Origin of the sequence: Kribbella lupini (genome assembly GCF_039529595.1) — a bacterium.
GTDB classification, from domain to species: Bacteria; Actinomycetota; Actinomycetes; order Propionibacteriales; family Kribbellaceae; genus Kribbella; species Kribbella lupini.
In genome coordinates, this window is the sequence record NZ_BAAANC010000001.1 from 812,015 (window position 1) to 867,490 (window position 55,476).

Here is a 55,476-nt window from a genome sequence, read left to right on the forward strand (position 1 = left end):
CGGAGAGCCGGAGAGCCGGAGAGCCGGAGAGCCGGAGAGCCGGAGAGCCGGAGAGCCGGAGAGCCGGAGAGCCGGAGAGCCGGAGAGCCGGAGAGCCGGAGAGCCGAAGAGCCCAGGGCGCGGAGCCGAGGCGGGCGAGTGGAAGCAGACACCACGGCGGCGAGGCGGGAGCCGTCGAACTGGCGGCTCCCGCCTCCTGCCTGCCTACTCGCCGCCGCCTGTCCCCTCAGCGTCCTTGGCGGGCTTCGACGATCTCCAAGTAGTGCGGGTTGTGCATGATGCCCAGCACGTTGCCGAACGGGTCGACGACCGAGGCGGTGGTGAAGCTGCTTTCGCCGTGCGAGGTGATCGGCTGGTACTCCTTCGCGCCCATCGCCAGGAGCTTGTCGAAGGTCGCCTGCAGGTCGTCGACGTGCCAGTGCATCACCGCTCCGCCGGGCGCGTTGCCGGCGCCGGGCGGCGCGTACTTGCGGTCGATGAAGCCCAGCTCGTCCGCGTCGTCGCCGATCCGGTACTCCATGTACGCCGGTGCGGCCGGCGCCTCGGGGAAGGCGTAGTACGGCGCCTGGCCGAGCAGTTCGGTGTACCAGTCCCGGGCGGCGGCCAGGTCGTCGGCGTAGAAGCTGATGGTGGCGAATCCTCGGAACATCGGGTTCTCCTCGGTGCTGGCTGGTGGCGTGTCCACCGCGATGAGTCCATCCTGCGCCAGATAAGTGCTCACCCAATGAGCACTTATCTGGAGAACTTTCAGGCGATCGCGGAAACCCCGTCCACCACCACGTACTCGCCGCCGGGCGTGATCGCCGAAGGCGTCAGTACGGCGTACGAAAGCCCGCTCGAGGCCGTCCGTGACTCGAGCACCGTGAAGGCCGTCGGCGGAAGCTCGGGGGTGAAGAGCCGCTTGCCCTGCCCGAGCGTGACGGGGAACGTGATCAGCCGGTACTCGTCGATCAGCCCGGCCCGGTGCAGTTCCCGCGCGAGGCCGCAGCTCCCGTGCACCTGAAGCTCCCCGCCCGGCTGCTCCTTGAGCGCCCGGATCTGATCGACCCCGTCGACAACCGTCGTGTTGGACCACGACGGATCCCGCAGCGTCCGCGACGCGACGTACTTCGGCAGCGCGTTGAGCTTGGAAGCGACCAGGTTCTCCGGGTCGGTCACCCGCGGCCAGTAGCCGAGGAACATCTCGTACGTCGACCGCCCGAGCAGGATCGCGTCGGCCCGGGTGAACCAGCTGTCGACGATCTCGTCGAACTCCGGCCCGGCGTACGGCACCACCCAGCCGCCCTGGTCGAACCCGCCGCTCGCGTCCTCCTCCGGGCCGCCGGGGCCCTGCATGACGCCGTCGATGGTCAGGAAGGTGTGCAGTGTCAGTCGCATCGGCCGAACTCCTCAGGTGCGCGGCGGTCCCCACAGGACCACCTCTCACCCTGGCGTCGAACGAACCCGCAAAGGATCGACAAACTGTCGGTGAGGAGATCTACGATCGCGGGATCAGGTTCTGACAGCGCTCCGGGAGGGCCCATGACCACGCTGACCGACCGACCGAACACCGCGCTGCTCGTCATCGACGTGCAGAACGGCGTGATGGAGGGCACCCACGACCGGGATTCGGTGGTCGCCAACATCGCGACCCTGGTCGACAAGGCCCGTACCGCGGGCGTCGACGTCGTCTGGGTCCAGCACAACAGCGACAACCTGAAGCGCGACACCGCCGAGTGGCAGTACGTCGCGGAGCTGACCCGCGCCGAGGGCGAGTCCGTCGTCCACAAGCAGTACCCGGACTCCTTCGAGGCCACCGACCTGGAGCCGGTCCTCGCCGAGCGCGGCATCGGCCGGCTCGTCCTCTCCGGCGCCCAGACCGACGAGTGCATCCGCTCGACCCTGCATGGAGCCATCGCCCGCGGCTACGACGCGACCCTCGTCGCCGACGCCCACACCACCGAGGACCTGTCCGAGTGGGGTGCGCCCACGCCGGACCTGGTCATCGCCCACACCAACCTGTACTGGGACAACCACCAGGCCCCGGGCCGCATTGCCGGTACGACGACGACCGCGGAGGCCGACTTCAGCAGCTGAACCACGAAGCGGCGACGAGCCAGTTCGTCGCCGCGGGGGAGTCCCCGGACCCTACTTCGCGTACAGGGCTTCCACGTCGTCCTGGTGCTTCTCCATCACGACGTGGCGACGCAGCGAGAGCTTCAGGGACAGCTCGCCGTTCTCCTGGGTCCAGTCGGTCGGGAGGATGCTGAACTTCTTGATCCCCTCGGCCTTGGACACGGCGGTGTTGGCGTCGTCGACGGCGGTCTGGATCTCGGCGATCAGGTCCTCGTCGGTGCACAGCGTCTCGAGGTCGGTCGGCTTGCCGTGCTTGGAGGCCCAGCTGCCGATCGTCTCGGTGTCGATGGTGATCAGCGCCGCGATGAACGGCTTGCCGTCGCCGACGACCATGCACTGGCTGACCAGCGGGTGCAGCCGGATCCGGTCCTCCAGTACGGCGGGCGCCACGTTCTTGCCGCCGGCCGTCACCAGGATCTCCTTCTTGCGGCCGGTGATCCGGATGAAGCCGTCGGCGTCGAACTCGCCGAGGTCACCGGTGTGGAACCAGCCGTCGGCGTCGATCGCGGCCTCGGTCGCCTCGTCGTTCTTCCAGTAGCCGAGCATCACCTGGCCGCCCTTGAAGCACAGCTCGCCGTCCTCGGCGACGCCGACCGTGACGCCGGGCAGCGGGCGGCCGACGGTGCCGATCCGGATGTCGTCGGGCAGGTTCACCGAGACGGCCGCGGTCGTCTCGGTCAGGCCGTAGCCCTCCAGCACCGGGACGCCGATGCCGCGGAAGAAGTGGCCGAGCCGGTCGCCGAGCGGTGCTCCACCGGAGACCGCGTAGTCGACCTCGCCGCCGAGCACGTTGCGCAGCTTGCCGTAGACCAGCTTGTCGAACAGCGCGTGCTTCGCCTTCAGGCCGAGGCTCGGGCCGCTCTTGTCGAGCGCCTGCGAGTACGCGATCGCGGTCTCGGCCGCGGCGTCGAAGATCTTGCCCTTGCCGGCCGCGTGCGCGGTCTGGCTCGCGGTGTTGAACACCTTCTCGAACACTCGCGGCACGCTCAGGATGAAGGTCGGCTTGAACTCGCCCAGGTCCGCGACCAGGTTCTTCACGTCGGCGGTGTGCCCGACCTTGACCCGCATCATCACGCAGCCGACCTGGATGATCCGCGCGAACACGTGCGCCAGCGGCAGGAACAGCAGCGTCGACGCGCCGTCGAGCCGGAACAGCGTCGGCAGCACCTTGGTCGCCGTACCGAGCTCGTCCATGAAGCTGGCGTGGCTGATCTTGCAGCCCTTCGGCCGGCCGGTCGTCCCGGACGTGTAGATCAGCGTCGCCAGGTCGCCCGGCACGACCGCTGTACGGCGCTTGTCGAGCTCCGCGTCGCTGATCTGCTGACCGAGCACGGTCAGCTCGTCGACCGCGCCGGACTCGATCTGCCAGACCTCCTGCAGGGCCGGCGCCTCGGTCCGGGCGGACTCGACGACGGCGCCGTGCGCGGCGTTCTCGACGATGGCGACGACGGCCTCGGAGTCGGTCAGGATCCACTGGATCTGCGAGGCCGACGAGGTCTCGTAGATCGGCACGGTCGCGGCGCCGATGCTCCAGATCGCGTAGTCGATCAGCGTCCACTCGTACCGCGTGGCGCTGAGCAGGGCGACCCGGTCGCCGTGCTTCACGCCGGCCGCGATCAGGCCCTTGGCCACGCCCGCGACCTGCTGGGCGAACTGGGCGGCGGTGATGTCGAGCCAGCCGCCCTCGACCCGCTTGCTGAACACGGCGGTGTCCGGGTGCGACGATGCGTTCGCCCAGACCGGATCGGCCAGCCCGCCAGTGGTCGGGGCGTCGATCACAGCAGGAACGGTGTACTCACGCATCTCCGCGTCTCCTCAGTCAGGATGGTCGGCTCCGGCGCACGTTACAGTCACTTACCCACAAGTAGCCAGGTCAGTGTGACCCAGGGAACTAAGGTCGGCGCATGCCTTCGCTAGACATCAGCTGCGACGACCTGGTCGTCGCGGATCCAGCCTACGTCGCGCAGCGGCTCGGCTCGGACACCCTCTGGCGTGAGTGGTGGCCCGAGCTCGTCCTCACCCCGTCCGAGCGGCGCGGGCTGGAGGGCGTCCGCTGGGCCGTCACCGGCGCCGCCGTCGGTACGGCGGAGTGGTGGCTGGAGCAGGTCCGGGACGGTGTCGTCGTGCACTGGTACCTGCGGGTCGACCCGGTACGGCGTACCGGCGTACGGCGGCTGCGCCGGCTGCAGGAGTCGTACGTCGCCCGGTACCGGGAGCACATCTGGCGGTTCAAGGACGAAGTCGAGAGGGGCCGCGCCGCGGGCGAGCGCAGGTCCGGCTGGGAACCCGCGATAGTCTCCGGGAGGGGCACCGGTGCCCCGCAACCGGCCGTACCGCAGAAGGACCTGCACGCGGACCGGCGACCGTCCCGGCAGCGGAGAGGTGAATCGATGGCAGAGCAGACCACCTCGACCATCGTCGTGAACGCGACCCCGAAAGCGATCATGGCGGTGATCGCGGACTTCGAGGCCTACCCGGAGTGGGCGGACTCGATGCGGGAGACGGAGGTGCTGTCGACCGACGAGGCCGGCCGGCCCAAGCAGGTCCGGTTCAAGGTGGACGCCGGCGCGATCTCCGACGAGTACACGCTGGACTACGTCTGGTCCCGCAACGAGGTGACCTGGTCGCTGGTGCAGGCCAAGATGGTCAAGGGCATGGACGGCGCGTACGTGCTGCGCGACCTCGGCGCCGACGGCACCGAGGTGACCTACCGGCTGGCGGTCGACGTGGCGATCCCGATGATCGGGATGCTCAAGCGCAAGGCGGAGAAGGTCATCATCGACACGGCCCTCAAGGGGCTGAAGAAGCGCGTCGAGTCCTGATTCCGTGACACGCGTCCTGCTGTACACAGGCAAAGGTGGCGTGGGCAAGACCACGTCCGCGGCCGGCACCGCCACGCTGGCCGCCTTGCGGGGACTCCGCACTCTGGTGCTGTCGACCGACGCGGCGCACTCGCTGTCGGACGCCTTCGACTCCGAGGTCGGCGGGGAGCCGACCGAGATCGACGACCTGCTGTTCGTGCAGCAGATCGACGCGCAGCGGCGGTTCGAGCGGTCATGGGGTGACATCCAGGCCTACCTGCGGTCGGTGCTGCACGTCGTCGGCGTCGATCCGATGGAGGCCGAGGAGCTGACCGTGCTGCCGGGCGCCGAGGAGGTACTCGCGCTGCTCGAGGTCCGGGACCACGTGCGGTCGGGACGCTGGGACGTGGTGGTGGTCGACTGCGCGCCGACGGCCGAGACGTTGCGGCTGCTCGCGCTGCCGGAGGCGCTGAGCTGGTACATGGACCGGATCATCAACGCCGAGCGGAAGGTGCTGCGGTCGTTCCGGCCGTTGCTGGGCAAGGCTTCCGGGCTGCCGATGCCCGACGACACGGTCTTCGATGCGTTGCGGCGGTTGCAGAAGGATCTGGCGGACATCCGGGCGTTGCTGGCTGGGCCTGATGCCTCGGTGCGGTTGGTGCTGACGCCGGAGGCCGTGGTCGTCGCCGAGGCGCGGCGGTCGATGACGACGCTTTCGCTGTACGGGTACCGCGTGGACGGGATCGTGGCGAACCGGGTGTTCCCGGCGGCCGGGGCCGACAACTGGCGGCGCCAGTGGGTCGCCGCGCAGCGCGGGATCCTCGAGGACGTCCAGGACTCGTTCAGCCCGCTGCCGATCTGGGAGTCGCCGTACCGGGCCTGTGAGCCGGTCGGGGTCGAGGAACTCGCGGCCTTCGCCGTCGAGATGTACGGCGGGGACGACCCGTTCGCGCGGGCTTCGGACGAGACGTCGCTGCTGGTGGATCGGCACATCGACACCGACGGGCGGACGTACATCCTGACGTTGCCGTTGCCGTTGGCATCTGCTGCTGATCTGGAGTTGGCGCGGCACGGGGACGAGCTGATCATCACGGTCGGGTCGTACCGGCGGGTGATCCCGCTGCCGGCCGCGCTGGCGCGTGGGGTTGTCGCCGGGGCCCGGCTGGACGACGGGAAGTTGCAGGTGCGGTTCGCGCCGCGCGATCCGTTGCCGCGGCCGGCGCTTTCGTCGGAGCTGGCTGAGGAGTTCCGCGAGCAGATGGAGCTCGACGAGACCGCGATCCCGGAGGGCACGCGATGACACCGCCGAAGGAGCCTGTCGGCTCGGTCGCCGAGGAGGCCGCCAAGCTGTTCGCCGTACTGCGGGCTGCTGGTGCTGCTGATTTCGGTGCGCCCGGGGCTGGGGCTGGGGCCGGCACGGATGCGGCGGAGGAGGCTGCAGGGGCTGAGGCCGCTGCCGCCGGAGAAAAGCGTGGGAGTGCGCAGGCCCGTCGGGCTGGGGCTGGAGAGCGGGCGCGGCACGCTGAGGCCGGCTTGGATGCGGCCGACGAGGCCGCGCGGGCTGAGGCCGGCGGGGATGCGGCCGACGAGGTCGCGGGGGCTGAGGCTGCTGCGGCCGGAGAAGAGCGAGAGAGTGTCGAGGCCGATCAGCCTGGAGCTGGGGAGCGCAGCCGGACCGGCGGGGGAGACCCGCTTGGGGAGGACCGTGGCCGGAGCGGCGCGGACGCGGCGGGGGCTGGGGAGGAGCACGCGCACGGGATCGGGCGTGGGGCCGAGTGTGTTTGGTGTCCCGTGTGTCAGGTGATCAACCGGGTGCGGACGACCAGTCCGGAGACGATCGAGCAGTTGTCGACGGCGGCTGCGGGCGTGCTGGGGGCGGTCAGGAGTTTGGTGGAGGCTGCGGCGGAAGCGGCGCGGCAGGCGAAGGTGGACGCAGAGTCGCGGGCTGCCGGGGAGCGGGACCAGGAAAGACCAGCTCGGTCGCGGGTGGACCGGATCGACGTGAGTGAGGACCCCGAACCATGGGACTGACCATCGGCATCGACGTCGGCGGGACGAAGATCGCGGCGGGCGTTGTCAGCCGCGACGGGACGATCGGGGCGCGGGCGCATCGCGACACCCCGGCGGGATCGGTCGACGAGACCGCCAAGGCGATCTGCGACGCGGCCGCGGAACTGATCGCGGACCACGACGTCGAGGCGGTCGGCATCGGCGCGGCCGGGTTCGTGTCGTCGGACCGCTCGACCGTGCTGTTCGCGCCGAACCTGGCCTGGCGGGACGAGCCGCTGGGGCAGCGGGTGGCCGACGTACTGAAGGTGCCGGTCGTCGTCGAGAACGACGCCAACGCCGCGGCGTGGGGCGAGTTCGCGTGCGGCGCGGCCAAGGACGTCGAGCACATGGTGTGCGTGACCGTCGGGACCGGGATCGGCGGCGGTGTGGTGATCGGCGGTGAGCTGCTGCGCGGTGCGCACGGCGTCGCGGCCGAGCTCGGCCACATGCGCGTCGTACCGGGTGGTCATCGGTGCGGCTGTGGCGCGCGCGGGTGCTTGGAGCAGTACGCCTCCGGGCGGGCGCTGGTGCGTGAGGGTCGTGCGCAGGCGGAGTCCGGTTCGCTGGCGGCGGCGCAGATGATGAGCGTGTGCGGCATCACCGACCCGGCGGAGCTGGACGGGCCGATGATCACCAAGGCCGCGGCGGCCGGCGATCCGTGCGCGGTGGAGCTGCTCGACGACCTCGGCCGGTGGCTGGGGGAGGGGCTCGCGAGCTTCGCGACGCTGTTCGACCCGAGCACGATCGTGATCGGCGGTGGCGTGAGCGCGGCCAAGGAGCTGCTGCTGAAGTCGGCGCAGGTCGCGTTCGACAAGAACCTGCCGGCCCGCGCGAACCGTCCGCACCCGACCATCGTGATGGCCGAGCTCGGCAACGACGCCGGCATCATCGGCGCCGCCGACCTGGCCCGCAGGCCGGTCGCCGCCGACCCCGAGCCGCACGCCGCCGCCGCTCCCGCGGCGACCACCCCGTCCGCTCTCCCGGGCGTCGACGAGGAGAAGGCTCGGTGAGCTTGCGGTCCGCCGTACGTCGGAAGCGGCGCTTGGCCGGACGTGCTTGGCTGGACGTGAAAGCTGCTGGGGGTACGACGAGGAAGGTCGTGCGATGGCTCTGACGCAGGCGCTGACGATCGGGATCGACATCGGTGGCACCAAGGTGGCCGCCGGCGTGGTCGATCCCGAGGGCAACATCCTGGACCGGTTGCGGCGCGACACCCCGACCAAGGACCCGCGCGAGACCGAGGACGCGATCGCGGACATCGTCCGGGACCTGGAGTCGCGGCACGACGTGATCGCGGTCGGCATCGGCGCGGCCGGGTTCGTCGACGGGACGCGGTCGTCGGTGCTGTTCGCGCCGCACCTGGCCTGGCGGCACGAACCGCTGCGCGACGCGGTCGAGCGCCGGCTCGGGCTCCCGGTCGTGGTCGAGAACGACGCGAACGCCGCGGCCTGGTCGGAGTGGCGGTTCGGCGGCGGGCAGGGCGAGAGCCACCTGGTCTGCGTGACGCTCGGCACCGGCATCGGCGGCGCGATCCTGAACGACGGCGCGCTGCAGCGCGGGAAGTTCGGCATCGCGGGGGAGTTCGGGCACATGCAGGTGGTGCCCGGCGGTCATCGGTGCGAGTGCGGCAACCGCGGGTGCTGGGAGCAGTACGCGTCGGGCAACGCGCTGACGCGGGAGGCGCGGGAGCTGGCGTTGTCCGGTTCGCCGGTCGCGCACAACCTGCTGCGCGCTGCCGAGGGTGATCCGCGCAAGATCAACGGGCCGATGGTGACCGAGCTGGCCAAGGACGGCGACCCGGTCGCGGTCGAGCTGCTCGAGGACGTCGGCCGCTGGCTGGGTATCGGCCTGGCGAACCTCGCGGCCGCGCTCGACCCGGGCACGTTCGTGATCGGCGGCGGAGTGTCGGACGCGGGCGAGCTGCTGCTGGCGCCGGCGCGGGAGGCGTTCAAGCGGACGTTGACCGGGCGCGGGTTCCGGCCGGAGGCGCGGATCGTGCGCGCCGTACTCGGTCCGGAGGCCGGGATGGTCGGTGCCGCCGACCTCGCGCGGGAGGAGGCGACCTGGCTGCGCCGGGTCCGGGTCAAGACGACCGCGGTGACGGCCAAGACGACGGGTGCTCGCGGTGGACGCTCGACGCGTCTCGAGCGGGCGGCCCGGAAGTCGGCCGGCCGGCGTACGGGCATGCGCGCGGCGGCAGCCGAGCCGGAGCTCGAGCCCGGCGAGCTGCAACTCGACAAGACCCCCGAGCTGCAGGGCGACTCCGAGGCATGAGTGTGAGCCCGTCGCTGCGGGTGCTCTCCTACAACGTGCACCGGTGGGGCGACGACCGGGAGGCTTTGGCGCGGGTGGTCAAAGCCTGCGCGCCCGATGTCGCGCTCGTGCAGGAGGCACCGACCTGGTGGGGGACGCGGCGCAAGCGGCGGGCGATGGCGGCGTCGTTCGGGATGACGTACGTCGCGGGTGCCGCGCGCAACGCGATCTTGGTTGCCGGGAGCACCGAAGTCGTCGAGTCGCTGCACTGGCGGGTCTGGCGGCCGTTCGTACGCCGGCGGTTCCGCCTGATCGCGACCCAGCTCCCCGGCGGTGCGATCGGCGGACGGGTCACCCTGGGAACGAAGGCCCTGGCGTTGGTCGTCTGCCACCTCGGCCTGCACATCCGCGGCCGCGAGCACGAGATCGAGCAGGTCCTCAAGGGCTGCCGGTCCTTCGGCCTCCCGTACCTGGTGGTCGGCGACCTCAACGAGGAGCCCGACGGCCCGGTGTGGAAGCGCCTCGCCGACGAAGGCCTCACCGACCTCGGCGCTGACGCGGGCCCGACGTTCCACTCCGACAACCCGGAACGCCGCATCGACGGCGCCCTCCTGTCACCCGAGCTCAACGGCCGCCTGATCGACCTCGACACGATCGAAGGCGTGACCCGCGACGATCTCGCGAAGGGTTCCGACCACCTCCCGCTGCTGATCGAGCTGACCGAATAACCGGTGGCTGCGGGGCCCGAGCGGACGGCAGGATGTGGGCATGACGAGCAGACCTGTTGCCCTGGTCACCGGTGTCGGACGGCGCATTGGGATCGGCGCCGGGATCGCCGAGGCGTTGGCGGCGAGCGGGTGGGACGTTGCCTTCAGCTACTTGACCGGGTACGACGCGCGGATGCCGTGGGGGCCTGATGCCGACGCTCGGGCTGAGACGACCGCCGTACTGGAAGGGCACGGCGCGCGCGTCCTCTCCGTCGAGGCGGACCTGCAAAATCCAGACGCGCCGGCCGAGCTGATCGGCAAGGTGCGGGACGAGCTCGGACCGGTACGCGCGCTGGTGATGGCGCACTGCGAGAGCGTCGACAGCGGCATCCTCGACACGACCGTCGAGAGCTTCGACCGGCACTTCGCGGTGAACGCGCGGGCGGTCTGGCTGCTGATCAAGGCGTACGCCGAGCAGTTCGACGCGCCGTACGGAACTGGCCGGATCGTCGCACTGACCAGCGATCACACCGCGCACAACCTGCCGTACGGCGCGAGCAAGGGCGCGCTGGACAGGATCGTGATCGCCGCGGCGCACGAGCTGAAGCACCTCGGGCTGACCGCGAACGTGATCAACCCCGGCCCGGTCGACACCGGCTGGATCAGCCCCGAACTCGCCGAGCACCTGGTCGCCGGTACGCCGCTCGGCCGGCTCGGGACGCCGAAGGACACCGCCGACCTGGTCGCGTTCCTGTGCTCACCGGCCGGCGGGTGGATGAACGCGCAACTCCTGCACAGCAACGGCGGATCGCAGTAGCGGCTACTTCTTGCGCCGGTTGAGGAACGCGAGCATCGCCTCGCGCGCCGGCTCCGACCCGAACAACCCCGCCGACAGCTCGGCCAACTCCTTGCCCCGGGCATCGATATCGGCGAGCAGTTCGCGGGTGAGCAGCTTCTTCGTCTCCCGGAGCCCCTGCGGCACGCCCTTCAGCAGCGACGCCAGTACGGCGCCGACCGCGTCGTCCAGCTCCTCGTCCGGCACCGCGCGCGAGACCAGCCCGAGCCGCGCGGCCTCGGTCCCGTCGAAGCCGTCACCGGTCAGGAAGGTCAACGAGGCCGCCCGATCGGTCAACCGCGGCAGCACGGTCAACGAGATCGTTGCCGCCGCGAGCCCCAGCCGCACCTCGGTCAACGCGAACGTCGAACCCGTCCCCGCCACACTGATGTCCGCCGCCGCCACGATCCCGATCCCACCCGCCCGCACCGGCCCGGCCACCCGGGCAACCACCGGCTTCGGATTCGCCACGATCGCCCGCTGCACGTCGACCATCCGCTGCGCGCCGACGCCCATCCCGACGCTGGTCGCCTCAGCCATGTCCGCCCCCGAGCAGAACACGTCCAGCGCCGACCGCACCACGATCACCCGCACCGCGTCGTCCGCTCCCGCGGCCTGCAGCCGCTCCAGCAGCTCCCCGGTCAGCTGCTGCGACAACGCGTTCTTGTTGTGCGGCGAGTCCAGCGTGATCGTCGCAACCCCATCGGCCGACTCGAGATGCACCAGTTCGCTCATGCGGCCATCCTGCCCTGCCCACCGCCCCGTACGCCGTAACCGGCCCCACACCTAGCTGACGTACAAGCAGAACGGGTGGCCCGCTGGGTCGAGCATGACGCGTACGTCGTCCTGGGGCTGGAAGTCGGCCAGTTCGGCGCCGGCTTCGACCGCGTGGGCGACGGCTTCGTCGAGGTTGTCGACCTCCAGGTCGAGGTGCATGGACATCTGAGGCTTGCCGGGTTCGGCGGGCCAGACGGGGCGTTGGTAGTCGGCTTCGGTCTGGAAGGCGAGGTTGTAGCCGGCGTCCTTGGACGGGGCCAGGGTGACCCAGTTCGGTTCGTCGCCGAAGATCTGCCAGCCGAGGAGGCGTTGGTAGAAGCGGCCGAGCTCGCGCGCGTCCGGGGCGTCGAGGGCGACGCCGAACCAGTGGGCCTTCGTTCGCAGTGTCATGGATCACAGCCTGCCGCGACGGCGGGGCACGGTCCAGTCAGGCCGGTGGCGTCGTCGGGCTCAACGGATCACCGTGGCGGTGGACGATGAACCAGTCGTCGCCTTCCTTGCGGAAGATCATCGTCGTGCGCAGCACGTGGGCGAACTCACCGGGCCGGTCGACGTACCGGACCGTGCAGCGTTCGATCGCGACCGTGTACGCCGTGTCGGAGCCGGCGTGCCGGTCCAGGTACTCGAACTCGACCTTCGCGCCGCTCGGCGCGAACTGCGCGGACGCCCACCGGTACCGCGGGCCGATCTGCGACCAGCCGACCTCCTGGCCGCCGAAGCCACCGAAGATCGAGGTCTGCTCGCTGCGCAACACCAGCGGCATCCACAACGACACGTCCCCGTTGACGAAGGCGGTGTTGGCGTCCTCGAACCGGCGCAGGAACGCCTCGAAACTCATACCCGTCGCTCCCGGGATCGTCGGAACGCGCCGTCAGGCGCGCTCCCACGATAGGCCCGCGGCGGTCTACTTCGCGTCGGCGTACGTCGGTGACAGCTCGCGCGCCAGGTGCTCGATGAACAGGCCGACGTCGGTGACGATCCCGCGGGCCTGCGAGGATCCGCGGTCGGCCAGCTTGGTCACCGTGGCCGGGTTGATGTCCACGCAGGTGAGCGGGATCGAGGCCGGCAGGATGTTGCCGGTCGCAACCGAGTGCAGCATGGTCGCGGCCATCAGGCAGTACCCGACGCCGTCCAGCTCGGCGCGCATCGCGCGCTGCCCGGCCAGGACGTCGGTGTAGACGTCGGGCAGCGGGCCGTCGTCGCGGACCGACCCGACCAGCACGTACTTGCCGCCCGTCTTCACCATCGCGTGCATCACGCCGGACGTCAGCACGCCCTGCTCGACGGCGGCCGCGATCGAGCCGGCCTTGCGGATCGTGTTGATCGCGCGGATGTGGTGCTCGTGGCCGTGCTCGACGCCGCGGCCGCGGGCCAGGTCGACGCCGAGCGACGTCCCGTACAGCGAGGACTCGATGTCGTGGGTGGCCAGCGCGTTGCCGGCGAACAGGACGTCGACGTACCCGGCCTCGACGATCGCGACCATGGCCGGGGCCGCGCCGGTGTGCACGATGCCGGGGCCGCCGACCCAGAGCACCTTCTGGCCGTTCGCCTTCGCCTCGCGCATCCCGTCGGCGACCTGCTTGACCAGGACCCGCTGCGGCTTCTCGCTGGAGACGTCGGACTCCATGAAGCCGAACGCCTCCTCGGTGCTGGCGACGATCGGCGGCGCGACCTTGACGCCCTGCGCGCTGGTCACCACCCGCATCCCGGCCTTCACCTCGGACATCGGGATGGTCCGGACGGCGCCGTTCTCGACCAGCAGGCCGCAGTCCATCTCGGGGTTGGTGACCTGGATCCAGCGGTTGTCGAGCCGGACGCTGGTCGGCAGGTTGGTGGTCGAGTAGAAGCCGTCGGGGAAGACGCCGTCCTGGTCGACCTCGGTGATCTCCGCCGTGCCGGGGTTGACCAGGTTCGCGCCCTTGGTCTGGATCCGCATCAGCAGCCGCTGCAGGGCTTCCTCGTCCTCGGCGCCGACCGTCATCCGGACCGTCGACGGGTCGTCCTTGTCGTAGCCGAGGTCGAACTTGTCCAGCGTGTACTCGCCGCCGTAGCCGCGGATGTCGTCGAGGACCCGGGACAACAGCCCGGAGTCCATCAGGTGGCCGGTGATCTCGACCGTCTCGGTGACCTGCACGGGATGCCTCCTCCGTCAGCGGGGGTGTCGGATTGTCCGACGATCCGCCACTCTAGACGACGGCGCCGTCGTCCGGGGTGTCCTCGGGCGGGAGGCGGTCGTTCATCCGGATCACCAGCGTGAGGAACCCGGCCATGAAGCCGACCACGCCGAGCAGCGTGATCCGGCCGGTGCCGAAGTCGAGGACCGCGGCGAGGATCAGCAGCAGCGGGCCGCCGATCAGGCCGAGCCAGGCAGCCCGGGTGATCCAGTCCAGCCGGGGCCCGCGGGTCGGCTCCGGCGGGATGAAGTGGTCGTGCGGGTCGTCGGTACGGCGCGGCGGCGGTTCCTTCGGCGGCTCCTCGTCGGTGTCGCCGACGATCAGTCCGGCCGGTACGTCGATGAGCGGCTCGTAGGAGTTCTCGTCGACGTCCTCGCTGGCGGGCCAGCGGGGGACCGGCGGGACGTCGTGCCCGGGAGCCGACGGCGCGTTGAACTGCTCGACCAGCGAGGCCCACTCGGCGTCCTCGGTACTGCGGTCGATCACGCCCCGCGCCTTCTCGGCCGCGTCGGAGTCGACGAAGATCTCCTCGAACCCGGCGGGGATCTGAGCTTTGGCGGAGGGTGCGTCGTCGCCCGGATCCGGCGCACTCGCCTTCGGCGTCGTCGCCTCGTCGCCGGCGCTCGCCGTACCCACCGCGCCCGAGCTGGTCGGGGCCGTCGCCTCGTCGGCAGCGACTTCTGCTTCGTCAACTGCTTCCGGCGGCGCGCAGTACGCCGCGATGCCGGCGTCGGCGAGCGCCTTCAGCACGGCCGTCGTGACGAGGGGATCGATGCCGCCCAGCGAGGTGTAGGTCGCGGCGGTCAGGCCGTTGTCACGCATCGGCGCCGATCCGGCGGACGAAGGCGGTCGCGTCGGCGAAGATGCGTGGTGCGTCGTTGTCCAGAGTGGCCACGTGGTAACTGTCCTCGAGCAGGGTCTCGGTGACGTCGCGGGACGAGATCCGGGACAGCACGGTGCGCCCGGAGCTCGGTTCGACGACGTGATCGACAGTACTGCGGAACAGCAGCACCGGCTGCGTCACCTTGGGCAGGTCTTCGCGGGTGACCTTCCACAGCTGCGACAGCGAGTGCAGCGCGCGCAACGGCATCCGGTCGTAAGCGCCCTCGTCCACGCCCGGCTTCTTGATGTCGTTCGAGATCCCCGGAAACGACGGCAGCAGCCGCTGCAGCACCGGCAGGAGCGCGAGCCGCTTGTCGTCGGTCTGCACCGAAGGGTTCACCAGCACCAGCCCGGCGACGTCCCCGCCGTGCTGCTCGGCCAGGCGCAGGACGAGACAGCCGCCCATTGACAGCCCGACCAGGAAGACCCGGTCGTGCTCCTTGCGCAGCCGGTCGAACTCGTTGTCGAGGACGGCGTACCAGTCCTGCCAGGTGGTGGTGTTCGCCTCGCGCCAGTGCGTGCCGTGCCCGGGCAGCCGCGGTACGGCGACGCCGAACCCCTCGGCGGCCAGGTGCTCGGCGAACGGGCGCATCGACTTCGGGGACCCGGTGAAGCCGTGACTGAGCAGGATCCCGGTCGCGGCGTTCGGGCCGGAGCCGGGACTGCGGAACTCCTCCGCGTGGGCTTGCACGGGCACAGGTGCTCCTAGAAGTTCGCGTGTTGCCTGAGTCGTAATGGTCGCAGCCGCCGGGCCCGTCGCCCACCCCGGCCAGGGTGTCGGTTCGGTGACGTGATCGACCACACCAACAGTCTGCAACCACAGACCAACACGGAGCGCAACCCCCTGATTCCCTGGCGGTGACATTGCTTGAGGAGGAAGCTGGAACGTAAGGTCCTCCCCGGCGGGGTGCGCTGTGCCTGCCGATGCGGGACACTGGAGCTGGCCGAGTGGTGGAGGTGGCACGTGCTGTACATGTTCATCCGGCGGTTCCTCGTCGCACCGCTCGCGAGGTTGCTGTTCCGGCCCAAGGTGACCGGGCTGGAGAACATCCCCGAGACCGGTCCGGCACTGCTGGTCAGCAACCACCTGGCGTTCTCGGACTCGATCTTCCTGCCGGTCGCCGTACCGCGCCAGATCGTCTTCCCGGCCAAGTCGGAGTACTTCACCGGCACCGGCCTCAAGGGCAAGCTGGTCGCGACGTTCTTCCGCTCGATCGGCCAGATCCCGATCGACCGCTCCGGCGGCCGCGCCTCGCTGGCCGCGCTGAACACCGGCCTGGAGATCCTCGGCAAGGGTGAGCTCTTCGGCATCTATCCCGAGGGCACCCGCTCGCCCGACGGCCGGCTCTACAAGGGCAAGACCGGTGTCGCCCGGATGGCGATCGTGGCCGGCGTCCCGGTCATCCCGGTCGCGATGATCGACACCGAGAAGGTCAACCCGCCCGGTACCGTGATGCCGAAGTGGTTCGTCAAGGAGCCCGGCCGCCGCTTCCCGCGCCTGGTCCGGCCCGGCGTCGCGATCGGCGAGCCGCTGGACTTCTCCCGGTACGAGGGGATGGAGCGCGACCGGTTCGTGCTGCGCTCGGTCACCGACGAGATCATGTACGCGATGATGGAGCTGTCCGGCCAGGAGTACGTCGACATGTACGCCGAGAAGGCCAAGGAGCTGCTCAAGGCCGGCGAGAACATCGACGACCACCTCAAGCCGCGGCTGGACGACACCAAGGCCTCCTGACCTCGTCCGACGGCCCGGTGAGCGAGGATGTCCGGCGTGGAGACTGACCGGAACGTGCTCGGTGGTGACCTGGAGGAGTGCGGGCTGGACCCGGTGACCGGGTTCTTCCGCGACGGCTGCTGCAGCACCGGCCCCGAGGACCTGGGCAGCCACACCGTCTGCGCGGTGATGACGGCGGACTTCCTCGCCCACCAGGCGTCGGTCGGCAACGACCTGACCACGCCGCGGCCGGAGTACGGGTTCAGCGGACTGACACCGGGGGACCGGTGGTGCGTGGTCGCCGCGCGGTGGCTGCAGGCGTACCACGCGGGAGTCGCGGCTCCCGTCGTCCTGGCGGCGACGCACCGGCGGGCGCTGGACACCATCCCGCTCGCCGTACTGCGGGAGCACGCGGTCGACGTACCACCTGACCTCAGCTCTCTGGAGTGAGACGGCTGCGCACCGGTTCGGGGGCCTCGAATATGGTTGGCGCATGCAATTCGCGACGTTGAACGAGGGCGTGGTGCCGGGTGTCCCCAGCCTGGACGAGCTGCGGGGACTCAAGCCGCTCCAGCAGCCCGAGTGGCCGGACCCGGTGGCGCTGGAGCAGGTGATCGGCCAGCTGCGCAAGCTGCCGCCGCTGGTCTTCGCCGGTGAGTGCGACGACCTGACCGACAAGGTCGGGGCGGTCGCCCGCGGTGAGGCGTTCCTGCTCCAGGGCGGCGACTGCGCCGAGACGTTCGACGGCGTGACCGCCGAGAACATCCGGGCCAAGCTCCGGGTGCTGCTGCAGATGTCGGTCGTCCTGCAGTACGCCGCGAGCGTGCCGGTGGTGAAGGTCGGCCGGATCGCCGGCCAGTACGCCAAGCCGCGCAGCTCCGGCGACGAGACCCGCGACGGCGTCACGCTGCCGTCGTACCGGGGTGACGCCGTGAACGGCATCGACTTCACGCCCGAGTCCCGCATCCCCGACCCGCAGCGCCTGCGCGAGGTCTACAACGCGGCCGCCGCGACGCTGAACCTGACCCGCGCGTTCACCACCGGTGGGTACGCCGACCTGCACCAGGTGCACGCCTGGAACACCGACTTCGTCCGGTCCTCGCCGGTCGGGCGCCGCTACGAGCAGCTGGCCTCGGAGATCGAGCGCGCGCTCGCGTTCATGCGCGCCTGCGGCGCGACCGCGGACGAGTTCAAGACCGTCGACTTCTACGCCTCGCACGAAGCGCTGATCCTCGAGTACGAGCACGCGCTGACCCGGATCGACTCGCGCACCGAGCAGCCGTACGACGTCTCCGGCCACCTGCTCTGGGTCGGCGAGCGGACCCGGCAGCTGGACGGCGCGCACGTGGAGTTCCTGGCCACGCTGTCGAACCCGCTGGGCGTGAAGATCGGCCCGACGACGACGCCGGAGTACATCCGCGCGCTGATCGACAAGCTGAACCCGAAGGGCATCGAGGGCCGGCTCACGTTCATCACCCGGATGGGCGCGGGCAAGATCCGCGAGGCGCTGCCGCCGCTGCTGGAGACCGTCCGCGACCACGGGTCGCCGATCGCGTGGGTCTGCGACCCGATGCACGGCAACACCTACGAGACCCCGAACGGCTACAAGACCCGCAACTTCGACGACGTGGTCAACGAGGTGCAGGGCTTCTTCGACGCCCACGAGGAGGTCGGGACCTGGCCGGGCGGTCTGCACGTCGAGCTGACCGGCGACGACGTCACCGAGTGCCTGGGCGGCGGCGAGGAACTGGTCGCCGAGGACCTGGTCAACCGGTACGAGACCGCCTGCGACCCGCGCCTGAACCGGCACCAGTCCCTGGAGCTGGCCTTCCTGGTCGCGGAGCGCCTCCGAGGAGCACAGTCTTGATCGACCTTCGGTCCGACACCGTCACCCGGCCGTCGGCGGGGATGCTGGCGGCGATGACGAGTGCGCCGGTCGGCGACGACGTGTACGGCGAGGACCCGACGATCATCGCGCTCGAGGAGCGGGTCGCCGGGTTGCTCGGGCACGAGGCGGCGCTGTTCGTCGTCACCGGCTCGCTGGCGAACATCCTCGGGGTGCGCGCGCTGGTTCCGCCGGGGTCCGAGGTGCTGTGCGAGGCGCGGGCGCACATCGCGCGCGCCGAGCTGGGTGCGCACGCGGCCGTCAGCGGGGTGACCACGCGGACGTGGAGCACGCCGGACGGGCAGATCGACCTCGGCCAGATTCGGGAGCTGATCGCGCCCGACCTCGGGCCGTACTTCGTGCAGACCGCGGCCGTGTCGGTGGAGAACACGCACAACTTCGGCGGCGGTTCGATCCAGCACTCGTACGACGCGCTGGCGGACCTGCTCGACGAGGCGCGGCTGCCGCTGCACCTCGACGGCGCTCGCCTGTGGAACGCCTCGGTGGCGACGGGTGTGCCGCTGTCGGCGTACGGGTCGCGCGCGGCGGCGGTCAGCGTGTGCCTGTCCAAGGGACTGGGCGCGCCGGTCGGTTCGGTGGTTGCCGGCTCGGCCGAGCTGATCCGTGAGGCGCGCGTCTGGCGCAAGCGGCTCGGCGCCGGCTGGCGACAGGCGGGCGTGCTTGCGGCCGCCGGTCTGTACGCCGTCGAGCACAACGTCGAACGCCTCGCCGAGGACCACGCCAACGCCCGCCGGATCGCCGAGATCCTCGCCGACGCGGCCCCCGGCTCGGTCAAGCCCGACCAGGTCGAGACGAACATCGTCGTCGCCGACCTGGCCGGTACCGGCCGGACGGTGGCCGAGGTGGTCGCCGGCGCCAAGGAAGCCGGCGTCCTCGTCGGCGGCGTCGGCGCGACCCAGCTCCGCGTGGTCACCCACCTCGACGCCTCGACGGACGACTGCCGCTCCGCGGCAGAAACCATCGCCCGCCTGATCGCCTGACCCCCCGCTCTTCCAGGGGCCCCTCGGTCCAACTTTGAGCACCGGCCAGCCATCGGACCGGCGAAGACATGGCTGAGCGGTGCTCAAAGTCGCCTGTCAGTTCTGGACCGCGCCGCCGTCCACGAAGTACTCGGCGCCGGTGACGTAGGCGGACTCGTCGGAGGCCAGGAAGGCGGCGACCGCGGCGATCTCGTCGGGGGTGCCGACCCGGCCCAAGGGGAAGTCCGGGCCCATCTGGTCCACGACGTCCGCGCCCAGGAAATCGACCAGGCCTTGCGTCTGGGTGGCGCCGGGGCTGAGGACGTTGACGCGGATTCCCCGGCCGGCGAGGTCGACCATCCAGCCGCGGGCGAGGGCGCGAACGGCCGCCTTCGTCGCGCCGTACACGCTCTGCCCGGGGGCCACCCGGCGGGACGCCGTGGAGCCGACGAGGATCACCGACGCCTTGTCGGTGAGCAGCGGCAGCGCGTTCTGCACGGTGAAGATCGTGCCCTTCACGTTGGTCCCGAAGACCAGGTCGACGTCCGCCTCGGTGATCTCACCGATCGGCGCGAGCTTGCCGGTCCCCGAGTTGACCACGAGGACGTCGATCCGGCCGTGCCGCTCCCGCACCGCCTCGAACGCGGCCTCCAGGTCCGCGACGTCGGTCGAGTCCGCCCGGACCGCCGTTACCTGGTCGCCGAGCTCGGCGACCGCCGCGTCCAGTGCGGCCTTGTCCCGTCCGGTGATGACCACCTCGGCGCCCTCGGCCACGAAGCGGCGCGCGATCGCGAACCCGATCCCGCGGCTCGCGCCGGTGACGACCGCCGTCCGGCCTGCCAGTTTCCCGCTCACAGCAACTCTCCTCGTAGTAATTGACTAAGTGGTCTAAAACGTAGCTCGTTATGGACTGAATAGTCAAGAAGTGCTCAAGGTAGGGTGGTGCAACGTCGAGTCACAGCGTTCGGGGAGAGCCGTGCGAGAGATCGTCGTGTTCAGCGGTAGTGCTCATTCCGGCCTTGCCGAGCAGATCTGCGCCGACCTCGGCGTCGACCTCTCGCCGGTCGAGATCCACCGCTTCAGCAATGACTGCCTGCAGGTCCAGCTGCAGGTGAACTGCCGCCAGCGCGACGTCTACATCGTCCAGCCGCTGGTGCCGCCGACGCAGGAGCACCTGATGGAGCTGCTGCTGATGATCGACGCGGCCCGCGGTGCCTCGGCGGCGCAGATCACCGCCGTGATGCCGCACTACGCCTACGCGCGGTCGGACAAGAAGGACGCCTCCCGGATCTCGATCGGCGGCCGGCTGGTGGCCGACCTGCTGGTCGCGGCCGGCGCCGACCGGGTGCTGACGATGGCCCTGCACGCGCCGCAGGTGCACGGGTTCTTCTCGGTCCCGGTCGACCACCTGACCGCGATCGGCGTCCTGGCCGACCACTTCCGCGGTACCGACCTGACCAACACGGTCGTGGTCAGCCCGGACCTCGGCAACGCCAAGACCGCGACCCAGTTCGCCCGGCTGCTCGGGCTGCCGGTCGCGGCGGGCAGCAAGCAGCGGCTGGCCGACGACCGGGTCGTGATCGACGCGATCGTCGGCGACGTGGCCGGCAAGAAGGCGATCGTGCTGGACGACGAGATCGCCACCGGCGGCTCGATCATCGAGCTGCTGGACCGGCTGAAGGACCTCGGCTGCACGCAGGCCGCGGTCGCCTGCACGCACGGCCTGTTCGCCGGCAAGGCGGTCGAGCGGCTGCGGTCGCACCCGTCGATCACCGAGGTGCTCAGCACCGACACGGTCCCGCGTCCGGACGGCTTCCCCGAGCTGCAGGTCAGCTCGGTGTCCAAGCTGTTCGCCGCCGCGATCCAGCGGATCCACGACGGCGAATCGGTCAGCAGCCTGTTCGACGGGGTCGACCCGACGCACGCACCTCCCCAGCCGAAGCTCCCGTTCTAGCCCTCACAACACACCCGGTGCAGCCACTCCGGCTCGTGCCACCAGTACTCGCTGTCATGGGAGTGCGCCTGGTCCCGGCGAAGCGGCCGCGGCCCGGCGCTCACCCGCGCTGTCGTCGCGAACGGTTTGAGCAGTTCGTCGACCGTGTGCAGCCGCCCGGCGACCATCACCTGCTGGACGTCGGCGGCGTGCCGGATGTCCGCCAGCGGATTGCCCCGGACGAACGACAGATCCGCCTGCGCACCCGGCCGTACGACGGCCAACTGGTCCTCCAGGTTCAGCCACCGTGCCGGATTGCGGGTCGCCGTCGTCAGGGCCTCGTACGGCGTGAAGCCGCCCGCGACCATCGAGCGCAGGTTCGCGTGCAGCGACACCGCGATGTTGTCGAGCGGCGCGTCGGTGCCGGCGATGACCAGCCCGCCACCGCGATGGATCCGCAGCACCATGTCGACGTTGCCGCGCAGCAGTTCGCGCGTGGTGACTCCGGCCGGACCCGACGCGGTGCTCACCTCGGTCTGCAGAGCGGCGTACTCCCACGCCGGGAACAGCGTGGTCGTGCGTCGATCGGTGAGCAGCGACGGATCGTCGACGTGCGCCATCGTCGAGTTGAACAGCGTCGGCGTGACCGACAGCCCGGCCCGCGTGAACAGCGTGACCACATCGGCGTACGCGCGTCCGAGGCGGCTGACCGTGTGCGAGTAGCCGAGCCGGTTCGTCGCGCCGGTGTGTTCCATCCCGTCCATGCCGAGATGCTCGGCGGGGTAGAGGTAGTGCGACGACAGCTGCAGGCCGAGCTGGTGCACGGCCGCGATCGTTCGGCGCTGGTACTCGATCGGCAGCCGGACGTACGTCTTGACCAGGTCGTACCCGACACCCGCGACCCGGTCGAGCTCGAGCCCGAGCTGCTTCAGCGACAACGTCGGGCGCATGAAGTTGTAGTAGACCCGCGAGCCGTCGATCGCCTCACCGGTCGCGAAGTACCGCGGCCCGGTCAGCGACCCGTGCGCGAGCGCTTCCCGCGTCTCCTGCATCTGGTACACGGGATCGCCGGGCGAACGCGTACTCGTGATCCCGTACGACAGCCACAGGTTGCCCTGCCGAGCACCCCAGGCCCGGCCGCGCAGGTGCCAGTGGTTGTGCGCGTCGATCAGCCCGGGCATCACGGTCAGTCCGGACGCGTCGAGGTCAGCGCGTCCCCGGTGCGGCCGGACGGCGGCGATCTTCGACCCGTCGAGCACGACATCGACGTCCGGGCGCAGCTCCTGCGCGCGGCCGTCCCACAGTGCGCCCGCGTGGATCGTGACGTGCTGGTTCACCGTCGCCCGCTGCCAGGTCAGGTCGAGCCGGATCCTCCGCGGCCGCGCGCCGTCGACATCGGTACGACGCAAGCGCCCGTTGTTCAGGTAGACCAGCGTGCGATCGTCCAGCCAGGCCGGCGAGTCCGTGACCTCGCTCGTCACTGCCCGCGGCTTGCCGGTGAAGCGGCCCTGCCGATCGACCGGTACGACGTACAGGAGGCTCTCCACGACGAAGGCGAGCCGGCGCCCGTCGGGGGAGAAGACCGGGCCGTCGTCGCCGCGGGTCGCGAGCGAGCGGAACGGCATCGGCTCGACGTACTCGAAGGCGGTCGTCGCGACGTCGACGTACAGCAGCTGGCTGGTGCCTTCGCGGAACCGCTTCGAGAACGGCTTCACCGCGGCGAGCACGATCGTCCGGCCGTCGGCCGACCAGCTGACCCGGCCGGGCTGGAACAGCGTCGGTGTCAGCTGGCGGACCTGCTGGGAGGCGAGGTCGAGGACCCAGGCGATGCCGTCCTGGTCCTGGTAGGCGATCTGCTTCCCGTCCGGTGAGAACCGCGGCGCGGTCTGGGCCCCGGGCAACGAGGACAGCTTGGTGTCGGTGCCCTGGGCAAGGTCGTGCAGCCAGAGGTCCGCCGTACCGTCGCGGTCACTGGCGTAGAGCAGCTTGCGGCCGTCGGGGGAGAAGTCGGGATCGGAGTTGAAGTAGCCATCGGCAACGATTTTGCGCGGCCGGCCGGTGCCGTCGGTCCGGGCCAGCCAGAGTGCGTTCAGCGCGCGGAAGCTGAGCCACCGGCCGTCGGGGGACACGGTCGGGCTCGCAATTCCCTTCACTGCTTGGGGTTTCGTCGACTCGATCTCCGGACGCTTCGGTCGAGGGCGCTTCGAGGTCACCGGCACGACCGCCGTGAACGGCACCGCCACGGACGAGCCGCCGGAATGCTTCATCACCTGACCGTCAGCCGTGTAGTAGAGGTCGTCACCGACCCAGGACGGCGGTACGGCGAAGACGTCCTTCCCGGTCGTCACCGCCGCGTCGCCGATCACGAGGTCGGAGGCCGGCCCGGTGAGCCGCACGTAGGCGAGCTGACCGCTCGGCGAGTACGACGGGCCGAACACGGTGGTGCCGGTCTTCGCGGCGACGACGGTCCGCCGTCCGCCGGTGGTCAGGTCCAGCTCGACGATCGCGCTGGTGTCGGTGGTGAAGGCCAGCTTGCGGCCGTCGGCGGAGACGGCCGGTTCGGCTTCCTCGGTCGGGTCGTCGGTGAGCGCGACGATCGCGCCGGTGCGCAGGTCGAGCCGGTGGATGCCGTACGTTCCGCTGCCGCCCCGGTCGGACGAGAACACGATCGCGCGGCCGTCCGGGGTGAAGTGCGGCTCGCGGTGGTCGTACCGGCCGGTGGTGAGCTGACGGAGTCCGTGACCGTCGGGACGGATCGTCCAGAGGTGGAAGTTGCCGTCGCGGTAGGACTGGAAGACGAGCTGCTTGCCGTCCGGCGACCAGCGCGGCCGGGTGGCGTCCTGGAGGTCGTCGGTGAGGCGCTTCGCGCGGCCGCCGCCGGACGGTGTCACCCAGATCGCGGTGACCAGGTCGAACGCGAGGTGACGCCCGTCCGGGGACACCGCGACCATGAGGTTCGTGCCTTCGGTCAGCGTCGCCTGGTTGCCGGACGCGGGCTGTGCCGCCAAGGCGTCGGCGACGGGCAGGGAGCCGGCGGCGGCCACGCCGCCGGTGAGTTGCAGGGCGCGACGGCGGGAGATGCTCCAGAGGGCGGTTTCTTCGGAGTTCACGGGCGGATCCAATCCCTGAGGCGGTGGGACGGAGCCGAATCTGCCAGCAGTGTCGACCTCAGTTGAGCCTGTACGCCGGGTCCGGCGACGAACGGGTGATTCGTTGCGACGAACGGCCGGGCTCTATCGTCTGCGGCATGAGTTCCCCCGACGATCCGACAGCTGCCTCCGCGACCCCTGGATCCGGCGAAGGCCCGGCCGGCGCGGCGGCGACCGGCGGTGGGCTGGTTGTGCCGCCCCGGGTCCTCGGCGCACTGGCCGCCGTTGCGTGTGTCGTGGTCGCGCTGGGGGCGGCGTTGGCCGTCGACGGCCGGCTCGATCGGCACTGGGTCATGCGAGGGCTCACCTTGCTGCTGGCACTCGGCTGCGCCGGGGTGCTGGCCGCGGAGAACGGCCGCCGCGCGCGCCGGATCATCGCGGTGGTCGGCCTGCTGATGTTCGGCTTCGTCTTCCCCGTCACCTCGACCATCTGGTCGACGCCGCCGGAGATCGACTTCGCCCTGTGGGTCGCCGACGACGCCGAGGCCGCGGCGGTGAAGAACGCGCGGAGCGTCGTCACCGTCGAGGACGTCAAGCGGGCCGCCGAGGCGCGCGGCGGCGCGATCGGCTCGCTGGCCACCGAGAAGGCGCCCGAGGTGCGCGGCGCCACGGCGTACCCGCTGATCGTCCGCGCTCACAAGGACCAAGGCCGCCCGTGGGCCTGCCTCAGCTTCGAGAACGGCCTGACCGCGAAGGTCCGCGCCTGCTGATCAGTACTCGCTCGCCAGCTCGTCCGCCCGCGCGAACGGATCCCAAGTGATCGGTACGCCGTCGAGCTGCGCGGCGACGACCTCGAGACCCGCTTCCCAACCGGCCGCCGCGGGCCCGGCCGCGTCGCGGTCGCTCAGCACGTTGGTGAAGACAAGCCGGCACCCCTCGGCCGTGCCGGTGATCTCCCAGGTCAGGATCTCGTCCAGCCACTCGTACTCGAGCACGAACGGCGGCTCGCGCCGCAGCATCCGCCCGTTCGGTTTGTGCTCCGGATCGTCGTCCATGCCGTACGCCGCTCGCTGCCGCTCGGTCACCCCGAAGAACAGCTCGCCGTCACCGGACAGGTCCACCGCCGCGGGAAACCACGCGGCCAGCTGCGCCGGGTCGGTGAGCGCTCGCCAGACCTTCTCCGGCGGATGGCCGAACAGCCGGACGAAGCGGATCGCCACCCGCCCGTCCTCGGTCGCGTGCACGGTCCCGCGCTCGGATGCCATGTCTGGAATATAACCAGTCGAGTATGTAAGAGCAAGCTGTCCACTGGATGAGAAATCGATTTCCAGCTCTCCCCAACGACCGGCCAGGACCCTAGGCTCGCGGGCATGACTCTTGGGAACCTGGCCGGAATCAGTGCCGTCGTGGACGTCCAGAGCCGCTCGATCAGTGCGGAGAACCCGACCGGCGAGCCCGGTCAGGGCGGCCGCCGGACCGAAGGAACCGGCGCCAACGCGGCCCGCGACCTCGGGCAGGGCTGGAAGGTCTCACCGTCGATCGAGATCGGCCCGGGCGAGACCGCGACGCTCGCCGACATCGCCGGCAGCGGCTGCATCACCCACATCTGGCTCACCACGCACAGCGACAACTGGCGACGGCTGGTCCTGCGCTCGTACTGGGACGGCGACGACGCGCCCGCGGTCGAGGCGCCGGTCGGCGACTTCTTCTGCTCCGGCTGGGGCCGGTTCGCGCAGGTCAACTCGCTGCCGGTCGCGGTGAACCCGAACGGCGGCTTCAACTGCTACTGGGAGATGCCGTTCCGCGAGCAGGCGCGCCTGACGATCGAGAACACCTCGGACGAGAAGGTGGTCGTCTACTTCCAGGTCGACTACTGGCTCGGCCAGGTCGCGGACGGCTCGGCGTACCTGCACACGCAATGGCGGCGGAGCAACCCGCTCCCCTCGAAGACCGTGCACACGCTGCTCGACGGCGTCGAAGGGCCTGGTCATTACGTCGGGACGTACATCGCGTGGGGAGTGAACAGCTCGGGCTGGTGGGGCGAGGGTGAGGTCAAGTTCTACCTGGACGGCGAGGAGTGGCCGACGATCTGCGGCACCGGGACCGAGGACTACTTCGGCGGCGCCTGGAACTTCGACCTGGGCCCGGACCGTGGCGGCTACGCGGAGTTCAGTACGCCGTACCTGGGGATGCCGCAGGTGATCCGGCCCGACGGGCAGTACGCGAGCCAGATGCGGTTCGGGATGTACCGCTTCCACCTGCCCGACCCGGTGCGCTTCCGCGAGTCGCTGCGCGTCGACGTCCAGGCGCTCGGCTGGCGGTCGGGCGGACGCTACCTGCCGCTGCAGGACGACATCGCGTCGACCGCGTTCTTCTACTCGACGAAGACCAGCACCACCCGCCCGGCGGCGCCGACCCACGACGCGATGGAGATCTGCTGAGCGATCTTTGTGCACGGATCAGCCATGATTTCGCCTCGATCGTGACTGGCCCGTGCACAAAGCTGCGCTTCAGGGATGTGCGAGGGGGCGGTCCAGGGCGGCGACGGTGAGGACGACCAGGGCTGAGGTCCAGCCGAGCGGTGCTTCGCCGGCCGGCTGGACGTCGCGGTTGACCTTCTCCGGCAGGGCTCCGCTCGGCGTGCGGTGCGTGTCGAGCCAGGTCAGCAGTTCATCGGCCGTCGCTCGGTCGCCGCGGGCGGCGGCACTGAGCGCGAAGAGCGCGGTCTGCGGCGTCCAGGCGACGCCGTCGGCCCGCCACTGCTCGCCGGGGGTGACGCCGCCGTTGGGCTGGGTGAGGACCTTCCGCGTCCGGTCGATCACCTGGTCGAGCCCGGCGTCGGGGGGAGCGAACGGCGGGCCGAGGACGGTGACGATCGCGTCCGCGCTGCCGCCGATGCCGGTCGTCATGCCTTCCCAGACGCCGGCCGCGCGGGCCGGAGTTCGGGGGTAGTCCGGTCCGAAGTGCCGAACTGTTGCCTTGGACAACCGATCGAAGCCGGCCTGCCAGCGCTCGGCATCCGCCGCCCGGTCGAGCTTGCGGGCGATCGCGAGACCGGCGCGCAGTCCGGTGAGGAGGGGAGCGACCGTGCCGAGCGTCACCTCGGACTCCTCGCGTTCCCAGTAGTCGGGGGACGGCGCGGGAAGGCCGTCCGGTCCGAGTTCGGCGACGATCTGGTCGGCGGACTCCTTCACCATCGGCCAGTACCGGCTGAGGTCGCGGTCGCAGAACCACGTGGCCCAGAGCACCCAGCCGGAGCCGTCCAGCTGTGCCTCGCGGCCGTCGGCCGGGACGCCGCCGGTCTCGGCGAAGTAGCGCGCTTCCCACCGCCCGGCCTTCGGGCGGACCCGGTCGAGGAACGCGAGGACGCGGCCGGCTTCGTCGTACTGGCCGAGCGAGCAGCGCGCCGCGGCGACGAACGACGCGTCCCGCGGCCAGACGAACCGCCAGGGTCCGTCGTTGCCCGCCAGCGTCGCGCCGTTCGGGAGGGTCAGCGCGTCGAGGTCGGCGAGCGCGTGCCGGACGAGTTCGGCGTACGGCGTACTGGTGGTTGCTGGTGGCAACGGCCGGCCGGGGACGCCGTCGGCGACGAGTTGCGGCTGGGGGTTGCGGTCCAGGTTGGAGACGGTGGCGGAGGCGAGGATCGCCAGCAGCACGCCGATGACGGCGGCCGGGAACCACCGGACGCGTCGCGCGCTGTCGTCCCGCATCACCAGCCTCCTCCGGCTACTGGGCGAGGTGCTGGACCTCGGCCTCGATCTTGCGGCGTGGCGCCAGTTCGACCAGGTACATCGCCGACATCACCAGCGCGCCGCCGACCAGCATCCGCGCCGTCACGCTCTCCGACCCGAACAGTACGGCGAACGCCGACGCGAAGACCGGTTCCATCGTCATCGCGATCGCCGCGCGCGTCGGCGTCAGGTGCGCCTGCGCCCAGGTCTGGACGATCAGCGCGAGCGCGCCCGCGATCAGGGCCATGTAGACGACCCGGATCCAGTCGGCGCCGCCGGAGGGCAGCGTGAACCCGCCGGGGATCGCGCCGATCGCGCACACCACGGTGATCACGACCATCTGCAGCGCCGACAGGCCGAACGCGTTCGACGGCGTCGACCAGGCGCCGAGGCCGATGATGTGCAGCGCGTACAGGGCGGCCGAGGCCAGCGTCAGCAGCTCGCCGGTCCCGAGGCTGAAGTCGCGCAGCGACAGGACACCGAGGCCGATCGTCGCCAGGACGACGGCGATCCAGGCCCAGCGGCCGATCTTGTGCCGCAGGATGACCGCGGCCAGGAGCGGCGTGAACACGACGTACATGCCGGTGACGAAGCCGGAGACGCTTGCCGACGTGTGCCGCAGGCCCTCCGTCTGGACCAGCTGCGCGATGCCGTACGTGACGCCGAGGGCCACGCCGCGACCGCGGTCGAGCCGGCTGAGCCGGGCGATCGCCGGCGGATGGATCGCGATCAGCGCGACCGCGGCGATCAGGAAACGCAGCGCCAGGTAGTCGGCGACGTCCATCCGGTCGAGCAGGTCCTTGGTCAGGAAGAACGTGGATCCCCAGGCCGCGGCCACCGCGAGCAGAGCGATCACGGCGAGGCGCGAGCGATTCACGAGCAAAGCTAAGCAGACACCTGACAGGGCGACCAAAACGCCAGCTGCTGCTCGCTCTTGACAATAGTTAACAGATACGAGAACTATTGCGGCATGGTGAACGATCAGGTCGACCGGTTCTTCGAGGTCCTGGCGGACCCCACCCGGCGGCAGGTGGTGCGACTGCTCGGCGAGGGCCCGCAGCGGGCCGGTCGGCTGGCCGCCGCGACCGGCGTCTCGTCACCGGCGATGAGCCGGCACCTGCGGATCCTGCTGTCGGCCGGACTGGTCACCGACGAGCGGGTCGCCGAGGACGCCCGCGTGCGGGTGTTCCGGCTGCGGCCCGAGCCGGTGGTCGCCGTACAGGCCTGGCTCGATCAGGTGCAGGCGCACTGGCAGGAGAATCTGGGCGCGTTCAAGAGGCACGTCGAGGACAAGGGGACGTCATGACGAAGCAGTCCGCGGCCGCGACCGTCGAGGTCGCCACCGATCCGGAGACCGCGTTCAAGGTCTTCACCGACGAGATCGACCTGTGGTGGGTGCGCGGACCGATCAACTTCTTCGACTCCGCCCGGGCGATCGAGATGCGGATCGAGCCCGGCGTCGGCGGCCGGATCCTGGAGATCTACCAGGTCGGCGCGGAGGGCACGGTCGAGGACGCGCTCGAGCTTGGCCGGATCACGGTCTGGGAGCCGGGCGCGCGGCTGGGCTACCGCAGTTCCGTCGACGACACCGAGACCACGATCGGCTTCGAGGCCATCGACACCGGGACGCGGGTGACCGTCGAGCAGGTCCTGCTGCCGGGCGGTCAGCAAGCCTTCTACATGTGGCCGAACGTGATCGGCTGGCTGCCGGCCTGGATCGACCGCCGCGACTCCGCACCGCGGACGACGCGGGACCTCGACCGGATCAGCATGGCCCTGTACTACGAGGACCCGGCCGCCGCCGCGCGTTGGCTGAGCGACGTCTTCGGCCTCGACTCCTGGGACCGCGTCCCCGCCGAAGGCGAACGCGCGCCCTGGCTGGAGCTGCACATCGGCAACTCCGCGCTGATCCTGTTCAAGCTGAAGGACCGCGGCGCCCCGCGGCTCGACCACGGCCTGTGGGTGTACGTCGACGACCTGGACGCCCACTTCGCCCGCAGTACCGAGCAGGGCGCCAAGATCGTCTCCGAGATCCATCAGCACGGCTACCGTCGCTACGAGACCCTGGACCTGGAGGGGCACCACTGGACCTTCGCCCAGGCTCGCCCCACGATGGCCTGATGCACTACGAGGACACCGGCCGCGGCGACGCCGTCCTACTCTTGCCCGGCTGGGCCGGAAGCATCGCCGAGTTCGGTTGGTTGCGTGGAGAACTGAGCGAGGGCTTCCGCGTCGTCGCTGCCGACCTGCCCGGCTCGGGCCGGTCCCAGCCACAGCCGCGGGAGTACTCGGTGGACTTCTACGCCGAGGACGCTCGAACCTTCCTCGCCCTGCTCGACGAGCTCGGCATCGCCGCGGTCCACCTGGTCGGCTTCAGCGACGGGGGAGAGGTCGCCCTGCTGATGGCGGCGCTCGATCCCGCGCGCGTGCTGTCGGTCGTCACCTGGGGTGCGGCCGGCCGTGTCGTCGAGCCGGCCGCCGGCCCGACGTTCGACCAGCTGGAACGCCTGATCGACGAGCCCGTCCACGAACTGCTGCCGCTCGCGGCCTATCTCGCCGAGGCGTACGGCGTCCTGACCGCGCGGGCGATGGCGCGCAACTGGGCGACGGCGCTGCGGGGGATCGCGGCACGAGGTGGGGACGTGGCCAGGGCTCACGCGGCGAGCATCCGGTGCCCGGCCTTGCTGATCGCCGGCAGCGACGACGTGTTCTGCCCGCCGTACCTGGTGAAGGAGCTGGCCGACGCGATCCCCGGCGCCCGGTACGACGAGTTCGAGGGAGCGGGCCACGACCTGCACCGATCGGCGGCCGGGCGGTTCACCGCGACCCTCGACGACTGGCTGAGCCTGCACTAGAACGTGATCTGCGTCATGCGATGTCACAACCGCTGAGCAGATGGTGTCTTGAGGCCGAACCCCCAGGGAACGGAGACGAGACGATGATCAAGCAGATCGAGGCCGTGGTGATCGGTGGCGGGTACGCCGGAGTGATGGCGGCCAACCGGCTGACCAAGCGGGCGGACGTGGCGGTCACCTTGATCAACCCGCGGGCGACCTTCGTCGAGCGGATCCGCCTGCACCAGCTGGTCGGCGGGTCGGACGACGCGGTCGTCGACTACGACCACGTGCTGGCCGACGGAGTGCGGCTGGTGGTCGACGCCGCCGACCGGATCGACGCGGCCGACCGCACGGTGACGCTGGCGTCCGGGACGACCGTTTCCTACGACTACCTCGTGTACGCCGTGGGCAGCGGAACCGACGCCCGGCAGGTGCCGGGGCTCGAGTTCGCCTACCCGCTCAACTCCCTCGAGGAGGCCGAGCGGCTGCGACCGCTGGTCACCGACGCCGAGACGGTGACCGTGGTCGGCGCCGGGCCGGCCGGGATCGAGACCGCGGCCGAGCTGGCCGAGGCGGGTCGCCTGGTCACGCTGGTGTGCGGCGGCGAGCTCGGCCCGTACCTGCACCCGAGCGGCCGTCGTACCGTCGCCGCGCGGCTGGACAAGCTCGGCGTGAACGTTGTCGAAGGCCCCGGTACGACGGTGACCGCCGTGACGCGCGAGGCCGTTCGGCTCGCCGACGGACGGGAGCTGCCGAGCGACCTGACGATCTGGACCGCCGGGTTCGGCGTACCGGATCTGGCGGCGCGCAGCGGACTGACCACCGACGCGCTGGGCCGGCTGCTCACCGACGAGACGCTGACCAGCGTGGACGACGACCGCATCGTCGCGGCCGGCGACTCGGCCGCGCCGTCCGGCCTGCCGTTCCGGATGGGCTGCCAGTCCGCGGTCCAGCTCGGCCCGCAGGCCGCCGAGACCGTGCTCAGCCGGATCGCCGGCAAGAAGCCGGCCGACGTCGGCGTCGGGTTCGCCGGGCAGTGCATCAGCCTCGGCCGCGACATCGGCATCTTCCAGTTCGCGCACCGCAACGACGTGGCGATCAGCCTGCACCTGCGCGGCCGGTTCGGTGCGATGGTCAAGGAGATGATCTGCAAGAGCACCGTCTGGCAGCTCAGGACCGAAGGACGCCACCCTCGTGTGATGAAGTGGTGGATGAAGGACGGCAAGCGCCCGCAACTGGTGAGCAGCGTCCGGGTCGCCACCCGCCAGGCGTGAGAGGGAGAGATCGATGACCGACCGGGCCACCGAGGTGTTCGTTGCTCACCGCAACCTGCTCTTCACCGTCGCCTACGAGATGCTCGGCTCGGCCGCCGATGCGGAGGACGTGCTGCAGGAGACGTGGCTGCGCTGGGTCGGCGTCGACCTCGAGCAGGTGCGTGACGAGCGCGCGTACCTGGTCCGGATCACCACCCGGCAGGCGCTCAACCGGCTGCGCACGATGAAGCGCCGCAAGGAGGCGTACGTCGGTCCGTGGCTGCCGGAACCGTTGCTGACGGCACCGGACGTGGCCGAGGACGTGGAGCTGGCCGAGAGCCTGTCGATGGCGCTGATGCTGGTGCTGGAGACGCTGGCGCCGACCGAGCGCGCGGTGTTCGTGCTGCGCGAGGTGTTCGGCGTCGGGTACGACGAGATCGCGGACGCCGTCGACAAGACGCCCGACGCGGTCCGCCAGATCGCGCACCGCGCCCGCAAGCACGTCGACGCGCGGCGGCCGCGCGAGGCGGTCTCGGCGAAGCAGACCAGGGTGGTGCTGGAGAAGTTCCAGCGCGCGATCGCCACCGGCGACCTGCAGGGTCTGCTCGACGTGATGGCCCCCGACATCGTCCTGATCGGTGACGGCGGCGGCGTCAAGCAGGCCGCGCTCCGCCCGATCGTCGGCGCCGACCGGGTGATGCGGCTGATGACCGGCGGCCTGGGCAAGGTCGACGCCAAGCTGACCCTCAGCCCGACCGTGGTCAACGGGAACCCGGCCCTGCTGGCCCACCTCGACGACGAGCTGGACGGCGTGATGGTGTTCCGGATCGAGGGCGCGATGGTCACCGGCCTGTACTACGTGCGCAACCCCGAGAAGCTGTCCCGCCTGGGCGCCGAGACGACGTTCACGCTGCGCTGAGCGGCCTCAGACGATCGTGACGATGATCGTCGTACCGGGCTGGGCCTGCTGACCGGCGGCCGGGTTCTGCCCGGCCACCAGGTTCAGGCCGAGGTGGAACGGCGCCTGCTCGACCTTCACCTTGAAGCCCGCCTCGGTGAGGATCTTCTGCGCCTCGGCCAGGCCCTTGCGGCGGACGTTCGGGACCTCGACCAGCGGCGGGCCCTTGGAGACCACGACCTGCACCTTGTCCTTGGCGTACAGGGTGCCGTTGTTCGGCGTCTGGGAGATCACCGACCCGGCCGGCACCTTCGCGTCGTAGGCGTCGGTCCGCTCGACCACGAAGCCGGCCTTGCGCAGCGTACTCCTGGCGTCGTTGAACGGCTTGCCGGTCAGGTCGGGCACCGTGATCGGGCGGCGGCCGAGGCTGACCCAGAGGTTGACCGTGTTGCCCGGCTTCATCACGGTGTTGAGCTTCGGCGTGAAGGCGATCACCTTGCCGGCCGGCACGGTCTCGTTGTAGGTGGTCGTGGTCCGGCCGACGACGAGGCGGATCGCGTCCAGCGCGAGCTTCGCGGCCTCCTGGTCGAGACCCTTCAACTGCGGAACGCGGTAGCGCTCCGGGCCCTTGGAGACGGTCAGGCCGACCTCGCCCTCCTTGCGGATCCGGTCGCCGGGCGCGGGACTGGTCCCCATCACCTGGCCGCGCGGCACGTCCTCGGAGAAGTCCTGGTTGGCGATCGTCGTTCTCAGCCCGACCTCGCCGGCCTTGGCGGAGGCGTCCGCGGCGCTGAGGTTCAGCAGCAGCGGTGTCTCGGTGTAGCGGTGGATGCCGTAGTACCAACCGGCCGTGCCGACGCCGATCGCGAGGGCCAGTACGGCGATCAGCGCGACCAGGCCGCGGCCCTTGCGCGGGCCGGCCGGGCCGACCCGGGACGAGGACGCGGGGTCGCGCGGCACGACGATCGTGTCGTTGTGCCGGGGCTCAGGTCGCCGCAGCGGTTCGTGGCGCCGGCCGTTGGTGGGCTCGAGCCGCCGTACGGGGGTGTGCTCGACGTACCCGTTGCCGCGGGTGTAGCCGTCGTCGTCCCACTCGGTCTCCTGCCGCATGGCCTGCAGCGGCACGGTCAGGTCGCCGGTCAGCTCGGGATCGTCCGGCAGGCCTTCCTCCAGCGCGCTGCGCACCCGCCGGACCTGGCGGCTCAGCACCCGCGCGTCGGCCGGGCGCAGATCCCGATCGCGAGCCGTGGCCCGCTGGACCAGCGCGTCGACGTACGGCGGAATGCCCGGCTCGAGCAACGAGGGCGCCGGGACGTCGGCGTGGACGTGCGCGTACGCGACCTGGATCGGGGTCTCGCCGGTGTGCGGCTTGGCGCCGGTGAGCAGCTCGTACAGCAGGATGCCGGACGAGTAGACGTCCGAGCGGGCGTCCGCGCTGCCGTCGGTGACGAGCTCGGGCGCGAGGTAGGAGACCGTGCCCATCAGCAGGCCCTGCGTCGCGGTCTGGCCGGTCGTGGTGACCGCCCGGGCCAGCCCGAAGTCGGCGACCTTGACCGTGCCGTCGTGTGAGATCAGGACGTTCTCGGGCTTGATGTCGCGGTGCACGATGCCGGCGTCGTGGGCCGCGGACAGCGCGGACAGCACCGGCATCAGCAGGTCGAGCGCCCGCGCGGGGGACAGCGGGCCGTGCTCGCGGACGACGTCGCGCAGCGTGCGGCCGGGGACGTACTCCATCGCGAGGAACAGCGTGCCGTCGTCCTCGCCCTGGTCGAAGACGGCGACGACGTTCGGGTGCGAGAGCTTCGCCGCGGCCCGGGCCTCGGCGACGAACCGGCGGCCGAACTCGGCGTCGTCACCCATCCCGAGGTGCATCACCTTGAGCGCGACGACCCGGTCCAGCCGCATGTCGAGCGCCTCGTAGACGGTCGCCATCCCGCCCTTGGCCACGCGCGCACCGACGCGGTACCGCCCGTCGAGCACCCGCCCGACCAGGCGGTCGCCGACCTGGGTGTCTACGTCGTCCGTCACGTGCGGTGAGCCGCCTCTCGATGCCTGTCTGCCTAGTGCCCCATGTCGGTGATTCTCTGGCGCTTGCGGCGCCCAGGCACGCACCTCGCGGCACTGGCCGAGCATCCACGATGCTCCGCATCGAGGACGCCCGTCCAGCACCGCGATGCACGCACCTGACCACCGCAATCACTCAGACAATCACCGACATGGGGCACTTGAGAGTGTAAATAAGTGGCCCCAGCGCAGCTTTACCGCCGCGCCGGGGCCGCCGTTCGTCACCCTCCGGAGCGTTCACTCCGGTGCCCGGATCAGGCGGGGTTCCACCCGCTCTCGAGGCGGGTCTTGATCTGCAGGACGCTCTTCACGTACTGCTTGGTGTCGGCGTACATGCCGTTGCGCCGGACGCCGCCGAGGCCCTGGTAGTAGCCGGCGACCGCGATGTCGAGCTTGGCCGCGCCGGTCAGCATCTCCAGCAGGACGACGCCCGCCGTGATGTTGTCCTGCGGTTTCAGCAGGTCGAGCTTGCGGCCGACGATGCCGGAGGCGTACCGCCCGGTCGACGGGATCACCTGCATCGCGCCGATCGCGTTGGCCGGCGAGACCACCCGCTGCTTCCAGCCCGACTCCTGCCAGGAGATCGCCAGCGCCAGCTCCGGGTCGACGCCGTACCGCTTCGAGGTGGTGATGATCATCGAGCGGATCTGGCCGCGGCTGGGCAGCTTGCGGTTCTTCAGCGTCGCGCGGTTCTGGTCGGCGGCATCGACCACGTGGTCGGCGTACTTGCGGCCGGCGAAGGTGTCGTTGCGCTTCTTCTTCGGCGGCGTTGCCTTCGGCACCGGAACCGGGACCAGGATCGCCTTGCCGACGAAGATCTTGTCGCTGCGCCGCATCGCGTTCACCGACAGCAGGTACGCCTGGCTGACGTGGTACCGCCGGGCGATGCCGCCGATCGTGTCGCCGGGCTTCACGACGTACTTGATCCGCCCACGGCCCGCCGGCGTCGCCGACGGCGCCTGCTTCTTGGGACCGCCGGGCAGTTGGAGGACCTCACCGGCGTAGATCGCGTTGCCGTTGCCGGGCAGTTCGTTCAGGGCGACCAGTGTCTTGACGGTGGTCCCGTACCGGGCCGCGATGTGACTCAGCGTGTCGCCCTGCTTGACCTTGTACTGACCGAGTCCGGGCGAGCCGGCGGTGATCACCCCGGCCGCGATCAGCGGGACCGCGATCCCGGTGAGGACCTTGACGACGGTACGCCGCCGGTCGCGTCGTTCGGGCTGGACGTCGTTCTCGGGCTCCGGCGCCGTTGCGCTCGTGTTCGTCATCATCCATCTCCCCGTGTCAACGTCCCTTGACCGTAAGTGGTGGTACTCAAGTGACAACAGGGACCGACGGGGCAGGGGTTACGGCTGTTACGCAATGTTTACAGTTGACGCCTGAACTACATGGATGTGGTTCACAATCGACGCGCCGGTTGGGGGTTTGAACGCAGCCGATGCCCCCGGCAACTGGTGCCGAAGGCATCGACCTTCCGTACGGCGAACTACAGCGCGGCGCGGCCTTCGAGCGGCGACGAGGCCTGGGCCGCGTGGTACCGGCGGGGGATCCGCCCGGCCCGCAACGCGTTCCGCCCGGCGGTCACGGCGTCGCGCATCGCGGCGGCCATCAGGGCAGGCCGCTCGGCCCGGGTGACGGCCGTCGCCAGTAACACTGCGTGACACCCGAGCTCCATCGCGAGGGCCGCGTCGGACGCCGTACCGATGCCCGCGTCCAGCACGACGGGGACGTTCGCGGCCTCGACGATCATGCTGATGTTGTGCGGGTTGCGGATCCCGAGGCCCGAACCGATGGGCGCGCCGAGCGGCATCACCGCGGCACAACCGACCTGCTCCAGCCGGCGGGCCAGGATCGGGTCGTCGTTGGTGTAGGCCAGGACCTGGAAGCCGTCCGCCGCAAGGGTTTCCGCGGCGTCCAGCAGCTCGACCGGATCGGGCAGCAACGTGTGGTCGTCGGCGACGACCTCGAGCTTGACCAGGTCGGTCTCCAGGGCCTCCCGGGCGAGACGCGCGGTGAGCACGGCCTCACCCGCGGTGAAACAGCCCGCGGTGTTCGGCAGGACGGCGATGTCGTGCTTGCGCAGTACGTCGAGCACCGAACCCTGCTGGCTCGGGTCGAGCCGCCGCAGCGCGACGGTGGTCAGCTGCGTGCCGGACGCGATCAGCGCCTCCTCCAGCACCTCGAGGCTGGGCGCGCCGCCGGTGCCCATCACCAACCGGGACGTGTACTCACGTCCGGCGATCACCAAGCTGTCGTCACTCATGGTTCCTCCTCAACCGCCTTGAACCGCGGTGACGATCTCCACCCGGTCGCCTTCGGCCAGCGTCGTCCCGGACCACTCGGTCTTGGTCACCACCGCTTCGTTGACCGCCACCGCGACCCCGATCGGGCTGCGGGCCCACCGGTCCACCACGTCGGCGACGGTCGTCCCGGCGTCGATCTGTTCGGTGGAACCGTTCACCAGCACGTTCATGACCTCACTCACCCCATCACCTTAGGCACTTCCTGGGCGCCGCCGTGCGCCCGGTCGCCCCGTGAGAAGCGATCCGCCAGGAACGGCTCCGCCAGCTTCGGCAGTACGCCGGTCCGCACGGTCTCGGCGATCACCTGCGCGGTGATCGGCGTCAGCAGTACGCCGTTGCGGTAGTGACCGGTCGCCCAGAGCAGTCCGTCGAGCCCCGACGCGCCCAGCACGGGAGCGTTGTCCGGAGTCGCGGGCCTCAGGCCGGCGACGGTCTCCACCAGCTCCAGCTCGTCCGTGATCGGCAGAACCATCCGGGCGTCCCGCAGCAGCGTGAACACGCCGCCCGCCAGGACCCGGGTGTCGTAGCCGAGCTCGGACGTCGTCGCGCCGACCACCAGCTCGCCGTCCGGGCGGGGGACCAGGTAGACGGAGAAGCCGCGAGCTGTGGCTCGTACGGTGTGCCGCAAGGCGGGCCGGTACGCCTCGGGGACGCGCAGACGCAGGATCTCGCCCTTGAGCGGGCGGACGGGTGGGCGCAGCTCGTCAGGGATGCCGTTGAGCTGTGCGGTCCAGGGGCCCGCGGCCGCGATGACGTGCTCGGCGCGGATGGTGTCGCCGTTGTCCAGCTCGACGCCGACAGCTTGCTTCCCGTCGACCAGGATCCGGCTGACCGATTGTTTGACGAGCGTCACGCCGGACAGTTCGACCGCGCGCAGCAGGGCGGCGACGGTCTGGCGGTTGTTCACGGAGTGGTCGCCAGGAACCCAGACCCCGCCGGCCACCCCGGCGGCCAGCAGGGGCTCGCGTTTGCGGGTCTCGCGGCCGGTGAGCTCCTCGACGTCGAGGCCGAGGCGGCGCTGGTACTCCGCGAGGCGGCGGATCGCGGCCGCGTCGTCGGCGTCGTACGCGACCGAGAGCGTGCCGGTGCGGTGCAGACCGGCCGGGAGGCCGGTGAGGGCCTCCAGCTCCTCGGCGAACGCCGGCCAGGCAGCGTTGCTGGCCAGGTTCAGCGCGAGCAGCGCGTCCTCGCCGTACTCGACCTCGGTGACCGGGGCGAGCATGCCCGCCGCGACCGAGGATGTCCGACTGCCGGGTGTCGGATCACATACCGTCACCGGGATACCGTCTGCAGCGAGTCGCCAGGCGGTGGACAAACCGATCAGTCCGCCGCCGATCACCACGACCCCGGACCTCGACTCGTTCATGGGCCTCACCCTACTTTGGTATACACATGGCAGGCTTTGCCTTGTGACTGAGCACACCGCGCCACTCCGCGACCGACTCGACGCCGCCCGGCTGTACCTGTGCACCGACGCCAGGCCGAAGCAGGGCGACCTCGAACAGTTCCTCGACGCCGCCCTGAGCGGGGGTGTCGACATCGTCCAGCTCCGGCAGAAGGAGATGGAGGCCGCCGACGAGCTCGCCGCGCTGGAGGTCTTCGCCGACGCCTGCAAGCGGCACGGCAAGCTGCTCGCCGTGAACGACCGGGCCGACATCGCGTACGCCGCGGGCGCCGACGTCCTGCACCTGGGCCAGCGCGACCTGCCGGTGCCGCACGCCCGCGCGATCACCGGCCCGGACGTGATCGTCGGGCGCTCCACGCACACGTTCAGCCAGGTCAACGCCGCGGTCGCCGAGACCGGCTCGGACTACTTCTGCGTCGGCCCGACCTGGGAGACCCCGACCAAGCCGGGCCGGACCGCGGCCGGGCTGGAGCTCGTCTCGTACGCCGCCAGCCGGCAGCAGGCCAAGCCGTGGTTCGCGATCGGCGGGATCGACCTGGAGCGGCTCGACGAGGTGATCGAGGCGGGCGCGCGGCGCGTGGTCGTCGTACGGGCGATCACCGAGGCCGACGACCCGGCCGCGGCGGCCGGTGAGTTCGTACGGCGGCTGCGGAGCGCCTGATGATGAACAACCCGAAGGCGGCGCGGATCGTCGCCGCCGTCGTGGTCGCGATGCTGGTGGTCACGCTGGCGGCGTCGCTGTTCGGGTGCGGGGCCTCCGACGGCAAGGCTTCTGGTGAGCCGTCGAAGGACCCGGACAGCGGGCTGATCTTCGTCGCGGTCGACGACCTGCCGAAGGAGGCGCAGCAGACGCTCGCGCTGATCGACCAGGGCGGGCCGTACCCGTACAGCCGCGACGGCGTGACGTTCGGGAACTTCGAGAAGATCCTGCCCCAGCAGGACCGTGGGTACTACCGCGAGTACACCGTGAAGACGCCGGGTGAGAAGGACCGCGGCGCGCGGCGGATCGTGACCGGGAAGGGCGGCGAGCGTTATTACACCGACGATCACTACAAGTCGTTCCGCCGGGTCGCGGCGGACGGGGGGACCAACCGATGACTGAGCTGCGCGCGCTGCTGGACGCCGGACTCCGGCCGGGCGTCTACCGCTGGCGCTCTTCGCTGAGTGCCGAACAGGTGGCCCGGCGAGTGACCGATGCCGGGTGGGGGTTCGTCCACCTCGACACCACGGGCGTGCTCGACAAGGCCGGCTTCCTGGACGTCTGCGCGACGGCTTTCGACCTGCCGCGCTGGTTCGGCCGCAACTGGGACGCCCTGGCCGACTCGCTCGGCGACCGCTCGACCGGCGAGCCGGAGCTCGTCCTGTGGGACGGCTGGCGAGAGCTGCTCGACCACGACCACGACACGGTCGACGTCGCCCTGCAGATCTTCTCCGAGGACTCGTCGGAGTCGGGCCAGCTTCGCGTCTTCCTCCGCGAGGCCGAGGACGCGCCCGAGCTGGTCAGCGACCTGCCGATCCTCTAGGCAGCCCGAAGTACGACCGTACGCCGGGGCTGTACGCGACGTGGTCAGGTGGTTCGACGCTGAGGTCGGGAAGCCCGACGGAGGTCAGCAGGCTGCCGACCTCCAGCTCCAGGAGTTCCGCCGACCTCAGCTCCCAGGCGGGATGCTCGTTCGGCAGGTACCAGATCCGGCCCGCTCGCCGCACGTGCAGTCCCCAGCGAGCGGTGAGGAAATGTTCGAGTTCGCCCGGCTCGATCGGTTCACCCACCTGGACGGTGATCCGGCTCGGAGGCTGCTGGGTGAGGTAGGTGTGGATGCTCGCGCTGACCTCGTACTCCATGGGGGTGTGGCGGTAGGGGAGGCCGAAGACCGTGCGGGCGATGGCAACCACGTCCCGGCGGTTGGCGTCGAGGCTGAGGAAGAGGACTCCTCGGCGTCCGGTGTCGTCCACGGAGTACAGCCGGATGTTGGTCTCGAGGAAGTCGGGAACCAGTGCGGGACCGCGCGCAAAGCCGGTGGCGGCCATCCGGAAGGGGATCAGGCCGATGTACGCCCGGCCCTCGAAGGTGTCCGGCCGAGTGCCTTCCGGATAGAAGTGCGCGATCGACTCCGGATCGACCGCCCAGTGGACGAAGGTCAGGTCGAGCCAGGACTGTCGCAGGATCCGCGGCCGGGGCAGCGGCAGTGCGTCCACAGGTTCGGCCATGAGGTCAAACTAGCGCCCGGTCTCCCGCCGCTTCTCCTCCAGCGCCTCGACGTCGGCGACGAACCACAGCTGCCGGCCGCGGTTGCTCTCCCGCACCCAGTCGCGGAACGGCGTACTGCTCACCTCGTACGACGAGACGTCGCCGACCACCGCCAGTCCCATCCCGTACTGCGCGAACTTCTGCACGATCTCCCCGGCCACCCCGCTGCTCAGCACGAAGAACCCCTCGGGCAGATCCTCGACCCGCACTGCCACCCAGGACGCCTGGTGCCAGTACGACGCGTCGCCGATCAGGTCGATTGCGTCCTGCAAGGAGCCCAGCGGCTTGTCGTTGACGAAGGTCGACCGATCGATCATGTCCCTAAACTACCCTATAAGTCCTTATCGCCATCTCTATAGGGAATTCTAAGGAAGCCAGATGCGCCAGGAGTTGTACTCCGTCGAGCAGGTCGCCGAGCAGCTGGGCCTGCACGTCCGCACGATCCGGAACTACGTGCGCGACGGCCGGCTGAAGGCGACCCGGATCGGGAAGCAGTACCGGATCACCCGGGAGGACCTGGAGGCGTTCACCGGGACGTCGATGGTCGCGCCGGGCGCGGTCTCCGCGACCCGGCACGCCGAGGTGTCGAGCATCGTCCAGATCGACGGCGTCGACCGGGCGGGCGCGGACCGGATCACGACGTACGTGACCGCGTCGATCAACCAGGAGGGTATGGGCCGGCTGCGGGTCGAGCTCGCCTACGACGAGACGCGCGGGGTGCTGAAGATCATCATCCTGGGTGACCTGGACGTCACCGCGGACGTCCTGCGGCTGATCGACGTAATCGTCAGCTCATAGGTGCCGCGAGGTCGCCGCGATCGCGAGGTCGGCCAGAGCCTTGCGGGAGGCCTCGTCCTGGATCGGCGAGCGGTCGAGGGCTTCCATCGCCTCCGCCGTACGCTCGCTGATCAGGTCCTCGCAGGCCTGCACCGACCGGCTGTCCTGCAGGATCTCCCGCAGCAGCTGGATCTCGTCGTCGTCCAGGTCGGGCCGTCCGAACAGTCGCTCGAACTCGGCCAGCTGCACCGGCGACGCGTGGTCGACGGCGTGCGCGACCAGCACGGTCCGCTTCCCCTCGCGCAGGTCGTCCCCGGCCGGCTTCCCGGTCACCGCCGGGTCGCCGAACACCCCGAGCAGGTCGTCCCGCAGCTGGAACGCCTCACCCAGCGGCAGTCCGTACGCCGACAGCGAGTCGATCAGGTGCTGGTCCGCGCCGCCGAGCGCGGCGCCGATGTGCAACGGCCGCTCGACCGTGTACGTCGCCGCCTTGTACCGCAGGACGCGCAGCGCCAGGTCCAGGTCCGACGCGCCACTGGCCTGCGCGACGAGGTCCAGATACTGACCCGCGGTCACCTCCACCCGTACGGCGTCGAAGAACTTCGAGGCACGCGCCAGTGCGGCCGCGTCGAAGCCCGACGTGTGCAGCATCTCGTCGGCCCAGATCAGGCACAGGTCGCCGAGCAGGATCGCCGCGCCGACGCCGAAGCTGACCGGGTCCCCGCCGACGCCGCTCGCCTCGGACCGCGCCCGCTGCAGCGCCTCGAACCGCTTGTGCGCAGCCGGCGCGCCCCGACGGGTGTCGGACGAGTCCATCACGTCGTCGTGCACCAGCGCGCTCACGTGGAGCATCTCCAGGCTCGCCGCGGCCGACAGGATCGGCCGCTCCGGGTCGCCGCCGGCGGCCCGGAAGCCCCAGTAGCAGAACGCCGGCCGCAGCCGCTTCCCGCCGCTGGTCGCGTCCCGCGCGGCCTGGACCTGCTCGGCCAGTTCGGGGCCGAGCTCGGCCAGCCGCTGTTCCTGGACGTCCAGGAACGCGGTCAGCGTGCGCTGGATCTCGGTCGGGATGTCTGCGTCGGCATGCACGTCTCGGAGGTTAGCCGGTCGCCCCGGTGCGGCCCACTCCCCGGTAGGCTTGCAGGATGGCCAACGGTTTCCCCTCGACGCTTCCCGGCAGCACGCCGACGATTCGCGAACTGCTCGCGACGGGCGACCGGTCCTTCTCGTTCGAGTTCTTCCCGCCGAAGACCCCGGAGGCCGAAGAGGTCCTGTGGCGCTCGATCCGCGAGATCGAGAAGCTGCGCCCGTCGTTCGTCTCGATCACGTACGGCGCGGGCGGCACGACGCGCGACGGCACGATCCGGGTCACCGAGCGGGTCGCGCAGGACACCTCGCTGACGCCGCTGGGTCACCTGACCGCGGTCGCGCACTCCCGTGACGAGCTGCGCTCGGTGATCGGCGCGTACGCCGGCGCCGGGATCCGCAACGTGCTGGCCCTGCGCGGCGACCCGCCGGGCGGCCCGCGCCAGCCGTGGGTCGCGCACCCCGAGGGCCTGAACCACGCGATCGAGCTGGTCGAGCTGGTGCGCACGCTCGGCGACTTCTGCGTCGGCGTCGCGGCGTTCCCCGACAAGCACCCGGAAGCGGCCGACCTCGACTTCGATGCGCGGGTGCTGGCCGAGAAGGCCAAGGCCGGTGCGGACTACGCGATCACCCAGATGTTCTTCGGCGCCGACGACTACTTCCAGCTGGTCGAGCGCGCCTCGGCGCTGGGCTGCGACATCCCGATCCTGCCCGGCATCATGCCGGTGACGAACATCAAGCAGATCCACCGGATGGCCGAGCTGACGGGCATGGCCCTGCCGACGGCCGTCACCGACCGGCTGCACGCCGTCGAGGACGACCCGGCCGCCGTACGGGCAGTCGGTATCGAGATCGCCAGCGAGCTGTGCGACGAACTGCTGACCGGTGGGGCTCCGGGCATCCACTTCATCACCCTCAACCGCTCGACCGCGACCCGTCAGGTCTACCTGAACCTCCAGGGCACCACGGTCTGACCCGCGGGCGTCCCGGCGGCTAGGGTTTGCAGATGGCTGACCCGAGTGACCTGCTGATCGATCGCACGCTGGTGCTGCTGCGGCACGCGAAGGCGGTGCCGCCGGAGACGATGGCCGACCTCGACCGGCCGCTGGCCGAGCGCGGCCGGGCCGACGCGGCCGCGGCCGGACGCTACTTGGTTGCCCAGGGCATCGAAGCCGACCTGGTCCTGTGCTCGCCGTCGATCCGTACCACGGAGACCTGGGAGTACGCCGCCCAGGCCGGCGCCACGACGACCGACCTGTGGTTCGACCGGCGGATCTACAACGCCGACACCGACGGCCTGCTGGACGTCGTCCAGGAAGCGTCGCCCGACGCGCGCACGGTGATCCTGATCGGGCACGCTCCCGGCATCCCGTGGCTCGCCGACCAGCTCGCCCTCGACGGCACCAGCCCCGAACGGGTCGAGCTGACCAAGAAGTACCCGACCTGCGGCCTCACCGTCCTCCGCCACACCACCCACTGGTCCGACCTCGCCCCCGACGACTGCGATCTGGTCTCGTACGTCGTCCCGCGCGGGTAGAAGAGACGTGCCCGATCGACCTGAGGTCGTCTGTGTCTGTGGCTCTGCCCGGTTCGTGGACGAGATGCAGGCGGCGAACCGTGAGCTGACGTTCGCGGGGGCGATCGTCGTCGCGCCCGGCGTGTTCCCGCGCGCCGACGACCAGCTGATCACCGACGAGCAGAAGGCCGCGTTGGGCGAGCTTCACCTGCGCAAGATCGACCTGGCTGACCGGGTGCTGATCGTCAACCCTGGTGGGTACCTCGGCGAGTCCACGCGCCGGGAGATCGCTTATGCCCGCGCGACGGGCAAGCCGGTCTCGTTCACGGATCCCGTCTGAGCTAGCGGCGTACTTGATAGCGCAGGTGGAGGACTCGGTTGCCTTGGAGGACTTCGGGGTCTTCCAGCAGGTGCTGCGCGTCGACTGCGCCGAAGTAGCGTTTGCCGGTGCCGAGCACAGCCGGTACGACGTCCATGCGGACCTCGTCGACCAGGCCCGCGGCGAGTGCCTGACCACCGACGTTGCCGGCGGCGACCTCGACGATGCGGTCACCGGCAAGCTCCTGCGCCTTGGCGACGGCTGCCTCGACGCCGTCGACGAAGTGGAACGGCGCCTCGGGGTCCCAGCCCTCGGGCGCCGGGCGGTGCGTGACGACGACCACGTGGTCGATGCCGGCCGGAGGCTTTCCGTCCCAGCCGTCGGTGAGGTCGAAGACGTGGCGGCCGGCGATGGTCACGCCGATCTGGTCCCAGTACGCCCGGGTGTAGTCGTGGGACACCTGCGACACCTTCACCACGCCGCTGTCGTCCAGCGGGACGTCGCCGCTGGTCAACCAGTCGAACAGCGGTCCGGGCTGGTCGTTCTCGTCCGCGACGAAACCGTCGACGGACACCGAGGCGTACATGACCACCTTGCCCACGGGGCTCTCCTCTGCTTGGGGTGTGTCCACAAACTAGCGGGCCGTGAGCCGGCGCTCTTGTAAGAAATCAATCGGCCGGCAGCGGCCAGCCCTCGAGCGTGTGGCCGGGATGTTCGCGCAGGAACCGGCGCCGGACTTCGACGTACCGGGTCGGCGTGAGCCCGGTGAACGCCCGGAACTCGTGCCCGAAGTGGGCCTGGTCGAAGTACCCCGCGCGGGCGGCGACGTCGCCCCAGTCGACCGGTCCGGCGGGGTCGATCGCCATCACGGTGGTGGTGAAGCGGTAGGTGCGGGCCAGCCGCTTCGGCGTGAGGCCGACGAGCTCCTTGAACCGCTGGGCCAGGTGGGTGCTGCTGACCCCGGCCGCCTCGCTCAGGTCGCCGATCGCCGCCGTGCCGGCGGTCGTCGCGATGAGGCTGCTCGTGTGGCGGACCAGCCCCAGGCCGGCGGTCTCGCGCAGCCGTCGCATCAGCTCGTCCTCGAGCAGCGTGAGCATCTCCTGCGGTCCGTACGCCGTGGCCAGCTTTTCCCGCAGCTCGGCAACGGCGCGCCGGCCCCACACCTGCTCGATCGTCACCGGCCGGTCACACAGTTCGGCCGCGGGCATCGGCAGGAACGGCGCCAGGCCCCACGGCTTGAGGTGCGCGCCGACGGACCGGGTCCGGAGCGGATAGCTGAAGTCCCAGGCGCGGGTGGGCATCGTGACCACGCAGCCGTCGGCGTACTCGGTCGTCTCGAGATCGGTGCCGCCGCGGATGCGGAACGGCGGCCCGAGGTTGACGATGAGCAACGCCGACGGCGCCGGCGGCAGCGTCAGCCGGGCGTACGGCGGCGGACCCTCCAGGTAGTAGAGGTCGTCGATCAGCCCGTCGAGCGGCGGCCGCGGCACTCTGGACACGTACTCCACGCCCACAGCATCGCCGACAACCGCCGGCAACCGCACCCCCGGACGGTCATCCCTCGGAAGTCGGCGCCGGGCACAGACCGTCCGACGGCAGTTCGCCGGTCAGCAGGTACTGCTCGGCGCGCTTGTCCCTGCACGGGTTCTTCTCGAACAGGTACGACGCGTGGTTGCCGCCGCCGTCCACGAGCAGCCGCGAGCCCTTGAGCGCCTGACGCATGCGCAGCGCGCCGATCGCGGGGGTCGCGGCGTCGTGCTTGCCCTGCAGCAGCAGGATCGGCGGGACGTCGACGGACCCGATCCGCACTTCGCGCGCCGGACCGACCGGCCAGAAAGCGCAGGGCGCGCCGTACCAAGTGTTGAGCCAGGCGAACAGCGGGGCGCTCGCGTTCGACGCGGCGGTGTCGTTGTGCCAGTGGCGCCAGGTGCGCGGCCAGCCGCGGTCCATGCAGTTGTACGCGAGCTGACCCGGGTCGACCGACTGCGACGCCAACTGGTCGGTGGCGGCGAGCAGAGTGTCCGGATTGCCCTTGCGGTAGTCGGCGATCGCCCGCACCAGGCCGTCCCACGAGTCGTCGATGTACATGCTCGACGCGAGCAGGTCGTCGAGCTCCGCGCCACCCGCCCGGCCGCCCGCGGGCTTGGCTGCCAGCGCGCGGTGCACCTGGTCGTACACCGCCGCGACCGCGAGCCGCGTCTTGCCCAAGTGATAGGTGCTCTCCCGCGCCGCCGTCCAGGTGAACAGCTGCTGAGCCCGCTTCTGCAGCGCCGGGTTCTGCTCGTACGCCGTCCGGTAGGTGCTGACCATCGGGTCGACGACGCTGTCGAGGATCATCCGTCCGGTGTGCTGCGGGAACAGCGTCGCGTACGTCGCGCCGAGCTTGGTCCCGTACGAGTAGCCGAGGTAGTCGAGCTTGTCCCGGCCGAGCGCGATCCTGATCCGATCCATGTCGCGGGCGGCGTTCTCGGTGGTGATGTGGGGAAGCAGGTCCTTGGCCTTGGCGCCGCAACGCGCGGCGACCTGCTGGGCCAGCGAGATCCGCTGCTGCTCTTGGGCCTGGTTGGCCGGACGGTAGGGGAGCGCGGGATGCGGTGTCAGGTCCGACAGATCGCCGCAGTCCACCGGGCTGCTCTGGCCGACCCCACGCGGGTCGAAACTGAACACGGCGTACTGCTCGGCCACCGCCTCCGGCAGCGCCGCGGACACCAGTTGCTCGGTGCCGAGCCCGGACGCTCCCGGACCGCCCGGGTTGACCAGCAGGAAGTGCTTCGCGCTCAGGCTGCCGATCGCGGACAGCGTCAGCGTGATCTGCCGGCCGTCGGGTTTCGCGTAGTCCAACGGCACCCGAAGCTTGCTACAGGCAACTTGTCGCGGGACGCCGTCCGGGCAGGCACCCCACTTCAGTGTCGTCGCGGTCGCCGGGCCGGACTGCCCGGCGACCAGAACTGCCAAAGATGCCAACGTGGCAAGGAACGCCACTCCCCGTACGAGGCCGTTCGTCAAGCGCCCAACTACCTTCCTGTCAGGAGGCGCGGGCGGGCAGCCAGTGGGTCGTGCTGTTGATCGTGATCATCCGCTGGGTGGCACGGGTCAGGACGACGTACAACGCGCGGACGCCACCGAGGGTATCGCTGACGATCCGGTCCGGCTCCACCACCACCACCGCGTCGTACTCGAGGCCCTTGGACTCCAGTGGGGTGAGCGTGGCGATCCGGGGATCGTTGAGCTCGGCAAGCACCGCGTCGACGGCCGGCCGCAGCTTCGGCGGCACGATCACGCCGACCGTGCCCTCGACCAGGTCGAGCAGCTCGGCGGCCGCGTCGGCCGAGGCCTCGGCGACCTTGCCGGCGTCGAAGATCCGGTGCTCCGGCTCGACACCGGTACGGCGGACGGCGTCCGGCAGGTCGGCGTCCGGGATCTGCTGCCGGATCACCTCACCGGCGAACGCGTAGATCTCGGCCGAGTTCCGGTAGTTGGTGGACAGCCGGAACGTGTGCCGCTGCAGGTGCGACAGCATCGTCTCCATCGCCGTCCGGGCCTCGTCCGGGTCCGGCCACGAGCTCTGCGCCGGGTCGCCGACGATCGTCCAGCTGGCCTGCGGACCGCGCCGCGTGACCATCCGCCACTGCATCGGCGACAGGTCCTGCGCCTCGTCGACGAGGACGTGCGCGTACTCCTCGGGCTCGTCGGCCTCGGCCGCCGCGGCCGCGCGGGCCCGGCGCTCCGACGTCGTGAGCACCTCGTTGACGCCGTCCGACAGGCCTTCCAGCCAGTCGAACTCCTCGTCCTTGCCCGCCTCGGGCACCGGCGCCCGGCCGAGCAGGTGGGTCAGCTCGTCGAGCAGCGCGACGTCGGCGACGGTGATCTCGTCCGTGCCGCTGATCCCGGCCGCGAGCGTCTCGATCTCGGCCGGCGTCAGGTCGTGCCGCGCCCAGCGGGTCAGCCGTCGCGCGTCACCGAGCCAGCGCAGCACGGTCTGCGGCGTGAGCACCGGCCACCAGGCCGCGAAGAAGGTCCGGAACGCCGGCAGGTCGGTGACCTGGTCACCGAACGACTCGCGGTCGGCGTACACGCCGTTGCGCAGGTCCTCGGGGAAGCGGCTCCACAACGCGGCCACGAGTCCCTTGCGGGCCTCGGCCGCGGCGCGGTTGCGTGGCGTCCGGCGCAGGGCGTTGCGGCGGACGTTGTCGAGCTGGTTCGCGTCCAGCTCGACCGTGCCGCCGCCGACGAAGACGCGCAGTGTCGTCGGCGCGTCCGGCACCCGGTCGCGCGCGGCGCGCGACAACAGGCCCTGCATCCGCAGCGAGCCCTTGATCGCGGCCACGTCGGCCTCGTCGATCGCCGTCGCCCGGACGCCGTCGACGAGCTCGCCGACCGCGCGCAGGGAGACCGTGTTCTCGCCGAGGCTGGGCAGCACGCGCTCGATGTAGGCCATGAAGGCGGCCGACGGACCGACCACGAGCACGCCCCCGCGCTCGAATCGGCGCCGGTCGGAGTACAGCAGGTACGCCGCGCGGTGCAGCGCGACGACGGTCTTGCCGGTCCCCGGACCACCGCCGATCACGGTGACGCCGCGGGCAGGGGCCCGGATCGCCTGGTCCTGCTCGGCCTGGATGGTCGCCACGATGTCGCGCATCGTGTGCCCCCGGGCCCGTGACAGCGACGCCATCAGCGCGCCCTCACCCATCACCGGCAGGTCCTCGGGCGCCCGCTCGGGACCGAGCAGGTCGTCCTCGATGCCGATGATCTTGGCGCCCTTGTTGCGCAGCACGCGGCGCCGGACGACGCCGAGGCGGTCGGTCGAGGTCGCGCGGTAGAACGGCTCGGCCGCGGGGGCCCGCCAGTCGATCACCAGCGGCTCGTACTCGGCGTCGCGGACGCCGATCCGGCCGACGTACAGGCTCTCCAGGTCGGCCGCGTGCTCGGCCGGCGGCTGGTCGTCGCCACCGTCGGAGTCGAGCCGGCCGAACACCAGGCCCTCGTGCTCGGCGTCCAGCTCGGCGATCCGCCGGGCCGCGGCGAACACCAGGACGTCCCGCTCGTACAGCCCGGTCTGCTCCTCCTCGCGGACCCGGCCGACGTTCTGCGCCTGGGCGCGTTGATGACCCTCGACCGCGATCCGGGATGCCGATCGGGAAGCGGCCTCGACCCGGTCGTAGACCCGGTCGACGTGCTGCTGCTCGAACTCCAGTTCAGCCCTCTCGACCGACTCGGGATCGGGTGACGTGGGGGTTTGGTCCACCGGGGTCCTCTCTACTGCCGGGGCAGTTTCCCCCGACACGGAACACATGAACGATCAATCTTAGTGCGCGGACCCCGGCGACCCCAGGGGAGGTGTCTGGTTGGCGGCTTACGCCTTGCCGACGGCGTCCGCGACGATCGCCGCACCCAGCGTCGTGGCCGGTACGCCGCCGCCCGGGTGGGCGCCCGCGCCGACGCAGTACAGACCCTTGACCGGCGACACGTTGCCCGCCCGGCGGCTCGCGGTCCTGTAGCCCTCCCAGGCCACACCGGTCCACCAGGAGGCCGACGTCTGGCGGCTGACCACCTTGTCCCGGATGTGCAGCCCGCGGGCGACCAGCAGGTCGACCACGTCGTCGGTGGGGTAGCCGTGGACCAGCACCGACCAGGCGGTGTGCCCGGCGGGCGCCGTACCGCCGGTGCGGACCGTGACTGTCGGCGTACCGTGCAGGACCGTCTCGAACGGCAGCTCCGGCACCGGGCCGCGCAGACCGAGGTGCACGACGTACGCCGCCTGGGCCTGGTGAGTGCGCTCGACCTGCTTGCGCACCTTCTTCGCGGCCGGGTCACTGACCAGCTGGGTGTAGAGGATGCGCGGATCGATGTCGCTGACCACGATCTCGGCCGGCAGTTCGGTCCCGTCGGCCAGCCGGACGCCGGTCACCGCACCGTCCTTGCTGGTGACAGCGGCCACCTCGGCCCTGGTCCGGACGTCGATCTTGCGCTCGACCGCCCGCTGCGCCAGGGCGTCGGCCACCGCGGCGAAACCACCGGCCACGGTCCAGCGCCCGAACGTGCGCTCCAGGTACGACCAGACGCCGACGTACCCGGGCGTGAACCGGGCCTCCGACCCGTGCTGGGTCGCGTAGTACCGCAGTACGGCGCGTGCCCGGTCGTCGTCCAGGTGACGCTCGGCGACCCGCTCCAGCGACTGCCACGGCTTCAGCCCGCGGATGGCGGGCAGCGGCAGCCGGTCCATCAGCGGCGGCTCGAGCGAGGTCTTGCGGAGGATCTGCCAGGTCTCGCCGTAGGAGTCGACCAGATCGGTCCAGGCCTGGGCGGTCTTCTCGCCGGCCAGGTCGGTCCAGGTCTCCAGTTGGGCCGCGCGGTCGCCGACTGGGAAGTCCAGCACCGAGCCGTCGCCGAACAGGTGCCGGCGCGGTGTGGTGACCGGGTCGAGCTGGACCAGGCTCTCGATCGGGCGGCCCGACTTGCGGAACAGGTCGCGCAGGGCGGCCGGCAGCGTCGTACTGGCGGCACCTGCGTCCCAGCTGAAGCCGTCGGCCTCGACGCGGCCGAGTGCGCCGCCCAGACGGTCCTCGGCTTCGCACAGGGTGACCTGGTGGCCGAGCTTGGCCAGGCGGACTGCAGTGGCGAGACCGGCGAGGCCGGCCCCGATGACGATCACGCGGGACATCAGAGGGTGGTGCTCCCAGTCGCTGGATTGCTTCGTTGGTCGCGCCAGGCCCGGAATCTGGCGAGGCCGCGCCGGATCGCGCGCAGGGCGAGGTAGACGCCGATCAGGCCGATCACCAGCAGCACCGCCGCGACGATCAGCGCGGCGGTCGGGTGGAAGGCCGCCAGCGAGACGACGCCGAGCACGGCGACGTCCTCGCCGGAGGAGGCGGCGATGTTGGTGACGGGTTCGGGGGAGGTGTTGATCGCCAGCCGCAGGCTCGACTTCACCAGGTGCGAGACCAGCGCGACGACGCCGCCGGTGGTGGCGACGAACGCCTGCTCGAGGCTGCTCGCCTGGCCGGCCATCAGGGCCGCGATGATCGCACCGACCGTGGGCCGGATCAGCGTCGAGATCGTGTCCCAGGCGGAGTCGACGTACGGGATCTTGTCGGTGACGAACTCGACCAGGAACAGCGCTCCGGCGGCGATCAGGACGCCGTTGGAGGTCAGCGCCGTCGGGACGTCGTCGACGTCGGCGAAGCGGCCGAGCAGCCCGAGGACCAGCACGCAGGCGTACGCGTTGATCCCGCTCGCCCAGCCCGACGTGAAGGCCAACGGCAGCGCTTCCATACTGTTGCTCCGTACTCGATCGCGGTCAGTTACGAACGTCTTGCCGCGAGTTTTGGTTAACCGTTGACATCTCGGTGCGCCCGGACCCAGAGTGATCAGGTTGCCGGTCTGCGTGACCGCCACACACTCCAGATCAGGGAGATCGAACATGCGTCGTCGTCCGAAGATTCTCGCCGCCCTGGCCGCGTTGGCGCTGCCCATAGCCGCGATCGGCGTGTCGTCGAGCGGTCCGCCGGCGGAGGCGGCCGCGCCGGCGCCGGGCCTGGCGGCCGCATTCCACGCCGCCGCGCAGCAGTACGGCGTACCGGAGTCCGTGCTGCTGGCCGTGTCCTACGCGGAGACCCGCTGGGACGACCATCAGGGCCAGTCGAGCACGTCGGGCGGCTACGGGCCGATGCACCTGACCGCCGGCGACCCGAGTGCAGTGGTGGAACGCTCGGCCGGGCAGAAGCTCGCCAAGGGCGACTCACTGCGCACTCTGTACGAGGCCTCCGACCTGACCGGGCTGGACCCGGTCGCACTGCGCAACGACGCCGCGGCCAACGTGGCGGGCGGTGCTGCGGTGCTGGCGTCGTACCAGAAGTCGCTGGGGCTGCCGGTCGGCGCCACGACGTCGCCTGCCGAGTGGTACGGCGCTGTCGCGTCCTACTCCGGCTCGTCCAACCGCGTCGGCGCCTCGGCCTTCGCCGACGACGTCTACGCGATCCTCGCCCGTGGCGCGTCGCGGACGACGAACGTCGGCCAGCAGGTCTCGATGCCGGCGGTCGCGGTTGCGCCGGAGCGGAACCAGGTGTCCCGGCTGAAGTTGGCCGCCGGCGCGAAGGACTCGGCCGGTGTCGAGTGCCCGGCCGGGCTCGCCTGCGAGTCGCTGCCGGCGCCGTACGAGAAGACCGGTGAGACGGCGGGGGACTACGGCAACCACGACCTCGCGAACCGCCCGAAGACCGGCAAGATCGACTACATCGTCATCCACGACACCGAGGGCGGCTGGCAGGGCACGCTGAACCTGGTGCAGGACCCGACGTACGTGAGCTGGCAGTACACGATGCGCTCGTCGGACGGGCACACCTGGCAGCACGTGAAGGCCAAGGACGTCGCCTGGCACGCCGGCAACTGGTACGTGAACATGCACAGCATCGGGATCGAGCACGAGGGCTTCGCCGCCCAGGGCGCGACCTGGTACACCGAGGCGCTCTACCGGAACTCGGCGCGGCTGGTGAAGTACCTCGCCCAGAAGAACCACATCCCGCTGGACCGCGCGCACATCATCGGCCACGACCAGGTGCCGGGGACGATCCCGTCGACCGTCGCGGGGATGCACTGGGACCCGGGACCGTACTGGGACTGGGAGCACTACTTCGACCTGCTCGGGGCGCCGATCTACGGGCACAAGATCTTCCCCGTGAAGGCCGGCTCGATCGTGACGGTGAAGCCCGGTTTCGCTTCGAACGTGCAGGTCGTGACCGACTGCACCGGCGCCGGTACGACGTGCGCGCCGCAGGGGACGAACTTCGTCTACCTGCGCCAGGCGCCGGACGACGCGGCCCCGCTGGTCAAGGACCTCGGGCTGCGGCCGGGCTCGTCGGCCTCGACGACGCAGGTCTCCGACATCGGCGCGCGGGCGGCGGCCGGTTCGCAGTACGTCGTCGCGCAGCGGTCGGGGGACTGGGTGGCCGTCTGGTACCTGGGCGCGCTGGCCTGGTTCAAGAGCCCGGCGTCCGCGCCGGACGCGTTCGCCAAGCCGGGGCTCGTGGTGAAGCCGAAGGCGGGCAAGACGTCCGTACCGGTCTACGGGCGGGCGTACCCGGAGCAGGCGGCGTACCCGACGGGCATTCCGTACCAGACCGTGACCCCGTTGCAGTACTCGATCCTGGCGGGTCAGGCCTACCCGGTCGGCGACGCGACCATCGAGACCGACTACTACCGGGCGACCACCTTCGACGGACAGCCGCCGACCGACCACGTCCAGGTGCTCGGCAACGACCGGTACTACCAGATCTGGTTCGGCCACCGGATGGCGTACGTCCGGGCCGCCGACGTGGACCTGCGTCCGGCGGTCTGACCGCATGACCGACGAAGCCGTTCAGCGACTGCTGGACGGCTTCGTCGCGTCCACGTCGTCTTTGCCGGCTCAGGCAATCTGGGTCCACGGTTCGCTGGCCCTCGGCGACTTCGTCCCGTCGCGCAGCGACCTCGACCTGGTCTGCGTCGTCGCGGGTGACCCTGATCCCGCGGCCATCAAGGCGATCCACCGGCCGCTGACGTCACCTCTGGGCCGTCGCCTGCACTGCACCTACATCCCCGTCGACTCCCTCGCCGACGCCACGCTCCGGCACCCGACCTTCGCCCAGGAGCGCTACTTCGCCCGTCCGGTCACCCCGGTCACCCGACGCGAGCTCCTGCTCGCCGATCGGGCGCTGGCCGGGCCGCCACCCTCATCGTTGCTTCCAGCAACCACCGACGCCGAGCTGGCGGACTTCGTCCGCACCGACCTGCTCACCTTCTGGCACCCGGTCACGCGGAAGCGGCGCCCTTGGCTCCGCGACATCTGGGTCGACCTGGCGATGGTCACCCTGGCCCGCGCCGAGACCACGCTGCGCACCGGCACGCTGATCACCAAGCAGGCCGCGCTCGCGCGGCTCCCGGCGCTCGGAGCACCGGCGGCCGTCGTCGAGGACATCCACCGGCGTCGGTACGGCGGCGCGGTGAACCGCTCGACGAGCTGGCGTCTCCACCGCGCCGACCTCACCCGGACCTACCTGCGGGCGAAGATCCCCAGCATCGTCTGACCCAGGCGTGCAGTCCGGCCGCGGGTCTCGAGACCCGCGACCGGACTGCGGCTCAGTCGGTGGTCAGCACCGCACGATCAGGCTGGTGAGCGCGGTGCAGCTCCGGGTCGCCTTGTCGTTGCCCGACTCCGGGTCGGCCGGCGAACTCGTGGTCCGCTGAGCGGTGGCGACCAGCGATCCAAGCGTCAGCAGTCCGGCGTCCGCCGTCAGCGTCCGCGTCGTACTCGCGCCACTGGCCAGGGAGGCGATGTCGCAGTTGACCGATCTCGTCGTCCCGACCCGCGGGCAGCTCGACCCGGCGTAGCCGAGCCCGGCCGGGTACGTCCCGACCACCCGGATGCCGGTCGCGGCAGCCGGACCGTTGTTCTTCACGGTGATCGTGTACGTGATCCGCGCGAAGACCAGGGTCCGCACCGACGCGGTCATCGACACCGCGACGTCGGCGGTCGTCTGCACCGGCGTGATGGTCAGCGCCGGACCGTCGAAGGTCTCGAACGCGTAGTTCTCGCCGATGAACTGGTGCTGCAGCGTGATGGTCCCGGCCGGGGCGTCGTCCTTGACCCGGAAGGTCCACGTCACGGTCCGGGACTCACCCGCCGGGACGTCGTGGAAACCGGCCCGGTAGCTGCTGCCCAGCTGGTCGCAGGCGAAGGCTTCCGGGCAGGACACGATGTCGACCAGGTTGGGCAGGTACGCCGGATCCTTGGCGTACATGCCGGCCTTGCCCCCGACGATCGTGAAGTCCCTGTCGTTGTACAGCGTCTCGGTGACCGTGAACGTCTGCCCG

General features: G+C 70.7%; 58 protein-coding genes (1 of these 58 running past the window's edge). 29 read left to right on the plus strand and 29 right to left on the minus strand.

The genetic code is table 11. The features are described from left to right. Positions 1-226: 226 nt before the first annotated feature. Both ABD235_RS03635 and ABD235_RS03640 read right to left on the minus strand, forming a co-directional pair. A complete protein-coding gene (locus ABD235_RS03635) occupies positions 227-721 on the minus strand; it encodes a VOC family protein (protein WP_344169294.1) in 495 nt (164 codons plus the stop codon). Positions 722-747: 26 nt separating this feature from the next. Next, entirely contained in the window at positions 748-1,377 is a 630-nt protein-coding gene (locus ABD235_RS03640; protein WP_344169297.1) for a dihydrofolate reductase family protein, read from the minus strand. Positions 1,378-1,521: 144 nt separating this feature from the next. Here ABD235_RS03640 and ABD235_RS03645 point away from each other — a divergent pair, with 144 nt between their 5' ends. Next, entirely contained in the window at positions 1,522-2,076 is a 555-nt protein-coding gene (locus ABD235_RS03645) for an isochorismatase family protein (protein WP_344169299.1), read from the plus strand. A 51-nt stretch (positions 2,077-2,127) separates the two neighbouring features. Here the strand turns inward: ABD235_RS03645 and ABD235_RS03650 are convergent, their stop codons facing one another. After that, positions 2,128-3,918, minus strand: coding sequence for an AMP-dependent synthetase/ligase (locus tag ABD235_RS03650; protein ID WP_344169301.1), 1,791 nt, complete (start codon positions 3,916-3,918; stop codon positions 2,128-2,130). 101 nt (positions 3,919-4,019) lie between these two features. Here ABD235_RS03650 and ABD235_RS03655 point away from each other — a divergent pair, with 101 nt between their 5' ends. From ABD235_RS03655 to ABD235_RS03685, 7 genes are all read left to right on the plus strand, one after another. Next, a complete protein-coding gene (locus tag ABD235_RS03655; protein ID WP_344169304.1) occupies positions 4,020-4,937 on the plus strand; it encodes an SRPBCC family protein in 918 nt (305 codons plus the stop codon). 4 nt (positions 4,938-4,941) lie between these two features. After that, on the plus strand, positions 4,942-6,216 hold the full coding sequence (locus tag ABD235_RS03660) for an ArsA family ATPase (RefSeq protein ID WP_425553064.1): 1,275 nt from the start codon (positions 4,942-4,944) through the stop codon (positions 6,214-6,216). After that, complete coding sequence (locus ABD235_RS03665) at positions 6,213-6,947, plus strand: hypothetical protein (RefSeq protein WP_344169310.1); 735 nt, start codon at positions 6,213-6,215, stop codon at positions 6,945-6,947. The genes ABD235_RS03660 and ABD235_RS03665 overlap by 4 nt, the downstream gene beginning before the upstream one ends. Continuing rightward, entirely contained in the window at positions 6,938-7,975 is a 1,038-nt protein-coding gene (locus tag ABD235_RS03670; protein ID WP_344169313.1) for an ROK family glucokinase, read from the plus strand. Before ABD235_RS03665 ends, ABD235_RS03670 begins: the two co-directional genes overlap by 10 nt. Positions 7,976-8,069: 94 nt before the next feature. Next, positions 8,070-9,239 carry an ROK family glucokinase gene (locus tag ABD235_RS03675; RefSeq protein WP_344169316.1) on the plus strand — a complete coding sequence of 390 codons (1,170 nt, stop codon included), beginning with the start codon at positions 8,070-8,072 and terminating at the stop codon, positions 9,237-9,239. Beyond that, positions 9,236-9,946 carry an endonuclease/exonuclease/phosphatase family protein gene (locus ABD235_RS03680; protein WP_344169319.1) on the plus strand — a complete coding sequence of 237 codons (711 nt, stop codon included), beginning with the start codon at positions 9,236-9,238 and terminating at the stop codon, positions 9,944-9,946. The genes ABD235_RS03675 and ABD235_RS03680 overlap by 4 nt, the downstream gene beginning before the upstream one ends. 40 nt (positions 9,947-9,986) lie before the next feature. Then, positions 9,987-10,742, plus strand: a complete 756-nt coding sequence (locus ABD235_RS03685) for an SDR family oxidoreductase (RefSeq protein ID WP_344169322.1) — start codon at positions 9,987-9,989, stop codon at positions 10,740-10,742. A 3-nt stretch (positions 10,743-10,745) separates the two neighbouring features. Here ABD235_RS03685 and ABD235_RS03690 read toward each other — a convergent pair whose 3' ends face one another. The 6 genes from ABD235_RS03690 to ABD235_RS03715 form a co-directional block, all read right to left on the minus strand. Next, on the minus strand, positions 10,746-11,495 hold the full coding sequence (locus tag ABD235_RS03690) for an enoyl-CoA hydratase-related protein (protein ID WP_344169325.1): 750 nt from the start codon (positions 11,493-11,495) through the stop codon (positions 10,746-10,748). Positions 11,496-11,546: 51 nt separating this feature from the next. Then, on the minus strand, positions 11,547-11,927 hold the full coding sequence (locus tag ABD235_RS03695) for a VOC family protein (protein ID WP_344169328.1): 381 nt from the start codon (positions 11,925-11,927) through the stop codon (positions 11,547-11,549). A gap of 37 nt (positions 11,928-11,964) precedes the next feature. After that, positions 11,965-12,375 carry a YybH family protein gene (locus tag ABD235_RS03700; RefSeq protein ID WP_344169331.1) on the minus strand — a complete coding sequence of 137 codons (411 nt, stop codon included), beginning with the start codon at positions 12,373-12,375 and terminating at the stop codon, positions 11,965-11,967. Positions 12,376-12,441: 66 nt separating this feature from the next. Continuing rightward, entirely contained in the window at positions 12,442-13,671 is a 1,230-nt protein-coding gene (locus ABD235_RS03705) for an ornithine cyclodeaminase, nickel-pincer nucleotide-dependent (RefSeq protein ID WP_344169334.1), read from the minus strand. Between the two features lie 52 nt (positions 13,672-13,723). Then, on the minus strand, positions 13,724-14,533 hold the full coding sequence (locus tag ABD235_RS03710; protein WP_344169337.1) for a hypothetical protein: 810 nt from the start codon (positions 14,531-14,533) through the stop codon (positions 13,724-13,726). Then, on the minus strand, positions 14,526-15,290 hold the full coding sequence (locus tag ABD235_RS03715; protein ID WP_344169340.1) for an alpha/beta hydrolase: 765 nt from the start codon (positions 15,288-15,290) through the stop codon (positions 14,526-14,528). Before ABD235_RS03715 ends, ABD235_RS03710 begins: the two co-directional genes overlap by 8 nt. Before the next feature lie 276 nt (positions 15,291-15,566). Between ABD235_RS03715 and ABD235_RS03720 the strand changes: the two genes are divergently transcribed. Genes ABD235_RS03720 through ABD235_RS03735 form a run of 4 tightly spaced genes read left to right on the plus strand, consistent with a single transcriptional unit; the run spans position 15,567 to position 19,193 of the window. After that, a complete protein-coding gene (locus ABD235_RS03720; protein ID WP_344173644.1) occupies positions 15,567-16,328 on the plus strand; it encodes a lysophospholipid acyltransferase family protein in 762 nt (253 codons plus the stop codon). Positions 16,329-16,364: 36 nt separating this feature from the next. Continuing rightward, a complete protein-coding gene (locus ABD235_RS03725; protein WP_344169343.1) occupies positions 16,365-16,757 on the plus strand; it encodes a DUF2237 family protein in 393 nt (130 codons plus the stop codon). 43 nt (positions 16,758-16,800) lie between these two features. Continuing rightward, positions 16,801-18,174, plus strand: a complete 1,374-nt coding sequence (locus ABD235_RS03730) for a class II 3-deoxy-7-phosphoheptulonate synthase (protein WP_344169346.1) — start codon at positions 16,801-16,803, stop codon at positions 18,172-18,174. Further along, positions 18,171-19,193: a threonine aldolase family protein gene (locus tag ABD235_RS03735; RefSeq protein WP_344169349.1), complete on the plus strand. Its 1,023-nt coding sequence runs from the start codon at positions 18,171-18,173 to the stop codon at positions 19,191-19,193. Before ABD235_RS03730 ends, ABD235_RS03735 begins: the two co-directional genes overlap by 4 nt. Positions 19,194-19,289: 96 nt before the next feature. On the opposite strand, the gene ABD235_RS03740 is transcribed toward ABD235_RS03735, so the two are convergent. Then, positions 19,290-20,027: an SDR family NAD(P)-dependent oxidoreductase gene (locus ABD235_RS03740; protein ID WP_344169352.1), complete on the minus strand. Its 738-nt coding sequence runs from the start codon at positions 20,025-20,027 to the stop codon at positions 19,290-19,292. 121 nt (positions 20,028-20,148) lie between these two features. Here ABD235_RS03740 and ABD235_RS03745 point away from each other — a divergent pair, with 121 nt between their 5' ends. Then, positions 20,149-21,126, plus strand: coding sequence for a ribose-phosphate diphosphokinase (locus ABD235_RS03745; RefSeq protein ID WP_344169355.1), 978 nt, complete (start codon positions 20,149-20,151; stop codon positions 21,124-21,126). Here ABD235_RS03745 and ABD235_RS03750 read toward each other — a convergent pair. Beyond that, on the minus strand, positions 21,123-24,215 hold the full coding sequence (locus ABD235_RS03750; RefSeq protein ID WP_344169358.1) for a DPP IV N-terminal domain-containing protein: 3,093 nt from the start codon (positions 24,213-24,215) through the stop codon (positions 21,123-21,125). The two genes, ABD235_RS03745 and ABD235_RS03750, sit on opposite strands and share 4 nt — an antisense overlap. 137 nt (positions 24,216-24,352) lie before the next feature. On the opposite strand from ABD235_RS03750, the gene ABD235_RS03755 reads away from it, so the two are divergent. Then, positions 24,353-24,964, plus strand: a complete 612-nt coding sequence (locus ABD235_RS03755) for a hypothetical protein (protein WP_344169361.1) — start codon at positions 24,353-24,355, stop codon at positions 24,962-24,964. On the opposite strand, the gene ABD235_RS03760 is transcribed toward ABD235_RS03755, so the two are convergent. Continuing rightward, complete coding sequence (locus tag ABD235_RS03760) at positions 24,965-25,459, minus strand: SRPBCC domain-containing protein (protein ID WP_344169364.1); 495 nt, start codon at positions 25,457-25,459, stop codon at positions 24,965-24,967. 105 nt (positions 25,460-25,564) lie between these two features. On the opposite strand from ABD235_RS03760, the gene ABD235_RS03765 reads away from it, so the two are divergent. Continuing rightward, positions 25,565-26,635: a glycoside hydrolase family 172 protein gene (locus tag ABD235_RS03765; protein ID WP_344169367.1), complete on the plus strand. Its 1,071-nt coding sequence runs from the start codon at positions 25,565-25,567 to the stop codon at positions 26,633-26,635. Positions 26,636-26,704: 69 nt separating this feature from the next. Here the strand turns inward: ABD235_RS03765 and ABD235_RS03770 are convergent, their stop codons facing one another. After that, entirely contained in the window at positions 26,705-27,904 is a 1,200-nt protein-coding gene (locus tag ABD235_RS03770) for a glycoside hydrolase family 15 protein (protein WP_344169370.1), read from the minus strand. Between the two features lie 16 nt (positions 27,905-27,920). Then, the gene (locus ABD235_RS03775; protein ID WP_344169373.1) at positions 27,921-28,802 is read right to left on the minus strand and encodes a DMT family transporter; all 882 of its coding nucleotides are present in this window, start codon (positions 28,800-28,802) and stop codon (positions 27,921-27,923) included. A gap of 93 nt (positions 28,803-28,895) precedes the next feature. Between ABD235_RS03775 and ABD235_RS03780 the strand changes: the two genes are divergently transcribed. From ABD235_RS03780 to ABD235_RS03800, 5 genes are all read left to right on the plus strand, one after another. Next, complete coding sequence (locus tag ABD235_RS03780) at positions 28,896-29,231, plus strand: ArsR/SmtB family transcription factor (protein ID WP_344169375.1); 336 nt, start codon at positions 28,896-28,898, stop codon at positions 29,229-29,231. Further along, positions 29,228-30,046 (plus strand): VOC family protein, encoded by an 819-nt coding sequence (locus ABD235_RS03785; RefSeq protein WP_344169378.1) that lies wholly within the window; start codon positions 29,228-29,230, stop codon positions 30,044-30,046. The genes ABD235_RS03780 and ABD235_RS03785 overlap by 4 nt, the downstream gene beginning before the upstream one ends. After that, positions 30,046-30,780, plus strand: a complete 735-nt coding sequence (locus tag ABD235_RS03790) for an alpha/beta fold hydrolase (RefSeq protein ID WP_344169380.1) — start codon at positions 30,046-30,048, stop codon at positions 30,778-30,780. Before ABD235_RS03785 ends, ABD235_RS03790 begins: the two co-directional genes overlap by 1 nt. 83 nt (positions 30,781-30,863) lie before the next feature. Continuing rightward, a complete protein-coding gene (locus ABD235_RS03795; protein ID WP_344169383.1) occupies positions 30,864-32,036 on the plus strand; it encodes an NAD(P)/FAD-dependent oxidoreductase in 1,173 nt (390 codons plus the stop codon). 13 nt (positions 32,037-32,049) lie between these two features. After that, positions 32,050-32,934: an RNA polymerase sigma-70 factor gene (locus ABD235_RS03800; protein ID WP_344169386.1), complete on the plus strand. Its 885-nt coding sequence runs from the start codon at positions 32,050-32,052 to the stop codon at positions 32,932-32,934. Positions 32,935-32,940: 6 nt separating this feature from the next. On the opposite strand, the gene pknB is transcribed toward ABD235_RS03800, so the two are convergent. From pknB to thiO, 5 genes are all read right to left on the minus strand, one after another. After that, complete coding sequence (gene pknB / locus ABD235_RS03805) at positions 32,941-34,941, minus strand: Stk1 family PASTA domain-containing Ser/Thr kinase (protein ID WP_344169389.1); 2,001 nt, start codon at positions 34,939-34,941, stop codon at positions 32,941-32,943. Between the two features lie 290 nt (positions 34,942-35,231). Continuing rightward, on the minus strand, positions 35,232-36,245 hold the full coding sequence (locus tag ABD235_RS03810) for a LysM peptidoglycan-binding domain-containing protein (RefSeq protein ID WP_344169392.1): 1,014 nt from the start codon (positions 36,243-36,245) through the stop codon (positions 35,232-35,234). A 218-nt stretch (positions 36,246-36,463) separates the two neighbouring features. Beyond that, a complete protein-coding gene (locus ABD235_RS03815; protein ID WP_344169395.1) occupies positions 36,464-37,240 on the minus strand; it encodes a thiazole synthase in 777 nt (258 codons plus the stop codon). Between the two features lie 9 nt (positions 37,241-37,249). Next, complete coding sequence (gene thiS, locus ABD235_RS03820) at positions 37,250-37,462, minus strand: sulfur carrier protein ThiS (protein ID WP_344169397.1); 213 nt, start codon at positions 37,460-37,462, stop codon at positions 37,250-37,252. Continuing rightward, positions 37,459-38,646, minus strand: coding sequence for a glycine oxidase ThiO (thiO, locus tag ABD235_RS03825; RefSeq protein WP_344169400.1), 1,188 nt, complete (start codon positions 38,644-38,646; stop codon positions 37,459-37,461). The genes thiS and thiO overlap by 4 nt, the downstream gene beginning before the upstream one ends. Positions 38,647-38,689: 43 nt before the next feature. Between thiO and thiE the strand changes: the two genes are divergently transcribed. The 3 genes from thiE to ABD235_RS03840 are packed head-to-tail and all read left to right on the plus strand — an operon-like array spanning position 38,690 to position 40,208. Further along, on the plus strand, positions 38,690-39,346 hold the full coding sequence (thiE, locus tag ABD235_RS03830) for a thiamine phosphate synthase (protein WP_344169403.1): 657 nt from the start codon (positions 38,690-38,692) through the stop codon (positions 39,344-39,346). Continuing rightward, a complete protein-coding gene (locus ABD235_RS03835) occupies positions 39,346-39,783 on the plus strand; it encodes a guanyl-specific ribonuclease (RefSeq protein ID WP_344169406.1) in 438 nt (145 codons plus the stop codon). Before thiE ends, ABD235_RS03835 begins: the two co-directional genes overlap by 1 nt. Then, positions 39,780-40,208 carry a barstar family protein gene (locus ABD235_RS03840; RefSeq protein ID WP_344169409.1) on the plus strand — a complete coding sequence of 143 codons (429 nt, stop codon included), beginning with the start codon at positions 39,780-39,782 and terminating at the stop codon, positions 40,206-40,208. Before ABD235_RS03835 ends, ABD235_RS03840 begins: the two co-directional genes overlap by 4 nt. Here the strand turns inward: ABD235_RS03840 and ABD235_RS03845 are convergent. Further along, positions 40,186-40,893 carry a YqjF family protein gene (locus tag ABD235_RS03845; protein ID WP_344169412.1) on the minus strand — a complete coding sequence of 236 codons (708 nt, stop codon included), beginning with the start codon at positions 40,891-40,893 and terminating at the stop codon, positions 40,186-40,188. The two genes, ABD235_RS03840 and ABD235_RS03845, sit on opposite strands and share 23 nt — an antisense overlap. Positions 40,894-40,902: 9 nt before the next feature. Continuing rightward, positions 40,903-41,250 (minus strand): DUF4180 domain-containing protein, encoded by a 348-nt coding sequence (locus ABD235_RS03850; protein ID WP_344169415.1) that lies wholly within the window; start codon positions 41,248-41,250, stop codon positions 40,903-40,905. Positions 41,251-41,311: 61 nt separating this feature from the next. Between ABD235_RS03850 and ABD235_RS03855 the strand changes: the two genes are divergently transcribed. Further along, positions 41,312-41,731, plus strand: a complete 420-nt coding sequence (locus ABD235_RS03855) for a helix-turn-helix domain-containing protein (RefSeq protein WP_344169418.1) — start codon at positions 41,312-41,314, stop codon at positions 41,729-41,731. Here ABD235_RS03855 and ABD235_RS03860 read toward each other — a convergent pair. Further along, positions 41,726-42,796 (minus strand): polyprenyl synthetase family protein, encoded by a 1,071-nt coding sequence (locus ABD235_RS03860; protein WP_344169421.1) that lies wholly within the window; start codon positions 42,794-42,796, stop codon positions 41,726-41,728. The genes ABD235_RS03855 and ABD235_RS03860 overlap by 6 nt on opposite strands. 56 nt (positions 42,797-42,852) lie before the next feature. Between ABD235_RS03860 and metF the strand changes: the two genes are divergently transcribed. Genes metF through ABD235_RS03875 form a run of 3 tightly spaced genes read left to right on the plus strand, consistent with a single transcriptional unit; the run spans position 42,853 to position 44,649 of the window. After that, positions 42,853-43,767 carry a methylenetetrahydrofolate reductase [NAD(P)H] gene (metF, locus tag ABD235_RS03865; protein ID WP_344169424.1) on the plus strand — a complete coding sequence of 305 codons (915 nt, stop codon included), beginning with the start codon at positions 42,853-42,855 and terminating at the stop codon, positions 43,765-43,767. A 32-nt stretch (positions 43,768-43,799) separates the two neighbouring features. Beyond that, positions 43,800-44,330, plus strand: a complete 531-nt coding sequence (locus tag ABD235_RS03870) for a SixA phosphatase family protein (RefSeq protein ID WP_344169427.1) — start codon at positions 43,800-43,802, stop codon at positions 44,328-44,330. A 7-nt stretch (positions 44,331-44,337) separates the two neighbouring features. Next, positions 44,338-44,649, plus strand: coding sequence for a hypothetical protein (locus ABD235_RS03875; RefSeq protein ID WP_344169430.1), 312 nt, complete (start codon positions 44,338-44,340; stop codon positions 44,647-44,649). Position 44,650: 1 nt separating this feature from the next. Here ABD235_RS03875 and ABD235_RS03880 read toward each other — a convergent pair whose 3' ends face one another. The 6 genes from ABD235_RS03880 to ABD235_RS03905 form a co-directional block, all read right to left on the minus strand. Next, positions 44,651-45,229 carry a dihydrofolate reductase family protein gene (locus tag ABD235_RS03880; protein WP_344169433.1) on the minus strand — a complete coding sequence of 193 codons (579 nt, stop codon included), beginning with the start codon at positions 45,227-45,229 and terminating at the stop codon, positions 44,651-44,653. A 67-nt stretch (positions 45,230-45,296) separates the two neighbouring features. Further along, entirely contained in the window at positions 45,297-46,136 is an 840-nt protein-coding gene (locus tag ABD235_RS03885) for a helix-turn-helix domain-containing protein (RefSeq protein ID WP_344169436.1), read from the minus strand. Positions 46,137-46,182: 46 nt separating this feature from the next. Further along, positions 46,183-47,583: an alpha/beta hydrolase gene (locus ABD235_RS03890; protein WP_344169439.1), complete on the minus strand. Its 1,401-nt coding sequence runs from the start codon at positions 47,581-47,583 to the stop codon at positions 46,183-46,185. A gap of 70 nt (positions 47,584-47,653) precedes the next feature. Then, positions 47,654-49,873, minus strand: a complete 2,220-nt coding sequence (locus tag ABD235_RS03895) for a HelD family protein (protein WP_344169442.1) — start codon at positions 49,871-49,873, stop codon at positions 47,654-47,656. A 108-nt stretch (positions 49,874-49,981) separates the two neighbouring features. Beyond that, positions 49,982-51,289, minus strand: coding sequence for a phytoene desaturase family protein (locus tag ABD235_RS03900; protein ID WP_344169444.1), 1,308 nt, complete (start codon positions 51,287-51,289; stop codon positions 49,982-49,984). Then, on the minus strand, positions 51,289-51,900 hold the full coding sequence (locus tag ABD235_RS03905) for a DUF4126 domain-containing protein (RefSeq protein WP_344169447.1): 612 nt from the start codon (positions 51,898-51,900) through the stop codon (positions 51,289-51,291). Before ABD235_RS03905 ends, ABD235_RS03900 begins: the two co-directional genes overlap by 1 nt. A gap of 148 nt (positions 51,901-52,048) precedes the next feature. Between ABD235_RS03905 and ABD235_RS03910 the strand changes: the two genes are divergently transcribed. Continuing rightward, positions 52,049-53,962 (plus strand): N-acetylmuramoyl-L-alanine amidase, encoded by a 1,914-nt coding sequence (locus ABD235_RS03910; RefSeq protein ID WP_344169450.1) that lies wholly within the window; start codon positions 52,049-52,051, stop codon positions 53,960-53,962. A gap of 4 nt (positions 53,963-53,966) precedes the next feature. Further along, the gene (locus ABD235_RS03915) at positions 53,967-54,689 is read left to right on the plus strand and encodes a nucleotidyltransferase domain-containing protein (protein WP_344169452.1); all 723 of its coding nucleotides are present in this window, start codon (positions 53,967-53,969) and stop codon (positions 54,687-54,689) included. A 63-nt stretch (positions 54,690-54,752) separates the two neighbouring features. Here the strand turns inward: ABD235_RS03915 and ABD235_RS03920 are convergent, their stop codons facing one another. After that, positions 54,753-55,476: the 3' portion of a DUF11 domain-containing protein gene (locus tag ABD235_RS03920; protein ID WP_344169455.1), read on the minus strand. The gene runs 101 nt beyond the window's last position; only the last 724 of its 825 coding nucleotides appear in the window; the start codon falls outside the window, past its right edge — the gene reads right to left on this strand; its stop codon occupies positions 54,753-54,755.

Coding starts and splice junctions, on each gene's coding strand:
- ABD235_RS03640 (WP_344169297.1), bottom strand. CDS start 1,377: ATGCGACTGACACTGCACACCTTCCTGACCATCGACGGCGTCATGCAG.
- ABD235_RS03645 (WP_344169299.1), top strand. CDS start 1,522: ATGACCACGCTGACCGACCGACCGAACACCGCGCTGCTCGTCATCGAC.
- ABD235_RS03650 (WP_344169301.1), bottom strand. CDS start 3,918: ATGCGTGAGTACACCGTTCCTGCTGTGATCGACGCCCCGACCACTGGC.
- ABD235_RS03655 (WP_344169304.1), top strand. CDS start 4,020: ATGCCTTCGCTAGACATCAGCTGCGACGACCTGGTCGTCGCGGATCCA.
- ABD235_RS03665 (WP_344169310.1), top strand. CDS start 6,213: ATGACACCGCCGAAGGAGCCTGTCGGCTCGGTCGCCGAGGAGGCCGCC.
- ABD235_RS03670 (WP_344169313.1), top strand. CDS start 6,938: ATGGGACTGACCATCGGCATCGACGTCGGCGGGACGAAGATCGCGGCG.
- ABD235_RS03675 (WP_344169316.1), top strand. CDS start 8,070: ATGGCTCTGACGCAGGCGCTGACGATCGGGATCGACATCGGTGGCACC.
- ABD235_RS03680 (WP_344169319.1), top strand. CDS start 9,236: ATGAGTGTGAGCCCGTCGCTGCGGGTGCTCTCCTACAACGTGCACCGG.
- ABD235_RS03685 (WP_344169322.1), top strand. CDS start 9,987: ATGACGAGCAGACCTGTTGCCCTGGTCACCGGTGTCGGACGGCGCATT.
- ABD235_RS03690 (WP_344169325.1), bottom strand. CDS start 11,495: ATGAGCGAACTGGTGCATCTCGAGTCGGCCGATGGGGTTGCGACGATC.
- ABD235_RS03695 (WP_344169328.1), bottom strand. CDS start 11,927: ATGACACTGCGAACGAAGGCCCACTGGTTCGGCGTCGCCCTCGACGCC.
- ABD235_RS03700 (WP_344169331.1), bottom strand. CDS start 12,375: ATGAGTTTCGAGGCGTTCCTGCGCCGGTTCGAGGACGCCAACACCGCC.
- ABD235_RS03710 (WP_344169337.1), bottom strand. CDS start 14,533: ATGCGTGACAACGGCCTGACCGCCGCGACCTACACCTCGCTGGGCGGC.
- ABD235_RS03720 (WP_344173644.1), top strand. CDS start 15,567: ATGTTCATCCGGCGGTTCCTCGTCGCACCGCTCGCGAGGTTGCTGTTC.
- ABD235_RS03730 (WP_344169346.1), top strand. CDS start 16,801: ATGCAATTCGCGACGTTGAACGAGGGCGTGGTGCCGGGTGTCCCCAGC.
- ABD235_RS03755 (WP_344169361.1), top strand. CDS start 24,353: ATGAGTTCCCCCGACGATCCGACAGCTGCCTCCGCGACCCCTGGATCC.
- ABD235_RS03760 (WP_344169364.1), bottom strand. CDS start 25,459: ATGGCATCCGAGCGCGGGACCGTGCACGCGACCGAGGACGGGCGGGTG.
- ABD235_RS03765 (WP_344169367.1), top strand. CDS start 25,565: ATGACTCTTGGGAACCTGGCCGGAATCAGTGCCGTCGTGGACGTCCAG.
- ABD235_RS03770 (WP_344169370.1), bottom strand. CDS start 27,904: ATGCGGGACGACAGCGCGCGACGCGTCCGGTGGTTCCCGGCCGCCGTC.
- ABD235_RS03780 (WP_344169375.1), top strand. CDS start 28,896: ATGGTGAACGATCAGGTCGACCGGTTCTTCGAGGTCCTGGCGGACCCC.
- ABD235_RS03785 (WP_344169378.1), top strand. CDS start 29,228: ATGACGAAGCAGTCCGCGGCCGCGACCGTCGAGGTCGCCACCGATCCG.
- ABD235_RS03790 (WP_344169380.1), top strand. CDS start 30,046: ATGCACTACGAGGACACCGGCCGCGGCGACGCCGTCCTACTCTTGCCC.
- ABD235_RS03795 (WP_344169383.1), top strand. CDS start 30,864: ATGATCAAGCAGATCGAGGCCGTGGTGATCGGTGGCGGGTACGCCGGA.
- ABD235_RS03800 (WP_344169386.1), top strand. CDS start 32,050: ATGACCGACCGGGCCACCGAGGTGTTCGTTGCTCACCGCAACCTGCTC.
- ABD235_RS03810 (WP_344169392.1), bottom strand. CDS start 36,245: ATGACGAACACGAGCGCAACGGCGCCGGAGCCCGAGAACGACGTCCAG.
- ABD235_RS03815 (WP_344169395.1), bottom strand. CDS start 37,240: ATGAGTGACGACAGCTTGGTGATCGCCGGACGTGAGTACACGTCCCGG.
- thiO (WP_344169400.1), bottom strand. CDS start 38,646: ATGAACGAGTCGAGGTCCGGGGTCGTGGTGATCGGCGGCGGACTGATC.
- ABD235_RS03835 (WP_344169406.1), top strand. CDS start 39,346: ATGATGAACAACCCGAAGGCGGCGCGGATCGTCGCCGCCGTCGTGGTC.
- ABD235_RS03840 (WP_344169409.1), top strand. CDS start 39,780: ATGACTGAGCTGCGCGCGCTGCTGGACGCCGGACTCCGGCCGGGCGTC.
- ABD235_RS03845 (WP_344169412.1), bottom strand. CDS start 40,893: ATGGCCGAACCTGTGGACGCACTGCCGCTGCCCCGGCCGCGGATCCTG.
- ABD235_RS03850 (WP_344169415.1), bottom strand. CDS start 41,250: ATGATCGATCGGTCGACCTTCGTCAACGACAAGCCGCTGGGCTCCTTG.
- ABD235_RS03855 (WP_344169418.1), top strand. CDS start 41,312: ATGCGCCAGGAGTTGTACTCCGTCGAGCAGGTCGCCGAGCAGCTGGGC.
- metF (WP_344169424.1), top strand. CDS start 42,853: ATGGCCAACGGTTTCCCCTCGACGCTTCCCGGCAGCACGCCGACGATT.
- ABD235_RS03870 (WP_344169427.1), top strand. CDS start 43,800: ATGGCTGACCCGAGTGACCTGCTGATCGATCGCACGCTGGTGCTGCTG.
- ABD235_RS03900 (WP_344169444.1), bottom strand. CDS start 51,289: ATGTCCCGCGTGATCGTCATCGGGGCCGGCCTCGCCGGTCTCGCCACT.
- ABD235_RS03905 (WP_344169447.1), bottom strand. CDS start 51,900: ATGGAAGCGCTGCCGTTGGCCTTCACGTCGGGCTGGGCGAGCGGGATC.
- ABD235_RS03910 (WP_344169450.1), top strand. CDS start 52,049: ATGCGTCGTCGTCCGAAGATTCTCGCCGCCCTGGCCGCGTTGGCGCTG.
- ABD235_RS03915 (WP_344169452.1), top strand. CDS start 53,967: ATGACCGACGAAGCCGTTCAGCGACTGCTGGACGGCTTCGTCGCGTCC.